We start from the raw sequence: 42,500 nt of genomic DNA on the forward strand, positions 1-42,500 counted from the left end.
GCGGCTGTTAGACAGCCACAACCTGAACATTGACGTCGTGGACGGCGGCCGCGTCATCAGCCAGGCCAAAAAGTAACCGAGCACCAACCGCCCGCTCTTTCCGCTCCGCCGCTGACCTGAGCGTGCTTTCCCTAACCCCGGTTGCGTGTGCTCGATATCGCGTGCTATGTTCGGGGTTAGTAGGAGAGTTCACAGAAAGGGCGGCTAGATTATGTATTTCACCGTCCTGAGGCGCCTGAACATAGCGGCCATCTTGGCAGGGGCCATTCTGGCCTTGAGCTTCGCTTTGACCTTCGGACTGGGAGCGGTTTCGGCTGATTCGCGTTGCGACCAACACTACGATCACTCACACGGGATGTGGTGGTGGTATCGGGTGGACGCCTACTCGAGTCATGGGAATGGGGTCGGTCCTTACGGCTACTACACCCACTGGGCCGATCACGAGAACTCGTCTAAGGATTGGTGCGACTCGTAGTTCACGTGGTCCCTAGACCGCCAAGCTCATCAGCGCAGGCGAGCGCCCGGAAGTTCTGTCGGGCGCTCGCCTGTGGTATGGCGTTTGTGATTTTTCTTTTGGCTGGGTGTTCCTCTCAATCTGGTCATGGTCACGACCATACGCACGACAACGTAGACCACCAAGCGAATCTCGCTTACCTCGAAGCAAACTATCCGACCCGAGAGCAGATGCTGCGGGTACGGGCGTGCGTGACCACCAGGACTGGGTACGAGTACCTTGAGCTACCGGCTGACTTTGGCCCGAAGTACCTCTATAAGAAGAAGCCCACGCCGACCGCAGATCGTGAAGAAGCGCCGGCCGAAGTGGATGCCGCATACACTAATTGCATCTTTGACCTTGGCCTTGAAGACCGGTTTTTTCCGCCGTGGGACCACGAAGCGCTGCGTCGAGCAAATAGCAACTGAGCGACAGCCTTGAGATGGAACCGATCAGCATGCAGACACTAACGTCATCACGAACCGCCCTTTTGGGCCGAGGGCTATGTCACAGCTTTGGTGCTCGGCGCGTTCTGCGTGGGGCCGATCTAGATCTCCACCGGGGGGAAATGCTTGCTGTCGTGGGAGTCAGCGGATCGGGAAAGTCGACGCTCCTCTACGCTCTGGCCGGCTTGCGGCGACCGCAGGAAGGCGTAGTCACATGGGGAGAGCACGCCAACATCTGGGGTCTGAAAGAACCGGATATCACGCTGGTCCGCCGGGCGACCTGCGGGTTCGTCTTTCAGTTTCCGGCCTTTCTGGACGACCTGACGGTTGCCGCCAACGTGGCGATTCCGCTAGTCGTATCGGGAACGAAGACGCGTGAGGCGCGTGTGCAGGCGTGTGCCTGGCTCGACCGATTCGGCCTCGGCCCGTTGACCGGAAAGTACCCGTCAACGCTTTCGTCCGGAGAGTTGCAGCGTGCGTCGATCGCCCGAGCCTTGACGATGCACCCTAGAATCGTCTGTTGCGACGAGCCGACCGGCGCGCTGGACGAAAAAAACTCCGGGTCGGTCGTCGCCGAATTGCGACGGATCGCCGAGGAGTTTGATGTTGGCGTATTGATTGTCACCCATGACCCTGCGGTGTCGGCCGCGTCTGATCGCGTGCTTCGCCTAGAGCGGGGACGCCTGATCGGCCAGGGCTAAGCCGCCTACAGTTGATCATTAGCTGCCTCTGGCCCCGCTCCCGCCGGATGCTCCTGGTCTGGATTCCGCTGGTCGTGGTGGGTGTTCTTGCCAGCGCCGGGCTGTCGCTGGCCCTTGGGTTTCGTTCCGGCCTGCATACTCAGCACGACGCTGTCATAACCAGGGATGGTCCGCCTGGATTGCCACCCAGAGTCCAGCCGACCGATGGGCCGCTCCGGACATCCAAGCTGGTCGCCACGGGTTACGGGCCGTTGGCAATGACTGTCTTCGCGGGCGAAACGGGACAGCCGCTGAACCTCCCCGGCATCCCCCGGGTCGAGCCGCCTGGGACCGTGCTGGCCTCACCGGCGGTGCTTGCCCAGTCTCAGGATGACTGGACGGGTGAATTGGGCGCCTGGCTGGGCGACCGGAATGTACAGGAACTTTCCGGCGCGGCGCTGGCTCATCCCCGCGAAATGGTGATCGTGGAGTTCGTCGATGCAGTTCTCCCGGAGCTCGCCTCCAGGTTCCACCCGGTTCGCGCCGGACGCGGCTCAACAGGTGAACCGCCGCTTGACACCAGCTTTGTTGCGCTTGGGCTGCTCGTCCTGGTACTCCCGTCGGTCGCGTTGGCCAGAGCCGGTGCCGCCGTGCATCTCAACGCTAGGGCGCGGCGCTATGGACTGTTGCGGGTTCTAGGCGCGCCGCCACGGCAGTTGGCCATCGCCATTGCCGCCGACATGGGGGTTCCGCTAATTGTCGGCGGGATTGCAGGCTCGGTCGCGCACGCGGTCGCGATGTCGTCGCTGGATTCGTTCACGCTGGCCGGCAGTTCGTACTGGGCAAACGACCTGCGCCTTCCCATTTTGCTGGGCCTTGCGGTCCCGCTGGCCACCGTCGTGGTCGGGCTGGGAAGCGTCGCGCGAATGGTCCAGCGCGCCAGCCGTGATCCAGTCGCGACGCTGCGCAGGGAACGTCCCCGCGTTTCCTACTTGTCCTACCTGTCGGCGGCTGGCGCGTTGGCTGGTCCCACGGCCATCTTCGCATCCGCCAAACTGGACGCGGGCCTGTCACCCTGGTTGATTACCGGCGGGTTGCTGCTAAGCATAATTGGCCTTGAAGGATGGTCCCGGCTGGGGGTGACGTTTGCGGGTCGGGCGCTCGCCAGCCGGACACGGGCGCAGATTGCGGGATCGCGAATGTCACGCTCGGGCTCCGACGCCTTGCTCGGCGTATCCGCCACCGCAGTGGCAGTCCTCCTGGTGGTGTTTATGGTGTCAGCGAACTTTCAGGGCACTCCAAAGCCGGTAGGCAACTTCGATGTATTCGTTAACCTTCCAAACCTTACGTCGCCTGACTCGATCGTCCGCAGCGTGGACGGAATCGACGGCGTTACCCGAACAGTGGCGGCGGGACGGATTCCCGTCGACATCAACGGAAAAGAAACATCGCTATATACGCTGACGTGTGACGATGTACCCGGGTCGGTTGCGCTCGACGCGACTTGCGATGCTGGGAGCGTCTACCTGGCGTCCGAGGCCGATGCAGCCAGCGTAACGGTGACGAATCGTTATCCGGAGACCGATGCGTCGATTCCCGGCATCTACCCGGTGGGAGGGCGCGTCAGGGGTTCCTGGGTTCCTAGTAACGGAGCCGTGTTGATCGTTGACCAGCTGCTGCGACCACTCATACCGGACCACACCGTCCTCCTTGTTTCAACGGACGGCGCTTCGGAATCCTTGCGACACGTCATGCAGGGCCTGCAAGACTTGCCCGACGAGTTGTATGCAACCACACATGCCGCTCTGGTATCCGGTATCAACATAGAAACCTTGATCGCCAATCCTTTCCTGCTGGTCATAGCGTCCACTGCGTCCGGGATGGCGGCGGTGGCGCTGCTCTATGCCGTGGTCTTGCTCTTTCGTCAGCGCCAAGCGGAGTTCCAAATGCTTCGCTGTCTAGGCGCCACTCGGAGGTTGCTGGCTATCGACATTGGCTTGCTCTTCGCGCTGCCGCTGCTGCTTGCCTTTGGCGTATCCATCCTATTGGGCTTGATTCTGTCTGCTACCTACAACATCAGCTTCGACGTCCAATCTCCCCCTGGAAACGCATCGTTTACATCCATACTGGTCACGGTGCTGGCTATTGGAAGCGTTGCGACTGCTCTGGTTGCGGGCAAAGCAAGCCGCACGCCGCCCTTGGCGTCGGATCCAGACGCGGCAGCCGGCTAACGACCATCGGCGTGCCGGCTCTCGCTCGCCGTCCCGCGGCGCATTTCGGTCGAATCTGAGGGCCTATGCCCTCCGAGATGGAGTTCAAGAGAGCGATGGTGCGGATCAGTCTGGCCGTCATCTCCACGGCAATCTCGTAGTACTGCCGCCCCAACTCCGCCGTGGCGGCCCGTGCGTCGTCACTCAACCCGGTGATTCGGGCGCCTGGAAACGACATGTACACTACGTCCGCCACGTTGACGGACCTGCCCATCGTCGACATCCTCAGTTTCGGCCAGCCCGAGCTGCGTGGATCGTCCCGGTCCGCGTGCTCGATCGGCAGCAGCTCGTCCAGCACCAGTTCCGGATGCAGGTGCAGCATCACCGATGTTTCAAAGTTGCCCCCATGACCGGGTGCGTGCACCGGCCGGCTCGCCTCAACCGCCTCCAGTCGCCGCCGCGCGATGTCCCAATAGGCGCCGGCCGCCACGCGAACGTCCGGGTGCTCCAGCACAAAATCTCGCGCCGCCTGCTGGATCAGCTGGATATTGCCGCCGTGCCCGTTCAGGATCAGGATGCGGCGGTAGCCCGAAAGCACCAGGCTCTCCAGCAGTTCCAGCAGAACCAGGCTGAACGTGCTGTTCCGCAGCGTCAGCACCCCCGGAAACGGCCGGTGATGATCGGAACTGCCGAAATGCAGCGGCGGGCTCACCAGCACGTCCAGATCGCCGACCGCCTCCGCCGCCCCGCGCGCCACCGCCATGCAGCACATCGTGTCCAGGCCGATCGGGTTGTGGGGGCCGTGCTGCTCGATCGCTGCCGTCGGCATGATCGCCGCGGCATTGGGCGCGCGCGCCAACTTCATCACGGTTCAATCGTTCCAGCGCCGTGTAGGCCATCGAGAGCCCTCGAAGCGTCCAGTCGGCGAATCGTGCCCCGCCGCGCATTCGCTGGCAAGGCCATCCGGTCGCGGGTCGAAGCAGTGTCCGCAACGCCGCCGAGAGTCACCGGCGTCGCCTGCGGCCTAGCTCCCGGCCGGCGCCCTAACCGCGACTTCCGTTGTCGCTTCCTCATCTGTAAGTAGCGCCTGGCGAGCATCCGCAGCAATCGGAAACGAGCGCCCCCGGGTTTGGCCCGGGGGCGCTCGGCGTTGTCTGCGCTGTAGGGGTTCCTGCGAAGGCGCTGCAACGGCAAAGTTGAGGTCATCAGCGCCACGCGGTTTGCGGTCCTCGCGTGCGCATGGCAAGTCCACGACGCCGGCGATGGCGGCGGGCCTGGCGGACAAGCCGTGGACGCTGGCAGACGTGGTGCACTTGATCGAGGACCGCGAAGACAGCGCCGAGGACGTGGCGAAGCGTCGGAAAGATCGCCGCAAGTCAAAGTAGGACACTACCTGGGGTTGCGCCATGAACAAGGACCTTGGCCGACACTCTAGAATCCCCGTCGCGCTCGTGGACGACCGAGAAACTTGGGAGGCTTACCGGCAACTGAACAGGTCAAAGGTGCGCGACTCGGGCCAGCGCACCCTAGCCGACATCGTGTCCGTGGTGCGCTACGCCATAGGCGGCGCAGACGAGTTCGTCCCTTCGCCGACGGTGTGCGTGAGCGGTTCCAGGGCTGGATGGCCCTGCAGGAGACTGCCGGATGCGCGTTGACAGAGGAACAGGTGCGGTGGCTGGAGGCCATGCGGGACCACATCACGGGCAGCGTTAGCATGGAGATGGGCGACTTCTATACGCCCCGTTCAACCAGCAGGGCGGCCTGGGCAAGGCGTATGAGCTGTTCGGAGATGAACTGGGCACACTGCTCGAGGAGCTGAACGGGGCTCTGGTGGGGTAGCGCTGGGCCACACAGGAAAGGAAGAGGATATGACGACCATACCGGAGATTCAGCAAGCCATTATGAGCCTGTCCGAGGCCGACTACACGAAGTTGTGTCGCTGGGTATTGGACCAAGACTGGGAGCGATGGGAGCGGGAGTTCGACGAGGACGTGAAGTCCGGCAAGCTGGACGTCTTGGCGGCCGAGGCGTTGGAGGCCAAGGCCAGAGGCGAACTCAAGGACCTGCAGGACCATTAGGTGCACAGGACGGCTCCACATTTCTGGCGGCGCTTCCAAGAGTTGCCTGCACCGGTGCAACAGACGGCAAGACGAAACTTTGAGCTCCTGCAAGCCAATCCCAGACATCCTTCGTTGCGGTTCAGGAATGTTGGGCGCTATTGGTCTGCCCGGGTGGGCGCTGCGTACCGAGCGGTGGCTATTCAGGACCGCGGAGACTTCGTTTGGTTTTGGATCGGTCGACACGACGAGTACCTGAGGGTCCTTGGCCGGTAGGGGCAATCATGAGCGTACCTTCAACCAGAGAATCGGATTGACAGATATGGAATTAGGTCAAATCCTAATCATAGTATTCACCGGAGTTGTCGCTGGGGCCACAGTCTTCTACGCGATCCTGACTTGGCGGCTCGTCTCAGAAACACGAAAGCTGCGGGAAGTTCAAACTGAACCAAGAATAAGCATACGAGTAGAAACAGATCACACCGGTCATCCTGGGTATGAGCTTGTAATAGAGAACAATGGTCATGGCGCGGCAAAGAACGTGCAAATTGAATTTGATGGGGACCCGAGCTATTTCCGCAGCGGTTGGATGCACGGTCACCCACCGGTGATTGACGAGCTACCCATTATCAAGAACGGCCTAGATTATCTGGAGCCTAACCAAGCGTACAGGTTTCCCCTAGGAACGGTGTCCTCTGACGAATATGAGCGTGCCACTGAAACACCCTGGACTTTCCGAACACAGTACGAGAGTTTATATGGCAAGCGTAGAACTGATACCTACATTGTGGATTTCTCTCAATTTAGGGGGACATTCTTCGAATCCAACCACTTGAAAGAAATAGCCGACCATTTGAGCGCCGTGAGGCAAGACTTCCACAGATTGACGGAAGGATACGCAAGAGTTCAGACCGTCACGCAAAGCAGAGATGAATATGAGCAGCGGCGCAAGGAATGGCAGAAGGCCCAAGAGGTTCAAGGCAAAAATGCCAGTGAAATGCCCATCTCCGACAATGACGAAGAGTGATTGAGATGGTCATCGGAAGCCTGCCGGATGGCTGGGAATCTGCCGCGTTGGAAGACTCTTGCTTGGTCATTCAAGGTCAGTAACAGCGATATTCAGAAGAAGCAGTATGGCAACGGGTCCAAGGACAGCCCGCAGGTGTCGAAGGGTTCCACGTGGTGCTGCTAGGCGGCTGATCAGTTGTCCGAGGAGCTGGCGCGACCGGGCCGCTGGGGTTGGCCGCCCAGCGGCCCGGGGTGCGCCCACGAAAGTGAAAGAGGCATGAGACCAGGAGATCGCAGGTTGCGCGTTCTCGTCCCGCTGACCGCCGTCGTGATCGCCGGAGCCCTATCTGTGACAGCGGCTATCGCCGTGCTCGACTACCGCCGAGCCGCCGAATGGAACACCTTCATCTCGAACGCCATGCGTGCGGACGTGTCCGGACGTATGGTGACCTCGGAGATTGTTCGGGACGTACCAGTCCATGGATCGGAGCCGACGTCGGACGCCCCACAGGAGTTCCTCTATGTCAACGGCGTCGGCTCAGAGCCGACGATCCCCATCAGCCTGGTGTCCGAGGGGTTGTGGCTTGTAAGGATTCGCTTCGCGGACGACGAGCCGCCGGACGTTGACACCATCCCGAACGTGATCCTCACCAGCGTCGGCGGTTCCGGCGGCGTCAGGTGGTCGAGAGACTGGTGGAATCGCATCTACGTTACGGGAGACAGGGATTGGGCGCAGGTCCTGGGCGAGCGGATGGCCGTATTCACACCCGGTGAGGTCGTGGTCCATATCTCGGACCTTCCGGACGACGTCGCTTGGTGGGTGGAGTTTGAACGGCTTGGCGAGCTCAAGCAACCGTAGGCACGTCCGGTCCTCGTCCATCGCACCACTCGAAGGTCCCGCTGTTCGCCCGCGGGAGACGATGCACCGTTGCCTCCGCACGCCCATCGCTGGCGTGAGGGCCAATCCATTGGTCCTACCAGCCAGTGGGATTCACGTGAATCCGGTAGCTATCGATTCAGAACCCGCAATCCCCACGTTGCAGCCGGGCGCGGTTGGCCCTTCAGCTGTCGTAGACCCAAAGGCTGGCGCCACCCGCCTCCCTGGTGCCGGTCATTGGACTTCGGGGTGCGTGCGAGCAGGCTCGGCCACTGGAGGACCTCGACACCGAGCGGCGGTCGATGCCTGCGCCACACCCGGCTCGCTCATTCGTGCCAGGCGCGCGTGAAGCACCGGCGCGTCGTGGGGTGAAGGGTGTCGCTGACCGGCGGCGCTCCGAAATCAAGGTGCGAGATCGGCGGGCCTTGCACAGCCGTCGACTCCAGGCCGCGATGTGGTGCTCGGGTGTGTCCTTCGGCTCGAAGTCGTGTCCCACTCAATATGACGGCTTCGCAGGTCCTTGGGCCTCGTTGATGATTCGGGGCATGTATACAGGCCCTCCCTCCGGGGTATGCGCGTTCCAGCGGGCTACGTGATGTCCTGGGGGCGTACAGAGATTGGAGGGGAGTTGCAGAAGTGCACGTGAGTCGTGGGCCAGGTGGTATCAGGTGGCAACCGAAAGGCGTGCCAGCAGTTTGCTGCAGTGGAGTAAGCATGTGGGCATAAGGCCCGGTTGCAAGACGGAGGACACGTCATTCTCTATAGGAGGGGCATGTTTGCATAAGGTGTGCGCAGAGGTTTCGAGCAACGACCTCGGCGAAAACGACACGTTTGCCTGGGGAGCAAAGGCCGACGGGACGTGGCAGGCACTGGTTACGGCAGGGGTGGCGCATGATGGACGGGTGCCACCGCAGCTCACGGTGCTGTGCCACGCCCTGGTGTCAGAGCGGGAACCGCCGGGAATCGCGAGGGTATTGAGCATCAATCCTAGGACGCGAGCCTTGGGCAGGCGCCGCGACGGCTGCCGCCCGGCGGCGGGATCGCAACGAGGCCTTGGAGCAGCGCCTAGCGGAACCTCTGGTTGGCGTTGACGGACGCCCCTCGGCGGCTATCGTTGGGCTGCATGCAAGGAGCTGTGGGTTCGGAGCTTTCGGGAGGCAGCCAACGATGGCTCAAAGCAACCGCCCGCCGCCGACCGACGCGTGGAGGTGCGGGGACAGCGCGGAGACGACCGTCGGTTGCTGCTGACTGTCGGGCCGCGACAAGGGTGCCGAGGCTACGGTGATCTCGGTGGAATGTGGCGGCGTGCCTCGCCCCCTGGCGTCGCATGGCTACGGACTGGTTGGCAGAGCTGCACGGCGCGAGGCGGAGCGATGGCGGACTGCAGGCAAAGGAGGCATAGCCCAATGACGACGGCACGACGAAGACGCAGAAGCGCCCAGCCCGAGTCGAGTGACGCCGGCGGCGCGATGGACCACCGGTCCGAGTTGTGGCGCATGGCCGACGCCCTGCGCGGCAGCATGGACGCCGCCGAGTACAAGCACGTCGTCCTCGGCCTCATCTTTCTCAAGTACATCTCCGACGCCTTCGAGGAGCGCCACGCCGTGGTGCTCGCCGAGTGGGGTGAGGAAGCCGCCGAGGACGAGGACGAGTACATCGCCGAGAACATCTTCTGGGTGCCGCCTGAGGCGCGCTGGTCCGTCCTGCAAGCCCAGGCGCACCAGCCCAGCATCGGCACGGTCGTCGACGACGCGATGGTCGCCATCGAACAGGACAACCCAGCCCTCAAGGACGTGCTGCCCAAGGACTACGCCCGCCCCGCGCTCGACAAGACCCGCCTCGGCCAGGTGATCGACATGGTCAGCAACGTCAAGGTCGGCGGTGCCCAGGCCCGCGCCACCGACGTGCTCGGCAGTGTCTACGAATACTTCCTGGAGCAGTTCGCGCTGGCCGAGGGCCGCAAGGGCGGCGAGTTCTACACCCCGCGTTCCGTCGTCAGGCTGCTCGTCGAAATGCTCCAGCCCTACGAAGGCCGCGTCTACGACCCCTGCTGCGGCTCCTCGGGAATGTTCGTGCAGTCGGTAGAGTTTATCGACGCCCACGCCAGCGGCAACGGCAACGGCGGACGGGCATCGTCGAGAATCTCGATCTACGGCCAGGAGTCCAACTACACCACCTGGCGCATGGCCCGCATGAACTTGGCCATCCGGGGCATCGAAGGCCAGATCGCCCACGGCGACAGCTTCCACAACGACCGCCACCCCGACCTGCGGGCCGACTACATCCTCGCCAATCCTCCCTTCAACGTGTCGGACTGGGGCGGGGAGCGGATGCGGGACGACCCGCGGTGGACGTACGGCATACCGCCACTGCGCAACGCCAACTTCGCCTGGGTGCAACACTTCCTGCACCACTTGGCGCCCCGAGGCATCGCAGGCTTCGTCCTAGCCAACGGCTCCATGTCGTCCAATCAGTCGGGCGAAGGGCAGATCCGCCAGAACGTGATCGAGGCTCGCCTGGTGGACTGTATCGTCGCTCTGCCGGGCCAGCTATTCCGCTCCACCCAGATTCCTGCCTGTCTCTGGTTCCTTCGCCAGGGCCGCGGCGGGGCGCACGGACCTGGCAGGGATGAGACGCTGTTCATCGACGCCCGCAATCTGGGCCACATGGTGGATCGCACGCGCCGCGACCTATCGGAAGAAGATATCGCCCGCGTTGCCGACACCTACCACGCTTGGCGCGGCAGCGGGGGAGAGGGCGAGTACGCCGATGTCCCCGGCTTCTGCAAGAGTGCGGCGCTGGATGAGATTCGCCGGCACGGTCATGTCCTGACACCCGGCCGCTACGTCGGTGCCGAGCCGCAACCGGACGACGGCGAGCCCTTTGAGGATACGATGGCCCGGCTCACCAAGCAGTGGCGCGAACAGCAGGCGGAGGCCGCGAGACTCGACTCGGCCATTGAGGAGAACTTGGCACGGCTGGGGTTTGGTGCGAGCCAGGAGGGCAACGGCTTATGAGACCTACAGTCGTCTTCGACTCGTCACCTCCTAACTGCATCGCCAATGTGCACGGCCTTCCTGACTGTGCGGCCACGGTGAATTTCGCAACCCAGAGGCAACTTCAGCCGCTGGAGGGAAATACATGACGGTCGGTGAACTCATACGCCTGCGGGCGATCTACCCGTCTGGCATACCGGTGGTGGCGGACGGCTACGGTGTGTCGCCAGGGCAGATATCCTCAGTGAAGATGGCCTTGAACTCGGCTAAACACCGATGGGATGAGCGACACAGCGAACCGAACAGCCCGACGAGAAACGGCTAGGCAGCACTGACGTGGTCGAAGCGCTGGTCTTGCGGCGTGTGTCGAATTTGGACGGATTGGAGTCAGTCGTGAGCGGGCATGCATAGTCGTGGAAGAGGAGCCGTGCCAACCACGGCTGTCAGATGGCGGGAGCATCGCGCCGAGGCCCATCGGTTGGACGCAGCGATTGGGGATAACCTGACGCAGTCGGGGCTTGGGATATGAGGGATACCTGATGAAGCTGGATTTGACACCGCTGGAAAATGCGGTGACGCAATTGGAAGATTCGCTCGTTCAGTACGAGTCCAACATAGTACGGCAGTATCCGACGATCCAAAACCAAATGAGGGCCGGGGCTATCCAGGCATTTGAATTCACCTACGAACTCAGCGTCAAGATGATACGGCGCTACTTGGAACAGATTTCGGCCAATCCTGAGGAGGTAGATCAGCTGGACTTTCGGAACTTGCTCAGAATGGCGAGGCAACAGGGGTTGTTGCATTCCGAACCAGACGCTTGGATGCGGTATCGCGCTGATCGTGGCGCCACCAGCCATGCCTACAACGAGGCGAGGGCCGAGAGGGTCTTTCAAGGCATCTCGGAGTTTCTGCGGGAGGCCCGTTATTTGCTCAAGGAATTGCAGGAAAAGAATGAACGCCTCGACTAGCCCGGTGGACATCAGGATCGACCATCTTGAAGCCGTGCAATGCATCCTCCGCAAGCATCTGCCGGCGGGTGTCAAGGTCTCGGTGTTCGGCAGCCGCGCCAACTGGACCTCGAAGCACTCTTCAGACCTCGATCTGGCAGTGCAAGGCACCGCCGCGATCGACCATGAAACTATGGCTAGGCTGGAGATAGCCTTCGAAGAGTCTGACCTGCCATATACCGTCGATGTAGTTGACCTGAACCGTATTGGAGAGTCCTTCAGGCAGATCGTCGAGTCGCAAAGAACTCTTCTTCCCATGTACGCAGATGGCAACAAGCCGATGCCGACGACTGGTTGGCACGAGGTTACGCTTGGGAACTTCGCACCTTTCGCCTATGGAAAGGGTCTCCGATCGGACGACCGAATCTCGTCAGGAGATGTACCGGTCATAGGATCAAATGGAATAATCGGTTATCACGATAAGCCACTGATTGATGGGCCAACTATCGTCATAGGAAGAAAGGGGACTGTCGGTGCTGTTTACTATTCCCCTGTTCCCTGTTGGCCGATAGACACGACCTTTTACATCACAGGTGCCGACTCTGGCCTTTTGCGGTTCAGATACTACGTTCTCAAGTCACTACCTCTTCAGGAAATGAACGCCGACAGCGCAGTTCCGGGACTCAACCGCAATGACGCACACGCTTGTCTGGTGCGAGTGCCTGTTGAATCGGAACAACGCGCCATCGCCCACGTGCTGGGCACGCTGGACGACAAGATCGAGCTGAACCGGTGCATGAGCCAGACGCTGGAGGAGATGGCGCGGGCGCTCTTCAAGTCCTGGTTCGTGGACTTCGACCCCGTCCGCGCCAAGGTCGCTCTCAAGCAGTATGCCCTAGCGAATCACGCCGACCCTAACGCAGTGCCGAGCGGGAACGGCGCCGCGCCCGGAGGCGAGTGGACCGTCGAACGCGCCCGCGCCTACCTGGACGCCATGGACCCGCAGATCGCCGACCTCTTCCCCGACCGGCTGGTGCCCTCGGAGCTTGGGGAGATGCCGGAGGGGTGGGAAGTGAAGGCGCTGGGGGAGCTTGTCGAACTTGCCTACGGTAAGGCTCTGCGAGCAGCCGACCGAAAGGACGGCACCGTTCCCGTGTATGGCTCGAACGGACAAGTCGGCTGGCACGATGAGAAGCTTGTAGTGGGGCCAGGCATCGTTGTCGGGAGGAAAGGCAACCCCGGTGTCGTAACGTGGGCGCATGGCGACTTCTACCCAATCGACACGACCTTCTACGTGGTCCCAAGGAATGCCAATTTCGGGGTACACTTCCTTTTCTTTGCCCTTTCCATCCAAGACCTTCCGTCTGTTGCGGCAGATTCGGCGGTGCCGGGACTGAATCGAAAACTGGCATATATGAACATGCAGCTATTGCCTAACACACCACTCGTAGCCGAATTCAATGACTACGCGCGCGATATCTTCTCTCGCCGTCATCGTCTGCAATCGGAGTCCCGTTACCTTGCAGCCCAGCGGGACGCGCTCCTGCCGGAGCTAATGTCAGGGCTGAGGTGAGGAAATGTCCGAACAGGAGAATGACGCTTTGAACATCAATTTGAATTCTCGAGCTGTCGAAAAGCTGATCGACTATACGGCGAGTGGCATCGGCAGCACAGCTAGCTTCGTCTTTTCTCGCATGATGGCGCGACGTGACGCCGAAGCGAAGCTCATCGCTGCTGAGGGTGAAGCAAAAGCGAAGATTGCCGAAGCCAAAACTCAAGCAGACACCATGCGGATCATCTCGAAAGCGCAGGCCGACGCCCGTTCAACGATTATTTCCTCTGAAGCTGTTGTTGGTGGTGAAGTGACATTTGGCGATCTGGTCGAGCAGCGAATTCAATTCCAAGAGCAAAAACGACAATCCAACATTGAATCGGTCGTACAACAGGCAGCTTTGGAGCTAGAAGATAAGGAAGTCCAAGACGACGAAGTCGATCACGACTGGACAGCGCGATTCTTCAACGATGTTCAAGATGTATCCTCTGAAGAAATGCAGCAGATTTGGGCCAAAGTCCTTGCAGGCGAAGTAGAGAGATCTGGGAGCACATCCATCAAGACTATCGGAATTCTCAAAAATCTAGATAAGGGAACTGCCGATCTATTTCGGAAGCTTTGCTCCATCTGTGTATCGATCAGCCCAGATGGAGGTATTATCATGGATGCCAGAATCCCTGCGCTAGGTGGTGATGCGGGAACCAACGCGCTGCAAAAGTACGGGCTTAGTTTTGACAACCTGAACGTGCTCAACGAACATGATCTTATAATCTCCGATTACAACTCCTCGTATGACTACAAGATGAGTGTGGGCATCCCTTTGCCCGGTCAAGCGCCACCCTTGTGGCTGAGATTCCCATTTAGATTTCAGGGACGATCGTGGGTCTTGGTGCCAATAAAACAACGATGGGTAGACAAAGAATTCAGGCTGTCAGGAGTCGCTCTTGCTCAATCTGGTAGAGAGCTTTCACGCGTCGTGGAAATACAGCCTATGAAAGAATACCTCGAAGACTTCAAGAAATTCCTTGGCCAAAATGACTTGAACATGGCTGAATCAGGGATTCATTTACCACACCAATTCCAAGTACCGCCGGAGTGAAAGAGGGTGCCTACCACCATCCTCGCCGAATCTGGCGCGGAAGACGCCGCGCTCGGCTGGCTAACCGATTTCGGCTGCCAAACTGCTTACGGCCCCGTCATTGCACCTAATGCGCCAGGGGCCGAACGCGCGGACTACGGTGACGTGGTGCTCGAGCGCCGGCTGCGGGATGCACACGCGGCGTTGAAGCCCGCCCTGCTAGCGGATGCGCTGGACGACGCCTTCCGCAAGCTTACGCGGCCCGAGGGCTCGTCTCTGGAAGCGCGCATTCGAGGCTTCCACCGGATGCTCGTGAACGGCGTTGAGATCGAGTACCGGAACGCCGAGGTCCGGGTGGTCGGGGGACAGGATTAAGTCGTGGACCGCGAGAAACCAAACAACAACGACTGGCTGGCGGTAAACCAATTCAGCGTCACCGAGAACCGAAACGCCCGCCGGCCGGACGTGGTGCTGTTCGTCAACGGCCTGCCGCTGGGCGTGATCGAGCCGCTGTCGCGGCATATTTCGGGAAGGTTACGATAGCGCCATGGCAGCAACCCAATACCACCTTGGCATGTTCCCTCCTCGGAATCTGGACTGGGCCCGGTTAGTGCCTGAGATCGGGCGAGCGCACTCTGCGGTGGCGGCATATGGGGCGATGCTCGAAAGCATGCCCAACACTGGTGTCCTCATTTCTCCGCTTGCGACCCAAGAGGCCGTTTACTCAAACTGCATTGAGGGCACGGAAACAACCCTTACTGAGGTTCTGACCTTCGAGGCCGATGAAGACCAACCCGTCGATGATCCAGCCAAGCGACACGACGTCTACGAGGTCGTGAACTACAGGATCGCCCTCGCTGCTGCCAACCGCCAGATCGAACACATACCTTTATCGTTGAGGCTCATTCGCAACGCTCACCGCATTCTGATGAGAGGCGTCAGGGGGCGGGACAAAGCCCCGGGCGAATACCGCCGCATACCCAACAGCGTTTGGATTGGACCTCCTGGTTCGACCATCGAGAGCGCCGACTTCGTGCCCTGCCCTGTGGAGCATCTGGCGGGCGCCATGGATGCATGGGAAGGGTTCATTCACTCGGATGAGCCCGACCCGCTGGTGCAGCTGGCAATCGTTCATGCCGAATTCGAGTCAATCCACCCCTTCCTGGATGGAAACGGACGGATAGGCCGGTTGATCGTTCCGCTATATATGGTTGCGAAGGGCCTCTTGGAGGCGCCGCACTTCTATATCAGCGGCTTTCTCGATCAACACCGCGACGAGTACTACGAGCGGCTGCGAGCAGTGTCCCGCGATGATGACTGGACTGGCTGGTCCGGGTTCTTCCTGAAGGCCGTTGAAGAACAGGCCAATACCAATCTGGCCCGGGCCAGGAGCATCTTGGCACTCTACGACGAGTTGAAGGAATGGGTGGTTGACGAGACCCATTCCCAGTACGCCGTTCGAGCTCTCGACTGGATCTTCGGAAAGCCGATTTTCCGTTCATCCGATTTCGTGCGGAACTCCGGGATTCCCGCACCCACGGCGTCCCGGATACTACGAGTACTGCGCGACGGCGATATGTTGACCGTATTGCGTGAAGCTCGTGGGAGGCGGCCGGCGATGCTGGCCTTTTCCAGGCTCCTCCGCGTGGCGGAAGGCGGCGCGGCGGTTGCGTCTCACTGATTGAAGACAATGGGTTTTGTGACTCATGTTGGGCCTATGGTGATGCACAACAGCGCTTGTGGTGAGCTCGTGATGCACAACGAGAATCCCGGCGAACGACGCACAGGCCCATGACCACCGTCAGGGAAGCCGACGTGGAGTCGGCCGCACTGGACTGGCTAAGTGCTCTTGGTTGGCGCGTGGCTCTTGGACCGAATACCGCTCCCGACACTCCCGCGGCCGAGCGCGGCGACTACAGCGAGGTCGTGCTGGAGAGACGGCTGCGGGATGCTCTTGCCACGCTTAATCCCGGCCTGCCGGTTGAGGCAGTGGACGACGCGTTCCGAAAGCTGACCCGGCCCGAGGGGTCATCGCTAGAGGCACGCAACCGTGCGATTCACCGGATGCTCGTCAACGGTGTCGAAGTCGAGTATCGGGATGCGGAGGGCCGCGTTGTCGGGAGCCAGGTTCAGGTCATCGACTTCGAGAGCACTGCCAACAACGACTGGCTGGCGGTGAACCAATTCAGCGTCACCGAGAATCGGAACACGCGCCGGCCGGATGTGGTGCTGTTCGTCAACGGGCTGCCCCTGGGCGTGATCGAGCTAAAGAGCCCGGCGGACGAGGACGCCACCATCCACACGGCGTGGAGCCAGCTCCAGACCTACAAGGCCGAGCTGCCCACGCTCTTCGCCATGAACGCGGCGCTGGTGGTTTCGGACGGACTCGAGGCCCGCCTGGGCACCCTCACCGCCGGGTGGGAGTGGTTCAAACCCTGGCGCACGGTCAGCGGAGAGGCGCTGGCCGATGAGCACCTAACCGAGTTGCAGGTGTTGCTGCAGGGCGTCTTCGACCCGCGCCGGTTTCTCGCCATGGTGCGCGACTTCATCGTGTTCGAGGACGACGGCGGCGCGCTGGCCAAGAAAGTGGCGGGCTATCACCAGTTCCACGCGGTGCGGGTGGCCGTGCAAGAAACGGTGCGCGCGGCGGGATTGCCGGAAGGGCGTGTCTACGATCGTGCGGGACGCTACGAGGCCGGCCGCCGGCCGGGCGGCGACCCGGGCGACCGCCGCATTGGCGTGGTGTGGCACACCCAAGGCGCGGGCAAGAGCCTGACCATGGCCTTCTATGCCGGGGCGATCGTCCGCGAGCCGGAGATGCAGAACCCGACCATCGTGGTGCTCAGCGACCGCAACGACCTGGACGACCAGCTCTTCGGCATCTTCGCCCGCTGCCAGGACCTCTTGCGCCAGCCGCCGGTGCAGGCACAGGACCGCGCCGACCTGCGCCGCAAGCTGTCGGTGAACGCCGGCGGCGTGGTGTTCACCACGATCCAGAAGTTCTATCCCGAGGAGAAGGGCGACACCCACCCCGCGCTTTCGGACCGGCGCAACATCGTGGTCATCGCCGACGAGGCCCACCGCAGCCAGTACGACTTCATCGACGGCTTCGCCCGCCACATGCGCGACGCGCTGCCCAACGCCTCGTTTGTCGGCTTCACCGGAACGCCCATCGAGCTGCAGGACGCCAACACACGCGCAGTCTTTGGGGACTACATCAGCATCTACGACATCCGGCGCTCCGTGGAAGACAGGGCCACGGTGCCGATCTACTACGAGGGCCGACTGGCCAAGCTGGAGCTGGACGAGAGTCTGCGACCGAAAATCGATCCAGACTTCGAGGAGGCCACCGAGGGCGAGGAGATCGAGCGCAAGGAGAAGCTCAAGACCAAGTGGGCGCAGTTGGAGGCGGTGGTCGGCGCGGAGCAGCGGGTCAAGCAGATCGCCGAAGACATCGTGACCCACTTCGAGCAGCGGCTGGCGGCGCTGGACGGCAAGGCGATGGTGGTGTGCATGAGCCGCCGCATCTGCATCGACCTCTACCGCGAGCTGGTGCGCTTGCGTCCCGGCTGGCACGACGACGATGACGCCGAGGGCAGCATCAAGGTGGTGATGACCGGCGCCGCGTCCGACCCCGTCGACTGGCAGCCGCACATCCGCAACAAGGCGCGGCGCGAGGACCTGGCGAAGCGATTTCGCGATCCCGCCGACTCGCTGCGGGTGGTGCTGGTGCGCGACATGTGGCTCACAGGCTTCGACGCGCCCAGCCTGCACACCATGTACGTGGACAAGCCGATGCGCGGCCACGGGCTGATGCAGGCCATCGCGCGCGTGAACCGGGTGTTCAAGGACAAGCCGGGCGGTCTGGTGGTGGACTACCTGGGCCTGGCGCAAGACCTCAAGAAGGCCCTGGCCACCTACACCGAGAGCGGCGGCAAGGGTGAGACCGCGCTGGACCAGAATGAGGCCGTGGCGGTGATGCTGGAGAAATACGACGTCTGCCACGGGCTGTTCCACGGCTTCGACTGGTCGCTGTGGACGACAGGCACCGCACCGCAACGGCTGGGGCTGCTGCCGGCCGCCCAGGAGCACATCCTGGCCCAGGAAGACGGCAAGGACCGCTGCCTCAACGCCGTGCGGGAGCTGTCGCAGGCGTTCGCCCTGTCCGTGCCGCACGACGAGACGACGCGCATCAGAGATGACGTGGGGTTCTTCCAGGCGGTGCGGGCGGCTCTTTCCAAACGGGCGGAGGGCGAGGCGCGGCCCGAGGAAGAGCTGGACTTCGCCGTGCGCCAGATCATCTCGCAGGCGGTGGCCGCCGGGGGCGTGATGGACATCTTCGCCGCCGCGGGCCTGGACAAGCCCGACATCTCGGTGCTGTCGGAGGAGTTCCTGGCGGAGGTGCAAGGGATGCGTCACCGCAACCTGGCCGTGGAGCTGCTGGAGAAGCTGCTCAAGGGCGAGGTGTCCACCCGGCGGCGCAAGAACGTGGTCCAGGCACGCTCCTTTGCCGAGATGCTGGAGAAGACCCTGCGGCGCTACCAGAACCGGGCGATCGAGGCGGCGCAGGTGATCGAGGAGTTGATCGAGCTTGCCCGCGACATGCGGGAGGCCAACGCCCGCGGCGAGCAGCTGGGGCTCTCGGACGACGAGCTGGCCTTCTACGACGCGCTGGAGACCAACGACAGCGCGGTGCAGGTGCTCGGCGACGAGACGCTGCGCGACATCGCACGTGAACTTGTGGACACCGTTCAGGGCAACGTCACCATCGACTGGACCATGCGGGAGAACGTCCGGGCCAACCTGCGCCGCTTGGTGCGTCGCATCCTGCGCAAGCACGGCTACCCGCCGGACAAACAGGAGAAGGCCACGCTGACAGTCTTGGAGCAGGCGGAAGCGCTCTCGGAGGACTGGGCGGCGACCTGAGAGGGGCGACCCTCCAACGCCTACCTAAAGGACCAGCCTGAACCTCAACAGAAGGTTCATAATTGTGGCCAGCTTGCTAGGAGTAATGAGACCAGCGCTACGTGAGGCGCACCCACTCGATCTCATAGTCGTCTGCGCTGACCCATTTCTCGTCGGCAACCCAGACTTGATCAATATCTTTTGGCCATTGGCTGGACACAACTATTGTCTTGATCTCTTCGTCGGTCGGGCCAAACTCAGGGTCGCCAAAGAACTGGACCAAAAGCAACCTCAGGCAGTCGGAATAGTCGGAAAATTTCTCAGCCGCAGCTGATGCCTGCCTTCCAAACTCCTCTCGGAAGCCATCGTTCGCCGACTCTCGTTTCCGACGAAACGCAGCCGGATCGTGGTGGTCAGTGCTTCCACAAATCATGACTCCTATGCCGCGCGTTGGGGTAGTTTCATCTCTCTCCGACTCATGCACAGCACGAAAGTTCCAGGGAATTGGCGAAGATTTACCGATGCCACCGAATGATCTCGCTTCGTCAGCATGTGATGCAATGTCGCTGGCGATAGTCCTTGCTATGGCTGCAATATCCCGGTCTCTTTTGCCGTGGAGGGACACTTCTTGGACTGACAGCTGATACAGCAAATCCGTGAAATCATCTCCGTGTGACCGCAAGGCCTCCAACAAATACTCCGACAGGTTGTGCTCGTTCCTATGATTGGCGAGGTGTTTTCCTGGCGGCCATACAATCGATTTGCGCTCGATGACTATAGAGGGTTCACCTTGAGCCTCTAGCAACACTTCCGGCGCCGGTCGGTCCCGTATCTCCACATCCAGGCACTGTGATCGAAAGTACGATGTGCCGTGCTGCTCGTTGTACGCGACTACGAAGGGTGCGAGTTCTCGCCACTCGCAAGGCCCAGCGGGAGGTAGGCACGTGAAGAGCATCGTTCACTTCATGAATCCGAGCTCCTTGAATCAAACGATGCTATCACCCGTCGCTAGATCTCGGGACGAGGAAAGGCCAGGCGGGCGGTTGGGTGTCGTTCCAGAGCCGGCAGCTCCAGCCTGGCGGCGGGCCCGTCGCCTTTCGGTCCACGCCCACCGATGGCCGCTGGGCGATCCGCGTTCTGACCGACGATCTGGGAACGTTGGACCTGCGAGAGCCAGCCGAAGTGTCCACCATGTCCCCGAACGCCTGTCCACGATGTGCCAAGTCTGGACAGGACCCAGCACCGTGGGAGCGCGAGGGAGCTTCGCCGCCTGTGGGAAGCCAGCGAGGGTCGTCAAGCCTCCGCGGTAGTCCGACCGGCCCAGGCCGCGGATGCCGCATCCAACGTCTGCGGCACAGCGCCACGGGACGCTCGGCCCGTTCGGGATTCGCCTGCCGGCCGAGTCCATGTGACGCCGCAGGGTTGGTGGCACGGGCGTTCGCCCGCTTGGACACGCCGTAGTTTTCGGTCTGCGTGTCAACGATCGGCTGCCGCCCCGCCTTCGGCGTCTTCGGCGGCGCCCGGCCCGTCACGTCCGGGTCGGCGTGTACTCCACCACCAGCCGCACCCCCGATCATTTCAGGTGGGACCCCGCCGGGGGCCATTGACCAAGAAGGCTAGAGTCGAAAGTCCCGCGGCCAACCGGCGCGTGATTGGCGTCGCGATCACTTCCGACTCCGTTCAGTTGTCGGCCGGCACCGGTTGCCAGCCCGCGACCGTGGCCACGGCCGTGCCGTCCACGTCGACGGTGAAGCTGTACGCCGCCGCAGGTACCGTGACGGATGGCGCGCGTAACGCCACCGCGAACCGCACATCCGTCACCGCCGCTGGCACGTTGATGTTGCCCACCGGAAAGCCCACCCGTAGGGCGACGTTGTCGGACAGGTCGACTCACGTCGCCTCGCCGTCGGGGGCAGCCTCGTCCAGGCACGCGGACTGCCCGACGGTAACGTGATGTGATCCCCACGCGCGTAGGGGGTGAACTCGGGAAGTTAGACGTGTCGACGGGGTCATGCGGTGATCCCCACGCGCGTAGGGGGTGAACGGATCGCGGGCAACAGCGACGCCAACGCCGCAGTGATCCCCACGCGCGTAGGGGGTGAACTTGCCGACGTCCGGCAGCGCCAGGGCCAGCCAGGTGATCCCCACGCGCGTAGGGGGTGAACCCCAGGCGCGTCCCCAGACCGCGGTCTTACGCGCTCACCCTGATGCCCCAACAATGGCGGAGTGCAATGCCGCTTGCGGTGCTCGGTACGGGCTGCTCAGGTTAATGGCGGGGCGCTGACACTGCTGATGCTTCCAGGCCGGGTGATCCGGTCAAACGGTGCCCAGACGGGCTACGCAAGTTCGGGAATCAGAAAGCGGCGCTGCGTCGGTGGCCACAGTTGCTGCACGCGGACGCGACCGACGGACTGCGAAACCCGCACGACTGGCAAGCCCATCTAGAGACTCAACGAGATGGCGGTGGGACGAAGAGTCGCTTGCTCTCCCAGTTCAGGCGCACTCTCGAACTCGCCGAACTCAAGGATCCGCACATGCCGCAATTCAGCTCCTTGCGCGCGCTCGGTGCTAGTGATCGGGTGTTCGACGGCGTCGGCTGTTCGTCGGTCACGGTATCTGAGAACCGAGCGGCGACCTGTGCTTCCTGTGCCGAGGTGATGCGGCGGATGGCGCGACCTGCCGCCAAGCCTACGGGGATATGGAATGCGCCTGCCGTGATGCTTAGTAGCCCCGCCCCTGCATATCGAGCGTTGAGCTCGTGCCCCCACGCCCGGTATGCGTCATCCCTGGTCAGGTGCTCAAAGGTCGACGGCGAGCCTGCTCGAGCAATCAAGGCTTTGGTGTCCGTGCATGGCCATCCACAGTCGAACGCCGAGATCGAGGCCACCTGGGTGACCAACGCGAGTAAGCCCAAGCACAGAGCATCGCCGGGCGATACCACCCATGCGTGCCGCCGTATGGTGGGTCGACCATCGGCGCCTGCCGCGACCCATAGCCGTCGAAGCATAAGATGACGTGGCAACGAATCCAGCACCTGCCAAGACGATCGCCGGCACTGCCCGACTCCACCCAGTGCCGAAGCTCAGCGCCAGCAACAAGATCAATGTGGAACCTGCGGAACTTCCGAGGGCACGAAGAACCGCACGTTCGGGTGAAATGCTGACGTCTGAACCGAGCGCGAGCGCATTTGCAAATGCGCGGCCCAGCCAAGCCGCAAAAGCCGAGTTTACCGAGAGCATCGCGAGTACACTGGCGACGAGAAAGACTTCGCCCCAAATCTCAGCGACGACGCCTGTGATCACCCAGACTGGATCGTGCGCCACCCGTCGCGGATCCACAGGCGTGAGGAAATACGTTAGGCGTCCAAGGGCCGCTGCCGCCGCCAAGAGCAGAGCGCCTTGTGCGATAAGCGCTACGGCTGAGATCAGGAACGCGGTCCGAAGCAACGCGCGTGCCGCCCGGGCGACTTCGGCAGTAGAGCGATGAGTTCCACGCTCCGGCGTGCGGAACAGGGTTGTTAACTCGGCGAGCGTGCTCGACGCTAAGGTGCGAGCCCCCCAAGCCTCGCACAGTCAATGGCTCGTGTGGTCAGCCGCAGTGGCGACGCGATGCATGTTAGCCGGCAGACCGACGATATTGAGCGCGCTACGGGTTGCGAAAATGCACATGGCGTTCATGGGTCAACCATCGCACTTAAGCGTAGCAGTTTACCGACTAATTGAGCGTTTGTGGACCAGGATGCCTGCGGTCGCTAGCCCTCCAGGCAGCGGGCATACAGCCAGGAAAGGCCCATCCCGAGCCAAGCGTCCACCAGCAAGCCGCCCATGCCCACCCCCGGATCTGCTTCCGGCAGGATGGGGGCGTCGTAGACAACACAGACGGAGTAGCTGCCGCTCCCCACGGTCGCTGGGTGCCGCGAGAAGGCATGCAGTGCGACGAACCAGATGACAGCCGCGACATCGCCGGTCAGCAGAACGTAGCGCCAGAGCCGATGCAGCGGGCGGCCGTATCTGGATACCTTGGGCAGCAGGCAGACGCCGCCTGGCGTATCCATGTGTGAGCTGCGGGCGGAGATACTGCGCTTGAAGGATTCCCGGCCCCCGCAGTTCACTTGATCCCCAAAGGGTCGCGGTCATAGCCGCCCCGTTTGCAGAAGTCGCGGGCGTCGGCGACTTGGCGCGCCGTGCGCTCAACGAGGGGGCGCGCGTACGCGGCGGCCTTCACGGAGCTCAACCGGGACAATGTCCAGACGTAAAGGGCCGGGAACCAGGCGGCTTATACCTGGGCGCCCAAGGCAATGCTCCAAAATGATCAGGGCCGGCGGCGCACCTCGTCTGTGATCCCCACGCGCGTAGGGGTGAACCACCTGCTCATCGGCGGGGCCGCCCTCGTGTTTGGTGATCCCCACGCGCGTAGGGGTGAACCCTTTCCCTATAGGTTCAGAACGATCCTCAGCGTAAAGGTTCTTGATTTTGTCCAGCTTGGTGGGCCCTCGTGGATTCGAACCACGGACCTCGCCCTTATCAGAGGCGCGCTCTAACCGACTGAGCTAAGAGCCCGGAGCCCTGGGGATGGTATCAGAGCCCCGCACCGATCCGGCGCTACCCTAGAATCTGGCAATGGGGATGTAGCTCAATTGGTAGAGCACTGCCTTTGCAAGGCAGGGGTTAGGGGTTCAAGTCCCCTCATCTCCACCCAAGACTGGCGGCGTCGGCCGGCGCGGTGCATGCCCAGGGATCGGCTGGAGCACCTGTCGCGATCGCGCCGCGCCCAGCTTGCGGAGCGTCTAGTCGTCGACGGCGAGCATGCCGCGCGTCGGCATCAACACCGGCCGAAGCCCATCCACGCTGGCAGGCAGCCTTCCGTCGCGACCGTCGAAAGGATGGTGACCTCTTCCTCCGCGGCCTCGATCTTGTCCAACGTCGCCCACGACACCGCATGGTTTTCCCTGACATGGCCGAAGATCGTGTATTCGTGCGGCGCCTCGGCGCTTCCGGCCAGATCGCCAAGGATGAAGAAGAACCGCGATCCGTTGGAGTTCGGCGTCCCGTCGTTGGCCAGCGCAATCAGTCCCCGCGCGTAGGGTCGCTGCGGTGGCTCGATCTCGAAGGTGTAGCCCGCGTTGCCGGTGCCCGTGCCCGTCGCGTCGCCCGATTCGGCGAGCAGGCCGGGGACTACCCGATGAAACGCGAGGCCGTCGTAGTAGCCCTCGTTGATCAGGAAGATGAAACTGTTGACCGCCAGCAGTGCTTCCTGCGGCAACATCACGAAGCGGATGCGCCCGACGCTGGTGGTGAAGGTGACGCTATAGCCCCGCTGATCTTCAACCTCCATCGGCGGGTAGGCGTCGTAGACCGGAGGCCCTTCCGGCTCCGACTCGCCGCAGGCGGCCACGACGATGAGCACGAGGGCAGCTAGCCCAAGGATTGTCACTCGCCGCATTGCGCTCGTCTCCCCGTCAGGCCCTGGATCCGCCTAACATTCTGCCGCACCCGCCATGGAGTCTGCTAGACCGAACGCGCCCCTCATGTGGTTCCAGAACCCGTCACGAGCACTGGTAGGGACCGCCGCTCGGCAGGCAGCCCTCCGTCGCCTTCAGCGACAAGATGGTGACCTCTTCTTGCGCCGCCTCGATCTTCTCGAGCGTGGCCACCGACGGCGCGTGATTCGGCTTCAGATGGCCAAAGACCGTGTACTCATGCGGCGCCTCGGCGCTTCCCGCCAGGTCGCCCAGGATGAAGAAGAACCGCGATCCGTTGGAGTTCGGCGTCCCGTCGTTGGCCATGGCGATGGCGCCGCGTTCATAGGGCCACTGCGTGGACTCCACCTCGAAGGTATAGCCCGGGTTGCCGGTGCCCGTTCCGGTGGCGTCGCCGGTCTCGGCGAGCACGCCCGGGACCACCCGGTGAAACGCGACGCCGTCGTAGTAGCCGCTATTGGCTAGAAAAATGAAGCTATTGACCGCCAGCGGCGCCTCTTCCGGAAGCAGGGTGAAGGTGAGGCGCCCGACGCTGGTGGTGAAGGTGATGCTGTAGGACCGCAGCGGATCAATCTCCATTGCTGGGTAGGCGTCGAAGACCGGCGGCCCTTCCGGCTCCGACTCGCCGCACGCCGCCACCACGACGACGATCAACGAAACTAGACCGACCACTACCGCTCGCCGCATGGCGCCTTTTCCCCGCCGGCCCCTGGGTCCGCCAGACATTCTGCCGCACGTGCCATGGGACCTGCTAGACCGAGCGCGACCCCCGTGCGAGTCCAAGACCCGTCATGAGCACTGGAAGGGACCGCCGCTCGGCAGGCAGCCCTCCGTCGCCTTCACGGACACGATGATGACCTCTTCCTGCGCCGCCTCGATCTTGTCGAGCGTGGCCACCGACGGCGCGTGATCCGGCTTCAGATGGCCGAAGACGGTGTACGCGTGCGGCGCCTCGGCGCTTCCCGCGAGGTCGCCCAGGATGAAGAAGAACCGCGATCCGTTGGAGTTCGGCGTCCCATCGTTGGCCAGGGCGATGCCGCCGCGTTCGTAGGCTCGCTGCGTAGACTCCACCTCGAAGGTGTAGCCCGGATTGCCGGTGCCCGTTCCGGTGGCGTCGCCCGTCTCGGCGAGCACGCCGGGGACTACCCGATGAAACGCGACGCCGTCGTAGTAGCCCTCGTTGGCGAGGAAAATGAAGCTGTTGACCGCCAGCGGCGCCTCCTCGGGAAGCAGCTGGAAGGTGAGGCGTCCGAGATTTGTCGTGAAGATGACGCTGTAGGACCGGCGCAGATCAATTTCCATCGATGGGTAGGCATCGAAGACCGGAGGACCTTCTGGCTCCGACTCGCCGCACGCAGCAATGACAACCAAAATGAGGGAAGCAATCCCGACTGCTACCACTCGTCGCATGGCGTTCTTCTTCCCCTCGGACCCTGGATTCGCCAAGCATTCTGCCGCATGTGACATGGGACCCACTAGGCCGAGCGCAACCGCCGCCCGAGTCAGCAATCCATCATTCTCAGCCGCCCGGCCCATCGGATCGACTCGCCGGCGCCACGCGCCCATTCGGATAGCGCCTGCGCCCATGAAGCGAGCTGCGCGCTGGCCGAAGTCGGCCCTAGCATGCCCCGTAGTTGCCCCGGCTCGGCAGACATCCCTCGGTGACCTGCAGCGACCGGATGATGACCTCTTCCTGGGCGGCCTCGATCTTGTCGAGCGTCGCTACGGACGGGGGGTGATTCGGCTTCAGATGGCCGAAGACCGTGTACTCGTGCGGCGCGTCGGCGCTTCCGGCGAGATCGCCGAGGATGAAGAAGAACCGTGAGCCGTTGGAGTTCGGCGTCCCGTCGTTGGCCAGGGCGATGCCACCGCGTTCATAGGGCCGCTGCGACGGCTCCACCTCGAAGGTGTAGCCCGGGTTGCCGGTGCCCGTGCCCGTCGCGTCGCCGGTTTCGGCAAGCACTCCCGGAACGATGCGATGAAACGGCACGCCGTCGAAGTAACCCTCCCTTGCCAAGAAAACGAAGCTGTTGACCGCCAGCGGCGCCTCTTCCGGAAGCAGCTGGAAGGTGAGGCGTCCGACGCTGGTGGTGAAGACAACGCTGTAGGACCGGAGCGGATCAATCCCCGTCGGTGGGTAGGCCTCATAGATCGGCGGCCCTTCCGGCTCCGCCTCGCCGCACGCCGTCACGACGAAGAGCATTAGGGCCGCCAGCCCAAGGAGTGTCACTCGCCGCATCCTGCGCTCTCTCGTCAGCCCCTGGGTCCGCCTACCATTCTGCCGCACCTGACAGGGGCATGGTGAACGTACCGCATCCGCCATGCGGGTCGAGGACCCGTCGTCCGCGGTCGCCCGGCCCATCGGCTCCGCTCACCAGCGCCGCGCACCGCATTGGATGGTGCGTGCGCCCACGAAGCGAGCTAGACGCCGCCCCCAATCGGTCCTAGCACGGGCCGTAGCCACCCCAGCTCGGCAGGCAGCCTTCCGTGGCCTTCAGCGACAGGATCGTGACTTCTTCCTGGGCGGCTTCGATCTTGTCGAGCGTGGCCAAGGACGGCGCGTGGTCTTCCTTGTAGTGGCCGAAGACCGTGTACTCATGCGGCGCGTCCGAACTTCCCGCAAGGTCGCCGAGGATGAAGAAAAAGCGCGATCCATTTGAATTCGGCGTGCCGTCATTGGCCAAGGCAATGCCTCCGCGCTCGTACGGCCGCTGCGGCGGCTCCACCTCGAAGGTGTAGCCCGCGTTGCCGGAGCCCGTGCCCGTGGCGTCGCCGGTTTCGGCCAGCACCCCGGGGACCACCCGATGAAACGCCACGCCGTCGTAGTAGCCACTGTTGGCGAGGAAAATAAAGCTGTTGACCGCCAGCGGCGCCTCTTCGGGATTCAGGACGAAGCTGATGCGTCCGACGCTGGTGGTGAAGGTGACGCTATAGGGCCGCAGCGGATCAATCTCCATCGCAGGATAGGCGTCGTATACCGGGGGCCCTTCCGGCTCCTCCTCGCCGCACGCCGCCGCCACGATCAGTAACAGGGCCGCCAGCCCGACCAGCATCGCTTGCCGCATCACGATCTTCTCCCCGACCGCATGACGTTCTGGCAACCATTCTGCCGCACGCGCGAGCGGGGCTTCCACCAAACGCGTCACGAGTCGATGAGTCCTAGATCGAGCTGGTGCGCTGTTTGGAGGGTACGGGCGGCGCGTCGACCAGCCCGTGACGCTCGACAAGGCGCTGCAGCCCTTCAGGGACGCCCACGACCACGAATACATCGCCGGCCTCGAGCACACGGTCCGTCGCCGGCGCCATCTCCGTGCGTCCCCGCCGGACAAGGGCCAACATCGATACCCCAAACTCCTGGAGCGACAACCCATTCACCGTTTCGCCAATCAGCCCGGATCCTCCCGGAACGGTCATTTCGCGGATGTCCAGGCCGGGCGAGTGGGGATCGAGCAGCTGGTCGAGCACATCCCGCACGTTCGGCCGCCGGACGAAGTCAACCATGCTCAGCGCGCCCTCGATCGGCGGTGAAAACACGCGCCGGGCGCCGGCCGATTGCAACCGCCGGACCGCCTCGTCCGATGCGGCGCGCGCGATGACCGGCACGTTCGGGGCCAGCATGCGAGCTGCCAGCACCGCGTATACGTTTTCGGCGTCGTCGTCGGTGGCGACGATGAAGGCGGCGGCGCGCTCGATGCCTGCCTCGGTGAGCCCCGCATCCGATGACGCGCGATCGGCAATGCTCACCAGACCGTCATCCGATGCCTTCTTGACCTGCGCCGGGTCGATGTCGATCACCACGACGTCGCAGCCGTCGTTGCGCAACTCTTGGGCGATGCGCGCGCCGACGCGGCCATACGACCCGACGATGTAGTGACCCTGCATGTGCGAAAGGAGCCTCGCGCGGCGGCGGCGCGCAAAGTGTGCACCCAGGTGGCCTTCGGCGAGGTAGTCGATATAGTTCGCCGCCGTCCAGGCGAGTGTACCGACGCCGGCCACGATCAACAGCGACGTAAACACACGCCCTGCCGTGGACAACGTGTGCACCTCCGCGAAGCCCACGGTGCTGATGGTGATGACGACCATGTAGAGGGCGTCCACCGGAGCCATCCCCTCGATCACGACGAATCCGACCACCCCAACGGCGGAAACCGCGACCAAAAAGAGGAAGCCGGGAATCAGTCGGCGCCGCCAGTAGAACTGGGCAATGCTGGCGGCCTTGCCGGATGGCCGAGACGGGACGAATCGCCCAGCGCCCAGTCGAGTCTCCCTGTGTTTCATCTGGCGGAAATTTCGGGCTCAGCGGCTGTGCGTATCTTGCAACGGCCCCTGCCGTCCGTCACACCGTTGACGCGACGCCATAGCGGTGGACCTCGGCGGGCGAAATAGCGCCGCCGCCCGCAACCAGGCATCATCCGGCCGTGCAATCGGCCCGCCCGAGCGGCTTCCGGCACGCGCCGCCGAGCCGCGCAAGTCGCGGCGGGCGCAGGCCGAGCTTGGAGGGACCTTGAGCCAGCTCGACGCCACGCAACTCATCATTGGCGACACGCCGCAGTACTTCTTCGACGACGGCCTGATCGAGGAGGTGCAACACGTCACGCGCCGCCTCCATCGGCCGGTCGGCGTGGACGGCAGCCCCTTCATCCAGCGCGACCGGCCTTGGGAGCACGTGCCCTACTTCTCCAGCGTGGATTGGAGTCTGTGGCGAGACCCGGAGTCGCAGCGCCTCCACTGCACCTACACCGATCTCAACGTGGACCGCGAGCGACTGGCGCGCAAGGGCGGCGCCTTCATCGACTGGGCCAACGGCCGCCTGCGGGTCTGCTATGCCTACTCCGACGACGGCTTCGAGTGGGTCAAACCCCCGCTCGGCCTGGTGCACGAAAGCGGCCACGACACCAATATCATCCTGGGCAGCGAGGCCTACGGGAGCGTGTGGGGACTCTCCGTCTTCGACGACCCGCTCGAACACGATCCCAGCCGGCGCTACAAGGGCTTCCACGTGATGGTGCCGCCGGGGTATGCCGTGGCCAGCGACGAGCCGGGTGCGCATGTCCGCGTGGGCTATTCGCCGGACGGCATTCGCTGGACGGTAGGCGACGACCGCCCCACGGTCGGTCGGACCGGCTCCCGCATCGGAGACTCGGCTCAGCCCGCATTCGATCCCGGCACCGGCACCTATCTGCTCTTTACCCGGCATCCCTGGATGAGCCTGGCGCCGCGCTCCCGTCCGCTTCACGCCACCGAGTTGGGCGGCCATCCGACCTGGGACGCGTCCGCCGGTGCGCCGAATCGCCGCGGGCGCCGCCGCATCTACCTCTCCGAGAGCCGCGACTACCTCCACTGGAGCGAGCCGCGGCTGATCCTGGCGCCCGATCCGCTGCTCGACAACATCGACGACTCGTTCTACAGCATGAGCGCCATGTGGCTTGGGGGTCAGTGGATCGGTTTCGTCCAGGTGTTCCACATGGTTGAAAACACGCTCGACGTGCAGCTGGTGCACAGCCGCGATGGACGCCATTGGCAGCGGCTCTTCCCCGGGCAAGCCTGGCTGCCTCTCGGACCGCCGGGTTCGTGGAACCAGTTCTACACCAGCCTTCCCCGGTTTCCCGACGTCGACGGTCCGGAGTGGCTGGTGTTCCATGGAGGGTCCAAATCCCATCACGACTGGTGGATTCACGGCCAGGAAGAGGGCCTGGACGCCCCGGAGGCATGGGACATGAATCTGGTGGGATTCGGCCTCGGTCTGGCGAAGCTGAGGAAGTTCGGCTTCGTGTCGCTCGACGCCGACCGCATGCGCGAGGGCATGATCCTGACGCAGCCGTGGGTCGCGCCGGGCCAACGACTGGTGATCAACGCCGCCTGTGGCCCCGAGGGCTACATCAAGGTCGAGGCGCTGGACGTGCACGATCGCGTCCTCGCCGGCTGTAGCCGCGACGACTGCGATGTCTTTACCGGCGACGCCATCGCGCACACCGTGACGTGGCGCGGCGACCCGCGCCTCCCGGTCGACATCCCCTCATTGGGCGGCGAGGTGTATACCCACCGACTGCCGCACCGCCGGCTGCGCTTCATCCTGCGCGACGCGCAGCTCTACTCGTTCCGGATCGAAACGTCCGCTAGCACGGCGTAGCGACGGCCGCGGAGCAGACTCCGCGGCCGTCGCCTCTGCGCCATTGCGGCGCCTAGTTTCGGGCTATTCCGTCGGCCAGCCGTCCGGAATCTCGTCGGCGTCAAGGGCGGCTTGAATGGCCTCGGCGGCCTCTGGAGTCACCCACGCGCCCCAGATGTCGGGGTTGCTCTTTAGCCACCAGATCGCGGCGTCATTTGTGCCGGCGTCGGGATTGTCGAGCACCCACTGGGCGATCGGCTTGTAGACCTCGATGTTGAGGTCCCAGGCCCGCAGCATCTGGACGACTTCAGGTGCGGTGGTGAGCAAGTCGGGATGCACCGCGATGAGGATGGTCGCGTCCTCAAATCCGCATGCCTTCGAGGTCGCCCAACACTCGTCGCTGTAGGCCGGCTCCTCGAGACGAACCACGTCCAGCACCAGGGCCGGCTCGTTGGTGCCCCACTGGTACCCAAGCCAAGGTTCGCCCTTCTCGTACGCGCCATACAGATCGGCGTTCAGCGCGGCGCCGTCACCGGGGTTGATGACTTCCACGTGATCGGTGAGACCGTAGGCCTCGATCTGGGCCGCCACGTTCTCTTCACAAGCCCAGCCAATGACGCAGGAGACGAGCCGCGCCTTGCCGCCGCTAGCCGCCGTCGCGAATATTTGCTTGAACTGCTCGTCTTTCAGGTCCTCGACGTTGTCAAGCTCGGGATATTGCTCTTGGAGGTAGGCCGGAATCACAAATCCGGACTGCCAGTCGTTGCCGAGGCTCTTGCCGACGGAGACCACCTCGCCGTTGGCAATCGCGTCGTCCCAAGCCTCCTGTTGGTTGGGCAGCCAAATCTCGAGCGTGATGTGGCTGTCGCCGCGCCGCAGGCCCTGGAATAGCGGGAGAGTGCTACCGAAGACCACGTCCGTGGGGTAGCCGTAGCCCTTCTCGACGATGTATTGGGCGATGCGGTTCTGCAACTGAGCGCTATCCCAGTTCAGATCGCTAAAGACCAGTGTCGGCGGGGGGGCTTCGGCTTCCTGCTCGGATTCCCCGCAAGCAGTGACGCCCATGACGGCGAGCACCGCAAGAATAAGCGCGAGTCGCATGTACCGAGTCAGCATGATTGACGCCTCCCCCAACTTCTGGTCGGAACAAAGTCGCCTTAGCACCTTAGCTCGCGGCGCGACACGGCGCGAACGCCGGCGACGTGGGCAGACCGGGTGTGTGACAGCCGCGCCACGATGATGGTCCAAAAGCCTTGTCATCTTCCCGGATCGCTCACGCAAGAAGCGTCCACGGGCAGGGCGAGAAGCACGACCGCGGCGACTAACCGGCGCGGCGAATCTCATGCCGGCCGCGGGACACGGCCTGGGTGAATCGGTCGAAGATGATGGCCAGGAAAACGATCGCCAGCCCCGCAATGAGCCCGTTGCCGGGCTGGTTCTTCTGCAGGGCGCGAAGCACGTTGTCGCCGAGTCCGCCGGCGGCCACCATGCTGGCGATGGTGACCATTCCCAAGGCCATCAGGGTGGTTTGGTTCACGCCGGCCATGATGGTGGGCAAAGCCATGGGAATCTGCACTTTCGCCAGAATCTGCCGCGGGGACGCACCGAACGAGCGAACGGCCTCAATGGTCTCGGGCGACACTTGGCGAATCCCCAAATTGGTGAGTCGAATCAAGGGGGGAACCGCGTAGATGATGGTGGCGAAGATGCCGGCCGGTTTCCCCAAGCCGAAAAACAGGATGCCCGGCAGCAGGTAGACGAAGCTGGGCATGGTCTGCATGGCGTCAAGGATCGGCCGCAAGAGGTTGTCGGCGACACGGCTGCGCGACGCCAGCACGCCCACCGGCAGGCCGATGAACACTGCCACCGCCACCGCCACGATCATCAGCGCCACGGTGTCGATGGTGTTCTCCCAGAGGTCCATGAAGCCGATGAAGAGCAGCGCCAGCACGGTGAAGCCGAGCAGACGCCAGCGCCCGATCGCGAAGGACAGCAGCGCCAGACCCAGAATGACCGCGGGCCACGGCAGCCAGCTCAGCGCATCCTCGATGCGCACCAGGGCCACGTCGACGGCGGAGCTCAGGCTGTCGAAGAGCCAACCGGCCTCCTTATTGAGCCAGTCCACCGCGTCGTCAATGGCCCTGCCGGAGACTTCCCGAACCGTTCGGTCCAGCGTGGTCTCGCCGCCGGACGACGTGGCGACGCTGGACTGTGACAGGGTGGTGGGAAACTCCATTTGCGAGCCCCAAACGACCAGGCAGACAAACAGGGCGATGACGACGACCGCGGCTCCGGCAAGCCAACGGCCATAGCCCGGCAGCGCCGGAATCCGGCCGGCGAATCTCCGGGCTGGGTCGCCAAACTGGCGAATGAGCCTGACTCTGGGTGGGACGTTTGGCGACTCGGCGTTTGGTTGAGCCATGTGAGTCTCTCTAGCCAGCTTGCGCCACGGCCTCTAGCAACACGGCCCGGCGAATCTCGCCCAGCAGGCTGCCATTTTCGCTCACGACGGCCACCGCGTGCTCGGTCTGGGCGGCGATGGGGACCACGTCGGCAAGATACGCCTCGGGAGACGTCGTCTCGGCCTGATCGACCGGCGCCCCATGGAGCGATCTGACGCCCTGGGCGGCTAGCTCCGTTGCCTGATCCCGGGTGAGGACACCGCGCAGGGTGAACGATCGACTAATCAGGAAAACGGCGTCGAGCTTGTGCTGCTGCATGGCGTGCAGCGCCGCGCGGGGCCCCTGCCGCTCGTAGATCACCACGTCGGGCTCGCCCATGATCGCCCGAGCCTGCACCACTTTGGCCCGCGAGACGTCTTGCACAAAGTCGGTCACGTAGTCATCGCTGGGCAGGGTGACAATTTCCTCCGGCGAACCCTGCTGCACGATCTGACCGTCGCGCATGATGGCGACGCGGTCCCCCAGCTTGAGGGCCTCGTCGAGGTCGTGGGTGATGAACACGATGGTCTTTTGCAGTTCCGTCTGCAGCGAGACGAGCTCGTCCTGCATTTCGCGGCGAATCAGGGGATCGAGGCCGCTGAACGGCTCGTCCATCAGGAGCACGTCGGGATCGACAGCCAACGCCCTGGCTAGGCCGATTCGCTGCTGCATGCCGCCGCTCATTTCGTGGGGACGGTAGTTCTCCCACCCCTTGAGTCCGACCGTTTCAATGGTCTCGGTCGCCATCCGGTATCGGGTTGGCTTGTCGACGCCGCGTATTTCGAGACCGACGGCCACGTTGTCGATGACGCTGCGGTGCGGGAGCAGGCCATAGTGCTGAAAGACCATCGCAATCTTCCGCCGGCGGAACTCGATGAGCTGGGCCTGGGAATAGGTGAGGATGTCCTCTCCATCAAAGTGGACCTGCCCTCTAGTGGCCCTGATGAGCCGGATGAGGCAGCGCACCAGCGTCGACTTGCCGCTGCCGGAAAGCCCCATAACCACGAAGACCGTGCCCTTCTCCACCGAGAACGACACGTCGCGCAGTCCGGTAACCAAGCCCAGCTCATCCTGAAGCTCGGCGCGGCTCTTGGAGGCATGCTCGGGCTGAAATACCCGCTCCGGTCGCGGGCCAAAGACTTTCCAAAGGCCGTCCACGACGATTTGAGCATCTTGCGAAGGCATGGAGCCGAAGGCCTTCCACCGTGGTGGGTCCGCCGCGCTTCCAGCAGGCGTCTCATCAAGTCGAATGCCACGGATCATGCATCTTCGCACGCGAATAGTCTTGACGCGTCGCGCGGCTGCGCCGGCGACACATGCGCACCAAATACGCGGAAATGGTCTCGGTGCTGGACGCAGCAGTTGGAATCTGAAGTCGATGCTCAGATGATATGGTTCAGCCATACGCCTGTGCGATTGCCGACTCGCAATGAAGACCACCCTTAATCTGAACGACCGCGTGCTGCAACAGGCCAAGCGGCGGGCGGCGCGGGACGGGATAACGCTTACTCGCTTCGTAGAGGATGCCCTGCGCGCGCGGCTGGCCGGAGCGAAGGGCAGCAAGCCGCCCTTCCGGCTGCGACTTGTAACGGTGACCGGGCACGCGCCACCTAACGTCGATATTGCCGATCGCGATGCCCTCTACGACGTAATCGACCGCGCTTGATTGCAGTTGATACCAATGTGCTGATCTACGCCCATCGCGGCGAGGCCTCATTGCATAACGAGGCGGCATCGAGGCTCGTCGCGCTGGCTCAAGGGCCCGAGCGTTGGGGCCTGCCAGTCTTCTGCGTCGCAGAATTCATGCGCGTCGTGACCCATCGTCGCGTGTTCAATCCGCCGTCTTCCGTTTCCGAAGCAGCTACATTTGTCACCAACGTTGCAGCCGCTCCGAGCTGCGAACTCGTCCGGCCGGGGCCAGGATTCCTCGATTTGCTCGTGGAAACAGCACGGCAGGCCAATGCGCACGGCAACCTGATTTTTGACGCCCAGATCGCTGCGTTGTGCCTAGAGCACGGTATCGACACCGTGCTAACGGACGACCGCGATTTCAGACGATTTGAGCCGCTGCGCGTGCAGGCTTTGAGCTAGCTGTTAGTAACCGCGCCGCGCTTGAAACACGTCCGATGACGCCCGGCGATCCCGACCTTCCCGCGGATGCGCCGATCGTGGTTCGAGACGCGCGCAAGCTGCTTGCCACCCAGGAGCCGCACACTCACCACATGGCCAGCCTGGCGCGGTTGCCGGGCGGCCGCCTCGTGCTGAGCTTTAGCCGCGTCCCGAGCACCCGCCGGCTCAACAACGGCGTGCTGATGGTCACGCGCTCCGACGACAACGGTGCGACGTGGACCACTCCCGAGGCGGTCTACACGAATTCGGGATGGGACTGCCTCAATATGGGCGGACTCATGCCGTTCGGCGGCGAGCGCCTGCTGCTCGCCCTCGGCCGGCTGCAGATCGATCCGACCCTGGCGGGCGACGAGCCGTGCACCGGCTGGTATATGGCGACACGGTCATCGGCTGACCGCGGCGAAACCTGGTCGCCGGTAGGCCCCGAAGTTCGCCTGTTTCCAGGATGGACGGAGCTCTACGGCGCCAGCAACCCGCATCGAGTGGCCGACGGCCGGCACATGCTCGCCGCCATCGGCACGACCGGGCGCGATGCCGGCTGGCGCGCCGGCGTCACCTTCACCGATGACCTCGGCGCCACGTTTTCCCCACCGGTAGTCGTCGCCGAGCACCCGAAGCTTGGATTCGGCGACATGGACATCGTGCGGCTGGCCGATGGCCGGTTCCTCGCCGTGGCGCGGGTATTCGGCGGTCGTCCCAGCGTGTTCGCGCGCTCCGCCGACGACGGTCGGACCTGGAGCGATCCGCGCCCGACCGACTTCGCCGGCGCCAACATCAAGCTGCACCGGCTCCGATCCGGCGCGGTGCTTTGCGCCTATCGCGACGAATGCGGCAATCGATCGGGCGTGGCGTGCAGCGTCAGCGAGGACGCCGGCGAATCGTGGCGGCGCCTGGGATGGCTGGCCGCACCCGGCGGCGGGCCGCCGCCTCTTGCGGACGGCGTGCGCTGCGGATATCCCGACATTGCAACCTCTGGCGGCCGGGAGCTCGTCGGCGTCCTGCATCCCACGGCCGACGCCACGGGCTGCGTCGATATCCGCTGGCTGCGCCTCGAAGACCGAACCTAACGCGGCCTACCCGGGCGTCTGGTAGCTCAGGTCCCAGTCGCCCAGGAGATTGAGCTTGTGGGTCGGCGTGACCAGCTCCGCCTCACCAGCCGCCCGCCAGGCGGCAATCTCCTCGCGATGCCCCAGGCGCCGCAGCGACGACCACATGTCCTGGTAGTTTGCGCGGCCCGCGGGACCGGCGCAGTCCCAGAAGAACAGGTGCGGCACGCCCGCCCCATACAGACCATCGGCGCGGCGTCGAAACTCCTCAGGCGACAAATGGCGCGGCATGATGTTCGGTGCAACCGTGCAGGGCGTGCCCTCGGTCAGGTCCAGCAGCCACGCGGCATCATTCGGGTCCGTCCACGCCTGCAGCGAGCTGTCCATACCCAACTCCGACGAGTAGGGAATCAGCGTGTCGACCAGGCCCTCGGCCACCCAGGCGCGCAGGTCCATTGCGATCTGCAGATTCTCCTGCTCGGTGGCGCCAACCACGGCAGAAACCTGGATTCGGCTCGACCGGCCCTGTTTCGCCGCCTCCTCATCCATCGCCTCCCGGACCTCGCGCATGAACTGGGTCAGCGTTTGCGCCCGGTAACGCAGCCAGGTGGGATCGTCCGGCGGCATCAGTCGTGGGAAGCCCCCATGCGTTCGGGTAAATCCCTCGACGATCGGGCGCTCATACTCAACCAGCGGCGGCCGGCGGTTGTACAGCAGGCAAACGCCGTCGATGGGGTGCTGCGCCACCTCCCGCAACAGCTCCACGGCGTGGGCGCGAACCTCGGGGAAGCTGTAGGCCATGCGCGGCGTGCGTACGCCGTTCCGGTCCTCGCCCCGCCACTCGGGATGACGCTTGTAGATGCCGTCGCCGTGGTCGAAGTGGTCATGCGGCGGCGGAAAGTGGAATCCGGCCACCCGCCAGCTGGCATGGAACTCCATGCCGATCTCATGGCAGTAGTCCAGGGCAACGCGAAACGGGTCAATTCCCTGCGCGGCAAAGGCCCGCCAGCTCTCCGCGTGTAGGCGGTCGCCCACGCGGTCGAAGTCGTCGAGCCCGTCGAACGTGCTGCGGCGTCCGACGTTGGTGAGGTTGTACATCAGGTCGCCCTGGCCGCATTCCCAATACATGCGCGAGAAGTCGGTATCGCGGTAGGGCTCCAGCTCGCGTCGAACCTCATCCGCCGTCGTCATGCGCCACAACCAGTGGGGTCCGTGCGCGTCCTGGTGCGCAAAGAGCGTTCGGTTCCGAGCGTCCGCCCGATCGGCGCGCGTCGCTTCGACCTCGGCCTCGGTGAGCGGAACGAGCTTGATATAGGCGACCCGCGCGTGCCGGCAACGCACCGCGCCGATGCCGTCGCCCGGCGCCTCCTGCCAGGCAACCTGGCCGATGTGGAGGTCCTGATCGGTGAGATTCGCGACCTTCCAGAACATCTCAACGAGCGCCCGATCGTGTACGCCGGCTAATGCGGCGTCGGCGGAGTTGAGCATCGTCTCGACCGCGTCATCGCTGAGCCGCACCAGCACCGCGTGGCCGTCGCTCTCGCCGGGACGGGACGGCATGACGCCGATGGACACCGCGTGCCAGCCCTGCGCGTCCAGCGGATAGCGCACCGCCGGAGCGGCCGTGTTCGGCCCGGCCATCAGCATCGTGCCTGAGAGATCGTCGGTCGCGTAGGCCATCGCGCGCCAGCGGCGATGCTGTGGGTCTGTCCCCAGCGCCTCCGCGGGCTCACACCGGTCCAGATCGGTGCGAAAGATCGCCGGGTTGGTGAAACCCCGATCGGCAAAGTTGTCAACGGTTGTCTGCGCCACTGGTTCCTCGCCTCTTCCGGCCGTGTTGGTCCGAGGACACGCCGCCGTGGCCGGCAATGTACAGAACTAGCCGCCAAGCCCGCATGGCCTCGGGGGCTAGGGTGCCGCTCCGCTCACGCGGCCCGGATGCCGGCTGCGGTGGCAACAACTGGAATTGGGTCGGAAATGCACCGCGCGCCGTCGACGGCGGCCGTGCCAAGCATGACCCATTGCCCCCGCCATCGGATGAAGCGGCTGGCGTAGGGCTGCACCGGCGCGTCCGGTGGCAGCACCTCGCCCGTGCCATGGATGCGAAACGGTCCCAGCGGCGACTCGCCGACCATCGAGAAGTCGGCGCTCCGAAAGGGATGCCCGGGATGTCGACGCCTGAACCATGGGACGATGCGGTCGGGCGACGTGCAAAACAATAGGTAGTACCGCCCGTCGATGCGGTACACCTGCGGAACCTCGATCTCGGTGGCGATGGGGTCCACGTCCAAAGGCGGCTCCACCTGCCACGTGCGCATATTCCGGCTGGTCGCCAACCCGATCGTGCCCCGGCGGTTTCGGTCCGGGTGCTTGCTCCGGGCGCACACGAGCTGATACAGGCGGCCTTCGACTGGGAAGATAAACGGATCACGCCATTGACCGTACGCCCGGTGAACGGGGCCGAGGCGCTCGTAGAGCCCGGGATCTCGCTCATTGACCGGATTGCTCTCGCATTTGGCCCAGCTATACAAGTCGTCCGACACGGCCAGCCCCACGCGATGCACTTTGCGCGTGGGCGGGTTTTCGCCCCGGCGCAAGGCGCTATAGGCCATCCAGTAGCGCCCCTTCCAGGCCAGAACGGAGCCGGTGGAGAGAGTTTGACTGTCCCAAGACTCGCCGGGGCCGCGCTCCAGGGCGAAACCGAGGAAATCCCAGTGCACCAGGTCGCGGCTGACCGCGTGGCCGATATCCCAGTTCCAGGAAGGGCGCGGCTCCGGCGAGGTACAGAAAAAGCAGTGCGCCACTCCGTCGCCAACGACGAACCAGGAGTCGCCAATGGTGAAGCCGGGCAGGCTAAACATGCCGCCCGTTTAACACCGACCATCCCGACACCCGCGCCTCACCTATCCGCGGCACCGCTCCACAGATAGAAGCCGGTGTTCCCAACCACCCAGGTGAAGACCACGTCCACCCACGGGAAATGGCTGATGTGGGACTGTGCCGCCAGCCCGGTCTCGTTCTCCGGCCAGAAGGTCCACAGCCAGCCCCAGTAGAACAGGATGACCAGGGCGATCGAGCCGTAGAGCACCGCGGTGGCGGACAGGTACTCGCGAGTGACCGGGTCAGTGCCGCTGCCGGCCACGGCCCGCCTTCGCACCACGCTCACCGCCAGCGCAATCGGCACCGCCACCGCCATGAACCAGTTGACGACCTGCCACACCGGATAGGTCGGGCCGCCGTCGTGGTAGACCGGCGTGAGGATGAGGTTCAGCCCGACGACAAACGCGATCGCCACGAGCGCAACCGCCACCAGCCGCTTCACCATGTCCATGAAAACGCTTCCTTCCTGGCGGCTCCTGCGCCTGCCAAGAGCCCACCGCCTGCTCCGCACCGCGCGGCGCAATTTTAGGTCCAGTGCTCGCTCGGCCGCGCCCTCGCACGCGTTCGGCGCGACGACCTAGGTCGACGAGAGGCTCCGCAGATACGCCTGACGCTTCGCGAGCGCATCGAACGCCGTCGTGCCGGGGGTGTCTTTGTCCGACGCCAGCATCGCTGTCGGGTCGCCGCGAATGAGCTCCCGCGCCACCCGGATGATCTCTGCCGCCGGCATCGCCAGGCACCGCGCACCGCCGATTCGAGTTGCCCGCTGGATGCCCCGCAGGTGCGGCTCGATTGCGGGAAAGCCTGACGACGAACCGCCAACGTTGCGCACTGCTGTCCAGCCGCGCGGATCGTCGGCGACGCGCGCGAAGCTCGTGAAGCCGCCACGGTGCTCGAAGTTCTCCGCTACGTGAATCGTCGTGTTTGATTCATGCCCCACGCCGAGCAGAAGGATCCACGCGCCCTGCTCCGCCGCGGTCTCGAGGACGGCGAGCGGGTGGTCGGCGGTGCCGTGGGCCAGGATCGCTGGTGCGCGGGGCCCAACACCGGAAAAACTGCAAATTGGCGCTGGGCTCCGAATTGCGTCTGGCTCGGCAGCCAGCGCCGCCGCGATGGCGCCCATGCTGCGATTGATCGGGCTATCCGCGCGCTGAACCGGCGTGCCGCGCACGGCCTCGTGGAACTCCTCCCACGTCGCGGACGGAGTGTGTGCGTTGAACGGGATGTGGGGCTCCGGCGGCGACGGCAACCGGGCCACGTAGGTGAATGCGGGCGCGATGACCGTGGGAACCACCGAGCGCACCGCGGCAACCACCGTATCGGCGCCACCCGCCACCCAGCCAAACGCGCTCAGCGACGAGTGGACCACGGCAGTCTCGACGCCGGCCAGTCCCAACGCGCGCAGGCCATCGACGATGTCGTCGAGGATCACGACCGGCCGGGAGTCGTCGACGGCGTCTGGCTCGTCCCTCACAGTGGTGCGCGCCGGTTGGAGGCAGGATTCGATCGTTGCAGCCTGCCGACGCGCTGTCTATTGGCGTCGTCGTACGGACGCCAGCGCGAGCCCCTGCCGGATGTGGGTGTAGCCTCGCTGGGCAGCCCGACCTATCCGTCTCCACCCAAGTGCAATGACGCCCGTCACCATTCGACGCGATCCGGAGCCGTCGCTGGACGACTAAGGCACAGTCCCGATTTCCTTCACCACGACCTCCATCCTGCGGATCGAGTGGCGGAAGAGCGGCCTCGAAGGCATCCGAATCACCGAAGTTCCCATCGATCCACCGCTGGCCAGGGACTTCGACGAAGGGGAGCCGGTGTCGCGCTGGCAGCAGTTCGGCGATATTTCCCACTGGGGATTCTTCGCCGCCCATGACGCCGGGCGGCGGGTTGGCGGCGCCGTGGTGGCGCACCGCTCGCCGGCGGTGCGCATGCTTGAGGGACGGACGGACCTTGCCGTCTTGTGGGATATCCGCGTCGCCCCGTCACATCGAAGGCACGGCGTCGGGAGCCGGCTGCTCCAGGCCGCGGCGCGCTTTGCCTGGGACCAGGGCTGCACCGTGCTGAAAGTGGAGTCGCAGAGCACCAACCCCGCCGCGTGCCGCTTCTACGCCAAGCACGGATTCAAGCTGGGCGGCGTCCGGCAAGGGGCGTACGCCGATTTGCCGGACGAGATTCAGCTGCTTTGGTACTTGCCGGCGCCGAACCGTCCCGGCTAACCGGGCCATCGCCCGGCCTCGCCAGCCACAGCGACGCACGACCAACCGTTCAGAAGTAAGCGACCGAATCTCGGCAGACGCGGGCCTCTTCGAGGCGCGCCACCACAGAGTCCAATCATTATGTCAACCACAACGTGCCTCAACCTGCCGCGTCGCCATAATTAGGAGCCGAAGAAAACGCCCGAACGTGTATAAAAACCCCTGCGCGGCTCGAGTCTTGAACGGAGCCGGCCGAGCCGCTCGTCGGGCGCCGAGAGAATCGTGGCAATCCCAGAATCCCATTGACGGCGCCACTGGCCGCGCGTATCCTTGCGTTTCTGGGCGCAAGCTATGCCTTGCGTCACTGTGCCTCGGGCGCCGACGGGCGGCGCGCGAGCGAACCTTGACAACTGAAGAGCACGCAAAGCTGCAGTTTTGCCGGTCTAACGATTACTAAGCTACGAAGGGCGCTCGGCGGATGCCTTGGCGCCAAGGGCCGACGAAGGGCGTAGCAGGCTGCGATAAGCCACGGGGAGCCGCGAGCAGGCGCTGATCCGTGGATTCCCGAATGGGGAAACCCGGCGGGGGTAATACCTCGCCACGATGCGTTGAAGGCCTTCGGGCCGTAGTAGCCGCATCGAGGGCACCGGGGGAACTGAAACCTCTAAGTACCCCGAGGAAGCAAAATCAAACGAGATTCCCGTAGTAGTGGCGAGCGAAACGGGAACAGTCCAAATCCGGTCGGTGTGATAGGCCCACGCCGTTGCCGACCGGGCGTTGTAGGAGCCGGAGCCGCTCGTGGGAGCGGCACCCAGTTACCAAATCGTCCGTTAGCCGAAGGGGCTGGAACGCCCCACCAAAGACGGTGAGAGTCCGGTAGGCGAAAACGGAACGATCTGGGCCGGATTTCCTGAGTACCACGGGACACGTGAAACCCTGTGGGAACCTGGGAGGACCACCTTCCAAGA

At 63.8% G+C, this 42,500-nt stretch carries 37 protein-coding genes, 2 tRNA genes, 1 rRNA gene and 1 CRISPR repeat array (1 of these 41 running past the window's edge); of the genes, 22 read left to right on the forward strand and 18 right to left on the reverse strand.

Going from position 1 to position 42,500, the window contains the following annotated elements:
• Positions 1-950: 950 nt before the first annotated feature.
• Entirely contained in the window at positions 951-1,640 is a 690-nt protein-coding gene (locus OXG33_13270; GenBank protein ID MCY4114887.1) for an ABC transporter ATP-binding protein, read from the forward strand.
• 47 nt (positions 1,641-1,687) lie between these two features.
• Positions 1,688-3,850, forward strand: a complete 2,163-nt coding sequence (locus OXG33_13275; protein MCY4114888.1) for a hypothetical protein — start codon at positions 1,688-1,690, stop codon at positions 3,848-3,850.
• Here the strand turns inward: OXG33_13275 and OXG33_13280 are convergent.
• Entirely contained in the window at positions 3,762-4,694 is a 933-nt protein-coding gene (locus OXG33_13280; GenBank protein ID MCY4114889.1) for a creatininase family protein, read from the reverse strand. The two genes, OXG33_13275 and OXG33_13280, sit on opposite strands and share 89 nt — an antisense overlap.
• A gap of 397 nt (positions 4,695-5,091) precedes the next feature.
• Between OXG33_13280 and OXG33_13285 the strand changes: the two genes are divergently transcribed.
• The 13 genes from OXG33_13285 to OXG33_13345 all read left to right on the forward strand — a co-directional run bounded on the left by OXG33_13285 (position 5,092) and on the right by OXG33_13345 (position 19,273).
• Positions 5,092-5,214, forward strand: coding sequence for a hypothetical protein (locus tag OXG33_13285; GenBank protein MCY4114890.1), 123 nt, complete (start codon positions 5,092-5,094; stop codon positions 5,212-5,214).
• A 483-nt stretch (positions 5,215-5,697) separates the two neighbouring features.
• Positions 5,698-5,907 carry a hypothetical protein gene (locus tag OXG33_13290; protein MCY4114891.1) on the forward strand — a complete coding sequence of 70 codons (210 nt, stop codon included), beginning with the start codon at positions 5,698-5,700 and terminating at the stop codon, positions 5,905-5,907.
• A complete protein-coding gene (locus tag OXG33_13295) occupies positions 5,908-6,162 on the forward strand; it encodes a hypothetical protein (GenBank protein ID MCY4114892.1) in 255 nt (84 codons plus the stop codon). It begins immediately after the preceding gene.
• Positions 6,163-6,208: 46 nt separating this feature from the next.
• Positions 6,209-6,913 carry a hypothetical protein gene (locus tag OXG33_13300; GenBank protein ID MCY4114893.1) on the forward strand — a complete coding sequence of 235 codons (705 nt, stop codon included), beginning with the start codon at positions 6,209-6,211 and terminating at the stop codon, positions 6,911-6,913.
• A 279-nt stretch (positions 6,914-7,192) separates the two neighbouring features.
• The gene (locus tag OXG33_13305; GenBank protein MCY4114894.1) at positions 7,193-7,753 is read left to right on the forward strand and encodes a hypothetical protein; all 561 of its coding nucleotides are present in this window, start codon (positions 7,193-7,195) and stop codon (positions 7,751-7,753) included.
• A gap of 1,487 nt (positions 7,754-9,240) precedes the next feature.
• Complete coding sequence (locus OXG33_13310) at positions 9,241-10,788, forward strand: class I SAM-dependent DNA methyltransferase (GenBank protein MCY4114895.1); 1,548 nt, start codon at positions 9,241-9,243, stop codon at positions 10,786-10,788.
• 518 nt (positions 10,789-11,306) lie between these two features.
• Positions 11,307-11,738: an HI0074 family nucleotidyltransferase substrate-binding subunit gene (locus OXG33_13315; GenBank protein ID MCY4114896.1), complete on the forward strand. Its 432-nt coding sequence runs from the start codon at positions 11,307-11,309 to the stop codon at positions 11,736-11,738.
• A gap of 4 nt (positions 11,739-11,742) precedes the next feature.
• Positions 11,743-13,290 (forward strand): restriction endonuclease subunit S, encoded by a 1,548-nt coding sequence (locus OXG33_13320; GenBank protein ID MCY4114897.1) that lies wholly within the window; start codon positions 11,743-11,745, stop codon positions 13,288-13,290.
• Between the two features lie 4 nt (positions 13,291-13,294).
• Positions 13,295-14,368: a DUF2806 domain-containing protein gene (locus OXG33_13325; protein ID MCY4114898.1), complete on the forward strand. Its 1,074-nt coding sequence runs from the start codon at positions 13,295-13,297 to the stop codon at positions 14,366-14,368.
• A gap of 6 nt (positions 14,369-14,374) precedes the next feature.
• Entirely contained in the window at positions 14,375-14,722 is a 348-nt protein-coding gene (locus tag OXG33_13330) for a hypothetical protein (protein MCY4114899.1), read from the forward strand.
• A 3-nt stretch (positions 14,723-14,725) separates the two neighbouring features.
• Complete coding sequence (locus tag OXG33_13335) at positions 14,726-14,890, forward strand: type I restriction endonuclease (GenBank protein ID MCY4114900.1); 165 nt, start codon at positions 14,726-14,728, stop codon at positions 14,888-14,890.
• Positions 14,891-14,894: 4 nt separating this feature from the next.
• The gene (locus OXG33_13340) at positions 14,895-16,028 is read left to right on the forward strand and encodes a Fic family protein (GenBank protein ID MCY4114901.1); all 1,134 of its coding nucleotides are present in this window, start codon (positions 14,895-14,897) and stop codon (positions 16,026-16,028) included.
• A gap of 110 nt (positions 16,029-16,138) precedes the next feature.
• Positions 16,139-19,273: a type I restriction endonuclease subunit R gene (locus tag OXG33_13345; GenBank protein MCY4114902.1), complete on the forward strand. Its 3,135-nt coding sequence runs from the start codon at positions 16,139-16,141 to the stop codon at positions 19,271-19,273.
• 97 nt (positions 19,274-19,370) lie between these two features.
• On the opposite strand, the gene OXG33_13350 is transcribed toward OXG33_13345, so the two are convergent.
• The 4 genes from OXG33_13350 to OXG33_13365 form a co-directional block, all read right to left on the reverse strand.
• Positions 19,371-20,060: a hypothetical protein gene (locus tag OXG33_13350; protein MCY4114903.1), complete on the reverse strand. Its 690-nt coding sequence runs from the start codon at positions 20,058-20,060 to the stop codon at positions 19,371-19,373.
• A gap of 872 nt (positions 20,061-20,932) precedes the next feature.
• Positions 20,933-21,100 carry a hypothetical protein gene (locus tag OXG33_13355; protein ID MCY4114904.1) on the reverse strand — a complete coding sequence of 56 codons (168 nt, stop codon included), beginning with the start codon at positions 21,098-21,100 and terminating at the stop codon, positions 20,933-20,935.
• A gap of 107 nt (positions 21,101-21,207) precedes the next feature.
• Positions 21,208-21,417: direct repeats of the CRISPR family, unit length 28 nt; unit sequence GTGATCCCCACGCGCGTAGGGGGTGAAC.
• Positions 21,418-23,003: 1,586 nt separating this feature from the next.
• Complete coding sequence (locus OXG33_13360) at positions 23,004-23,306, reverse strand: hypothetical protein (protein ID MCY4114905.1); 303 nt, start codon at positions 23,304-23,306, stop codon at positions 23,004-23,006.
• Positions 23,307-23,734: 428 nt separating this feature from the next.
• Positions 23,735-23,811 (reverse strand) — tRNA-Ile (locus tag OXG33_13365).
• A 62-nt stretch (positions 23,812-23,873) separates the two neighbouring features.
• Between OXG33_13365 and OXG33_13370 the strand changes: the two genes are divergently transcribed.
• Positions 23,874-23,946, forward strand: a tRNA-Ala gene (locus OXG33_13370).
• Positions 23,947-24,073: 127 nt separating this feature from the next.
• Here the strand turns inward: OXG33_13370 and OXG33_13375 are convergent.
• From OXG33_13375 to OXG33_13400, 6 genes are all read right to left on the reverse strand, one after another.
• Positions 24,074-24,694 (reverse strand): peptidylprolyl isomerase, encoded by a 621-nt coding sequence (locus OXG33_13375; GenBank protein MCY4114906.1) that lies wholly within the window; start codon positions 24,692-24,694, stop codon positions 24,074-24,076.
• Between the two features lie 103 nt (positions 24,695-24,797).
• Entirely contained in the window at positions 24,798-25,418 is a 621-nt protein-coding gene (locus OXG33_13380) for a peptidylprolyl isomerase (protein MCY4114907.1), read from the reverse strand.
• A gap of 102 nt (positions 25,419-25,520) precedes the next feature.
• Complete coding sequence (locus OXG33_13385; GenBank protein MCY4114908.1) at positions 25,521-26,033, reverse strand: peptidylprolyl isomerase; 513 nt, start codon at positions 26,031-26,033, stop codon at positions 25,521-25,523.
• Positions 26,034-26,349: 316 nt separating this feature from the next.
• Positions 26,350-26,961: a peptidylprolyl isomerase gene (locus tag OXG33_13390; GenBank protein ID MCY4114909.1), complete on the reverse strand. Its 612-nt coding sequence runs from the start codon at positions 26,959-26,961 to the stop codon at positions 26,350-26,352.
• A 214-nt stretch (positions 26,962-27,175) separates the two neighbouring features.
• A complete protein-coding gene (locus tag OXG33_13395; GenBank protein ID MCY4114910.1) occupies positions 27,176-27,796 on the reverse strand; it encodes a peptidylprolyl isomerase in 621 nt (206 codons plus the stop codon).
• 94 nt (positions 27,797-27,890) lie between these two features.
• Positions 27,891-29,009, reverse strand: a complete 1,119-nt coding sequence (locus tag OXG33_13400) for an NAD-binding protein (protein ID MCY4114911.1) — start codon at positions 29,007-29,009, stop codon at positions 27,891-27,893.
• 226 nt (positions 29,010-29,235) lie between these two features.
• Here OXG33_13400 and OXG33_13405 point away from each other — a divergent pair, with 226 nt between their 5' ends.
• Positions 29,236-30,861 carry a hypothetical protein gene (locus tag OXG33_13405; GenBank protein MCY4114912.1) on the forward strand — a complete coding sequence of 542 codons (1,626 nt, stop codon included), beginning with the start codon at positions 29,236-29,238 and terminating at the stop codon, positions 30,859-30,861.
• 63 nt (positions 30,862-30,924) lie between these two features.
• Here the strand turns inward: OXG33_13405 and OXG33_13410 are convergent, their stop codons facing one another.
• The 3 genes from OXG33_13410 to OXG33_13420 all read right to left on the reverse strand — a co-directional run bounded on the left by OXG33_13410 (position 30,925) and on the right by OXG33_13420 (position 34,466).
• Complete coding sequence (locus OXG33_13410) at positions 30,925-31,956, reverse strand: hypothetical protein (GenBank protein MCY4114913.1); 1,032 nt, start codon at positions 31,954-31,956, stop codon at positions 30,925-30,927.
• Between the two features lie 205 nt (positions 31,957-32,161).
• On the reverse strand, positions 32,162-33,262 hold the full coding sequence (locus OXG33_13415; protein MCY4114914.1) for a proline/glycine betaine ABC transporter permease: 1,101 nt from the start codon (positions 33,260-33,262) through the stop codon (positions 32,162-32,164).
• Between the two features lie 10 nt (positions 33,263-33,272).
• A complete protein-coding gene (locus tag OXG33_13420; GenBank protein ID MCY4114915.1) occupies positions 33,273-34,466 on the reverse strand; it encodes a glycine betaine/L-proline ABC transporter ATP-binding protein in 1,194 nt (397 codons plus the stop codon).
• 244 nt (positions 34,467-34,710) lie between these two features.
• Here OXG33_13420 and OXG33_13425 point away from each other — a divergent pair, with 244 nt between their 5' ends.
• Genes OXG33_13425 through OXG33_13435 form a run of 3 tightly spaced genes read left to right on the forward strand, consistent with a single transcriptional unit; the run spans position 34,711 to position 36,478 of the window.
• On the forward strand, positions 34,711-34,947 hold the full coding sequence (locus OXG33_13425) for a hypothetical protein (GenBank protein ID MCY4114916.1): 237 nt from the start codon (positions 34,711-34,713) through the stop codon (positions 34,945-34,947).
• Positions 34,944-35,372 (forward strand): PIN domain-containing protein, encoded by a 429-nt coding sequence (locus tag OXG33_13430; GenBank protein ID MCY4114917.1) that lies wholly within the window; start codon positions 34,944-34,946, stop codon positions 35,370-35,372. The genes OXG33_13425 and OXG33_13430 overlap by 4 nt, the downstream gene beginning before the upstream one ends.
• A 35-nt stretch (positions 35,373-35,407) precedes the next feature.
• Positions 35,408-36,478, forward strand: coding sequence for a sialidase family protein (locus OXG33_13435; protein ID MCY4114918.1), 1,071 nt, complete (start codon positions 35,408-35,410; stop codon positions 36,476-36,478).
• A gap of 6 nt (positions 36,479-36,484) precedes the next feature.
• Here OXG33_13435 and OXG33_13440 read toward each other — a convergent pair whose 3' ends face one another.
• From OXG33_13440 to OXG33_13455, 4 genes are all read right to left on the reverse strand, one after another.
• A complete protein-coding gene (locus OXG33_13440) occupies positions 36,485-38,269 on the reverse strand; it encodes a family 10 glycosylhydrolase (protein ID MCY4114919.1) in 1,785 nt (594 codons plus the stop codon).
• Between the two features lie 113 nt (positions 38,270-38,382).
• Positions 38,383-39,318: a family 43 glycosylhydrolase gene (locus tag OXG33_13445; protein ID MCY4114920.1), complete on the reverse strand. Its 936-nt coding sequence runs from the start codon at positions 39,316-39,318 to the stop codon at positions 38,383-38,385.
• 38 nt (positions 39,319-39,356) lie between these two features.
• Complete coding sequence (locus OXG33_13450; protein MCY4114921.1) at positions 39,357-39,788, reverse strand: hypothetical protein; 432 nt, start codon at positions 39,786-39,788, stop codon at positions 39,357-39,359.
• A gap of 126 nt (positions 39,789-39,914) precedes the next feature.
• The gene (locus OXG33_13455; protein MCY4114922.1) at positions 39,915-40,811 is read right to left on the reverse strand and encodes an AAC(3) family N-acetyltransferase; all 897 of its coding nucleotides are present in this window, start codon (positions 40,809-40,811) and stop codon (positions 39,915-39,917) included.
• 310 nt (positions 40,812-41,121) lie between these two features.
• Between OXG33_13455 and OXG33_13460 the strand changes: the two genes are divergently transcribed.
• Positions 41,122-41,553 carry a GNAT family N-acetyltransferase gene (locus OXG33_13460; protein MCY4114923.1) on the forward strand — a complete coding sequence of 144 codons (432 nt, stop codon included), beginning with the start codon at positions 41,122-41,124 and terminating at the stop codon, positions 41,551-41,553.
• Between the two features lie 430 nt (positions 41,554-41,983).
• Positions 41,984-42,500, forward strand: a 23S ribosomal RNA gene (locus tag OXG33_13465) (it continues 2,572 nt past the right edge of the window).

The sequence above is a fragment of the Chloroflexota bacterium genome, from assembly GCA_026708035.1.
In the GTDB taxonomy this organism is placed as follows: domain Bacteria; phylum Chloroflexota; class UBA11872; order UBA11872; family UBA11872; genus JAJECS01.

Bases quoted from the DNA above. Each gene is read 5' to 3' on its own strand.
- OXG33_13360 (MCY4114905.1), bottom strand. From the start codon at position 23,306: ATGGATACGCCAGGCGGCGTCTGCCTGCTGCCCAAGGTATCCAGATAC.
- OXG33_13285 (MCY4114890.1), top strand. From the start codon at position 5,092: ATGGCGGCGGGCCTGGCGGACAAGCCGTGGACGCTGGCAGACGTGGTG.
- OXG33_13280 (MCY4114889.1), bottom strand. From the start codon at position 4,694: ATGAAGTTGGCGCGCGCGCCCAATGCCGCGGCGATCATGCCGACGGCA.
- OXG33_13450 (MCY4114921.1), bottom strand. From the start codon at position 39,788: ATGGACATGGTGAAGCGGCTGGTGGCGGTTGCGCTCGTGGCGATCGCG.
- OXG33_13275 (MCY4114888.1), top strand. From the start codon at position 1,688: ATGCTCCTGGTCTGGATTCCGCTGGTCGTGGTGGGTGTTCTTGCCAGC.
- OXG33_13395 (MCY4114910.1), bottom strand. From the start codon at position 27,796: ATGCGGCAAGCGATGCTGGTCGGGCTGGCGGCCCTGTTACTGATCGTG.
- OXG33_13385 (MCY4114908.1), bottom strand. From the start codon at position 26,033: ATGGAAATTGATCTGCGCCGGTCCTACAGCGTCATCTTCACGACAAAT.
- OXG33_13375 (MCY4114906.1), bottom strand. From the start codon at position 24,694: ATGCGGCGAGTGACAATCCTTGGGCTAGCTGCCCTCGTGCTCATCGTC.
- OXG33_13400 (MCY4114911.1), bottom strand. From the start codon at position 29,009: ATGAAACACAGGGAGACTCGACTGGGCGCTGGGCGATTCGTCCCGTCT.
- OXG33_13425 (MCY4114916.1), top strand. From the start codon at position 34,711: ATGAAGACCACCCTTAATCTGAACGACCGCGTGCTGCAACAGGCCAAG.
- OXG33_13345 (MCY4114902.1), top strand. From the start codon at position 16,139: ATGACCACCGTCAGGGAAGCCGACGTGGAGTCGGCCGCACTGGACTGG.
- OXG33_13410 (MCY4114913.1), bottom strand. From the start codon at position 31,956: ATGCTGACTCGGTACATGCGACTCGCGCTTATTCTTGCGGTGCTCGCC.
- OXG33_13270 (MCY4114887.1), top strand. From the start codon at position 951: ATGCAGACACTAACGTCATCACGAACCGCCCTTTTGGGCCGAGGGCTA.
- OXG33_13340 (MCY4114901.1), top strand. From the start codon at position 14,895: ATGGCAGCAACCCAATACCACCTTGGCATGTTCCCTCCTCGGAATCTG.
- OXG33_13290 (MCY4114891.1), top strand. From the start codon at position 5,698: ATGACGACCATACCGGAGATTCAGCAAGCCATTATGAGCCTGTCCGAG.
- OXG33_13380 (MCY4114907.1), bottom strand. From the start codon at position 25,418: ATGCGGCGAGCGGTAGTGGTCGGTCTAGTTTCGTTGATCGTCGTCGTG.
- OXG33_13445 (MCY4114920.1), bottom strand. From the start codon at position 39,318: ATGTTTAGCCTGCCCGGCTTCACCATTGGCGACTCCTGGTTCGTCGTT.
- OXG33_13310 (MCY4114895.1), top strand. From the start codon at position 9,241: ATGGACCACCGGTCCGAGTTGTGGCGCATGGCCGACGCCCTGCGCGGC.
- OXG33_13420 (MCY4114915.1), bottom strand. From the start codon at position 34,466: ATGCCTTCGCAAGATGCTCAAATCGTCGTGGACGGCCTTTGGAAAGTC.
- OXG33_13315 (MCY4114896.1), top strand. From the start codon at position 11,307: ATGAAGCTGGATTTGACACCGCTGGAAAATGCGGTGACGCAATTGGAA.
- OXG33_13415 (MCY4114914.1), bottom strand. From the start codon at position 33,262: ATGGCTCAACCAAACGCCGAGTCGCCAAACGTCCCACCCAGAGTCAGG.
- OXG33_13435 (MCY4114918.1), top strand. From the start codon at position 35,408: ATGACGCCCGGCGATCCCGACCTTCCCGCGGATGCGCCGATCGTGGTT.
- OXG33_13325 (MCY4114898.1), top strand. From the start codon at position 13,295: ATGTCCGAACAGGAGAATGACGCTTTGAACATCAATTTGAATTCTCGA.
- OXG33_13300 (MCY4114893.1), top strand. From the start codon at position 6,209: ATGGAATTAGGTCAAATCCTAATCATAGTATTCACCGGAGTTGTCGCT.